Below are 57064 nucleotides of genomic sequence, written 5' to 3' on the forward strand. Positions count from 1 at the left end.
CATCGTTTACGGCGTGGACTACCAGGGTATCTAATCCTGTTTGCTCCCCACGCTTTCGCACCTCAGCGTCAGTCTTGGTCCAGGTAGTCGCCTTCGCCACTGGTGTTCCTCCAGATATCTACGCATTTCACCGCTACACCTGGAATTCCACTACCCTCTACCAGACTCTAGTTGGCCAGTATTAACTGCAATTCCCAGGTTAAGCCCGGGGCTTTCACAGCTAACTTAACCAACCGCCTACGCGCGCTTTACGCCCAGTAATTCCGATTAACGCTCGCACCCTCCGTATTACCGCGGCTGCTGGCACGGAGTTAGCCGGTGCTTCCTCACTCGATACCGTCAGGCGAGCTAAAGCTCGCTATTCGTCTCGAGCAACAGTGGTTTACACCCCGAAGGGCGTCATCCCACACGCGGCGTCGCTGCGTCAGCCGTTAGGCCATTGCGCAATATTCCCCACTGCTGCCTCCCGTAGGAGTCTGGGCCGTATCTCAGTCCCAATGTGACGGGTCGTCCTCTCAGACCCGCTACGCGTCGTCGCCTTGGTAGGCCGTTACCCCACCAACTAGCTGATACGCCGCGACCCCCCCCTCGAGCGAGAGCATGCAAGCAGAGGCCCTCTTTCATCTCACGGCCATGCGGCCATGAGGCTTTACGCGGTATTAGCCCGGGTTTCCCCAGGTTGTCCCCCACTCGAAGCCAGGTTGGTCACGTGTTACTCACCCGTCCGCCACTCGGCTCGACCCCGAAGGGTCGTCCTCGTGCGACTTGCATGTGTTAGGCACGCCGCCAGCGTTCGTCCTGAGCCAGGATCAAACTCTCCGTTGAAGTAGTTCAATCAGCTCTGGTGAACTCCGATCTCTGATCGGTGTCCGGAATCTACGTTCATTTCTCCCACCGACGCCTCACGAGGAGGTCGCCGAATCGGCAAGACGTAGTGCTTGCCGAACGTGGGCCCATTCGTTCTCTCGAGACCCGAGTTTTCAAACAGCGTTCTCTGCCACAGCGGGAAGCCGTTCCCGACCTCCCGGCTCGCGTCCGAACGGGCCTTAGTCCCGGTTCCTCGCGAGGACGTAGAGAATAAGCCTACACTGCCCGCGTGTCAACGCCACGCGGGGCGTTGTGCGACTCGCCCCGTAGGGGGTGAAATCAGGCGCCAACCGTGCATATCGGGGGTCGGCTGAGGGTGAGCGACCGGGATCGAACCGGCGACCTCCAGGGCCACAACCTGGCGCTCTAACCGACTGAGCTACGCCCACCGTGGAAGCCCTCGAACCGTCGGGGCCGCGTGCCCCGAAAGGCAACGTGGCCCTAGCAATAAAAGTTATCGGATAAAGAACCGTCGGTAAAGCGCGGGGACTCATGCGCCCCACGGAACAGCCTTCACTTCCTTGTGGTGCTCCCACCGCCCGGAGGGACAAGAAACGGGGGGAGCGAGCGCGCCCGCCAGGACTCGAACCTGGGACCCTCGGCTTAGAAGGCCGATGCTCTATCCAGCTGAGCTACGGGCGCGAAATGGCCGCGTGCGGCCGAGGGGAAGCTAAAGGAGCCGAGGAAGCGGGGTCAACGCAGGAAGATTTTCACCCATGCGCACTTCCCCACTCGCGTCCCGCTCATGCGTCAGAAAGACAGGACGCGCGCCTGGATCACGTGGGGGAGTGAGGTGATGGTCTCCATGACCTTGGGGGGCACGTCCTGGTCCACCTCCACGAGGGCGAGCGCGTCACCCGACTCGTTCCGTCCCAAGTGGAACGAAGCGATGTTGATGCCGTTGTCCCCCAGAGCGGTCCCCAGTGCCCCGATGAACCCGGGCCGGTCCGAATTGCGGGTGAACAGCATCCGCGGGGCCAGGCGTGCCTCCATGGCGATCCCCTGGATCTCCACGAGGCGGGGTCCCCCGCCCTGGAAGAGCGTGCCGGCCACGGTTCGATCTCCCCGTTCGGTGCTCACGGTGAGTCGGATGAGCGTCTCGTATCCCTCCGCCCGGTCCCGCTCGACGGTCGTCACGTGGATGTTCCGTTCACGGGCGAGCACGGGGGCGTTCACCGCGTTGACGCTCGCCAGGAGCGGCGAGAGGAGTCCCTCGAGCGCGGCGGCGGTGACCGGCCGGTTGTTCAGTGTCGCCGCATGCCCGGAATAAGAGATCGTGACGCCCTGGAGCCCGGTCTCGGTGATCTGGCCGGCGAAGCTGCCGAGCTGGCGCGCGAGCGCGATGTAGGGCGCCAGAAGCGGGGCCTCCTCGGCGGTGACGGAGGGCATGTTTACGGCGTTCGCGACGGCGCCAGTGAGGAGAAAGTCGGCCATCTGTTGTGCGATCTGGACTGCAACCTTTTCCTGCGCCTCCCCCGTGCTCGCCCCGAGGTGCGGCGTCACGATCACATTGTCCAGCTCGAAAAGGGGATGATCCCCCGGGGGCTCCATTTCGAAGACATCCACCGCCGCCCCCGCGACGTGCCCCGAGACCACGGCCTCATGGAGTGCCGCTTCGTCGATCAAACCGCCACGCGCGCAGTTGATGATGCGGACGCCAGGTTTGGTGCGGGCGAGCGCCTCCCGGCTCAGGATGTTGCGCGTGCTATCGTTGAGCGGAGTATGAAGCGAGATCACGTCGGCCCTCGCCAGGAGCTCGTCGAGCTCGGCCCGCTCGACACCCAACTCCTGGGCGCGCTCGGGAGAAAGAAAGGGGTCGTAGGCCATGACCTTCATCCCGAGCCCCTGAGCCCGGGAAGCGACGATCGACCCGATGTTTCCGCATCCGATGAGGCCCAGTGTTTTCCCGGCGAGCTCCATCCCCATGAAGCGAGATTTTTCCCACTTCCCGCTACGGGTCGAGCGATCGGCCGCCGGGATCTGACGGGCCAATGCCATCATGAGGGCGATCGCATGTTCCGCCGTCGTGACGGAATTCCCGAAGGGGGTGTTCATGACGATCACGCCCCGTGCCGTCGCGGCGGGAACGTCGATGTTATCCACGCCGATCCCGGCGCGCCCGACGACCCGGAGGCGGTCGCCGGCGTCGAGGACTCTCTCCGTGACCTTCACGGCCGAGCGTACCGCCAACCCATCGTAGGCGCCGACGAGGGCCACCAACTCGTCTTCGGACAGGCCTGGGCGGTAGTCCGCCTCGACTCCCCGGTCGGTGAGTACCTGGACGGCCGCTGGACTCAGCTTGTCCGCGATGAGGACCTTAGCCACGGGCCGCCTCGGTGAAGGCCCAGTCCAGCCAAGGAGTGAGGGCGGTGAGGTCGGAGGCTTCCACCGTCGCGCCTCCCCAGATCCGAAGTCCCGGTGGAGCGTCGCGGTAGGCCGCGATGTCGTAGGCTACCTTCTCTTCGGAGAGGAGGGAGACCATGCGCTTGATGAGCTTCGCCCGGTCTTCTTCCGGAAGCGCGGTGACCTCGGGCGCAACCACGCTCAGACAGATGGAGGTCGGAGAACGCGTCTCCGGGCTGCGCGCCAGAAAGTCCACCCAGGGGGTTCGCTCGACCCACCCCGCGATCGCCGCGAAGTTCTTCCGCGTGCGTTCCATGAGGCCGGGTCCGCCTCCGACACGTTCCGCCCAGCGCAGGCCGTCCAATGCGTCCTCGACGCAGAGCATGGAAGGAGTATTGATCGTCTCTCCCTTGAAGATTCCGTCGAGAAGTTTTCCGCCTTTGGTCAGTCGGAAGACCTTCGGGAGGGGCCAGGGCGGCGTGTAACTCTCCAGCCGTTGGACCGCGCGCGGGCTCAGCGCGATCATCCCGTGCGCCCCTTCCCCGCCGAGCACCTTCTGCCAGGAATAGGTGACGACATCGAGCCGGTCGTAGGGAATCTCCATCCCGAAAACGGCCGATGTCGCGTCGCAAATGGTCAGGCCCTCCCGGTCCGGGGCGATCCAGTCCCCATTCGGGACCCGAACACCGGACGTGGTCCCATTCCAGACGAAGACGATGTCCCGGGCCGAACTCACCGACTCGAGGGTGGGAAGCTCTCCGTAGGAAGCTTCGAAGGCTCGGACATCCGGGAGCTTGAGCTGCTTGCGGACATCGCTCACCCAGCCCGCACCGAAGCTCTCCCAGGAGAGGATGTCCACCCCGCGCGCGCCGAGAAGAGACCAGAGCGCCATCTCGAAGGCCCCGGTGTTCGAACCCGGCACGATTCCGAGCCGGTAGTCCTTCGGGAGCCCGAGAAGTGAATGCGACCGCTCGATGACCTCGGCGAGGCGTTCCTTGGCGGGAGCCGCTCGATGGGAGCGCCCGACCAGGGCGCCTTTCAGTGCGTCGAGGGTCCAGCCGGGACGTTTTGTGGTGGGCCCCGACCCGAAGGCGGGGTTATTCGGACGTTCGGTCGGCTTCATGTCGGAGAGGCTTCGCGGGAGTGCCCGGCCGATTCTTCCTCCAGTACGACCGGAGGGATGCGGAAGCAGCGGAGCGTTGGGGTGAAAACCGGGATGGGCCAAGTCTAGAGTTTTGTCGCCGGAGGTCAACCGAGGAGACGATTCGACCTTCATCCGCGAACGGCCGAGGCGGCGGCCAACGCCTCGGTTTCCAGCTCGCCGAAGAGTCGATCCACCGTTTCGACGCGGGCAGGCGGAGTCAGGACCGCGACCCCGACGTACGCCCCGAAAGACAGAAGGACCGCCGGGAAAACTTCGTGGATGACGGCGGAACCCGGGACGTATTCCCAGACGAGAAGGACGACGAGCCCCGCCACGAACGACGACATGACGACCGGTCCATTCCCGCGGCGCCAGAAGAGCCCGAGGAGAACGGCCGGGAAAAAGCAGGCAGCGTAGAGGGCGCCCGAAAAGGCGGTCAGGGTCACGATCCCGGACGCCGGGTTCAGAGAGATGACGGCCGTGATGGATGCGAAGAGGGCCACGTACCACCGCGTTTGCCGCAGGGCACCCGCATCCGTTTGACCGGGCCGGAAGATACCGACGATGTCGCGTTCGCAGGTCGAAGCCATGACGAGGAGGACGCTGTCCACGGACGACATCGCAGCGGCCACCATGGCGACCATCAAGAAGGCCGCGGTTCCGGAGCTGAAGACTTCGCGTGAGATGAGGAGCTGCGGGACGACGAGGTCGGTATCCGTGATTCCCGAGCCCAGGATGCCGTGCGCAAAGAGGCCCAGCGGAACCAGGCACGCGTACACGACGGCGAAAAGCCCGACGGAGACCCACATCCCGGTCCTCAGGGCCCTGGCGTCTGCGAGGGCGTAAAAGCGCGAGAGCTGGCGCGGCTCCACGGCCATCTTCACGGTCGCCGAAAAGAGTGTGCCGAGGAGGAGCGGAAGAGCGATTCCTCCTCGAAACGAAAGGAGCTGAGCTCCCTCCGGTGTGGCCCTGAGCGATTCCATGGCACCGAGTCCTCCCGCCGCGCTCGCCGTTCCCCAGATCAGGACGATGCCCGCGATGGCGAGAACCACTCCCTGGATCGCGTCCGTACGCACGACGGAGATGAATCCTCCGACCGCCGTGTAGAGCATGGTGACGAGGAAGACGACCCCGATCGCCCAGACATACGGCATCTCCATGTAATACTCGAGGAGGTGACCGATTCCCTGAAAAACCGCGCTCAGATAAAAAAAGGAGGCGAAGAGGATGATGTTCGCCGCGAAGACGCGCGCCGGCGTGCTCGAAAATCGGAGACCGACGAAGTCCGCGATCGTCAGCGAGTCCAGCGCTTCCGTGAAGCGGCGGAGGCGCGGAGCGATGGCAATCCAGGCCAGGAGCGCGAAGCCGACGAGAAAGGGGACGAGGAGAAACCAGGGAAGCCCCCACGCATAGGACTGCCCGGCGAATCCCACGAAGCTGTTCGTGCTCCCGTAGGTTGCGAAGAAGGAGAGCCCGATAACGACCCCGCCCATCGAGCGTCCGCCCACGTAGTAGTCCGCGAGCCCCTTCGTATCCTTGTTCCCTTTCCAGGCGTGCCAGGCGAGCATCACCGTGTAGAGGGCGAGAAGAGAGTGGAGCTGCCAGTATTCCCGCAGGTTTTCGAAAATCGCGTCAATCACGGGGCCGCTTCCTTGAAGAGCTTCGTGACCTCGGGCTTCGTGACTTTTCCCATGGCGTTGCGCGGGAGATGCGCCAGGGCCAGAACGACGGAAGGCACCTTGTACGGCGCGAGCCGTTCCTTCGCCCAGGTACGGAGGGAGGCCGCCTCCACCTCGCATCCCTCATGCGGGACGACGGCGGCCCCCACCCGTTCCCCCCACTCCTCGTCCGGAATCGCGACGACGGCGCACTCGGCGATTTCCGGATGCGTGCGAAGAACTTCCTCGACCTCGAGGGCCGACACCTTATAACCTCCGGTCTTGATGATGTCCACGCTTCGGCGGCCCAGGATTCGATAGTCGCCGTCCAGGACGACCGCGACGTCACCGGTCTTGAACCACCCCTCCCGGAACGAACGCGCCGTTTCTTCGGGCCGCCGCCAATATTCCTTGAACACTGTGGGACCGCGGACTTCGATCTCCCCTTCCGACCCCGCAGGGACTTCCCTTCCCTCCTCGTCCACGAGTCTGACCTTCATTCCGGGCAGTGGCTGCCCGACGAATCCGGGGCGCCGCATTCCCCGGAGAGGGTTCGAGAGGGCCATCCCGATCTCCGTCATCCCATAACGTTCGAGGAGGACATGACCGCTCACCTCCTTCCACCGCTCGAGGAGCGTGACGGGAAGGGCCGCGGATCCCGAAACCATGAGCCGCATGGCCCGGCACCCTTCGGACCTCGCCTCACGGAGAGCGGGGGAAGCCGCTTCCCAGCTCGCGAGAAGCTTCGAATAAACCGTCGGGACGGCCATGAAGAGGGTGAGGTCGCCGAGGGCGATGCCTCTCCACGTCTCTTCGGCGTCGAAGCCGGGGAGGATCTGGCAACATGCACCCGACCAGAGCGCGCAGGTGAGCACGTTGACGATGCCATGCACGTGGTGCAGCGGAAGAACGAGGAGAATCTGATCGTCGGCGCTCCATTCCCACGCGTCCACGAGAGAGGCGACCTGGGCCTCCAGATTCGAGTGGGTGGTGACGACCCCCTTCGGGCGCCCCGTGGTTCCGCTGGTGTAGAGCATCAGCGCGCGGCGGCCCCGGTCCAGGGTCGGGAATGTCCGGGACGGGATTTCCGGGAGTCGTGGAATGATCTCCGACGTGAGGAGGACGCGGATTCCGCGATTCTCCGCGGCGGACCGAATTCGCTCCGCGAGCTCCGGGTGGAGGACGAGGGCGGCCGGCTCTCCGTCGTCCAGGACGTATTCGAGCTCGGGCGTCGGATGGGAGGTCGCCAGGGGGACGGCGATACCGCCGGCCCGCCAGATCCCCCACTGGACCGCGACGTAGTCGAAACCGGGCGGGGCGAGGAAGGCTACGCGTTCCTCCGCGAGATCCGTGGCGTCCAAAAGGAGGGCGTGCGCCACCGCTGACGAAGAAGCCAGAAGGTCCGCGTAGGTGAAGACCCCCTCCGGCACGACGATGGCCCGTCGGTTGCCATGGAGGCGGGCACGCTGGACCAGGGAGAGGTCATCTCCGGATGGGCTCAAGGTGTCGCGGTCCGTTGAGAGGACGGAGGTGGGAATTTTCGACCCGAGCCGCGTAGCTCTTCGAGAACAGTCGGGGCGCCCGGATTAGGCTCGCTTCGCTCACCAGATCCGGTCGCGGGACTCCTGGATCATACCGTCAGTCGGGGCGCCCGGATTCGAACCGGGGACCTCCTGCTCCCAAAGCAGGCGCGCTACCGAGCTGCGCCACGCCCCGCAAGTGTTTCTCCTACAATGCGTTAACTACATTGTGCCACGTGCTCCAAGCACTCATTAGGGCACGAATAGGGCACAACATTTCGGTCCTGCCCTGTCTGGTGCGCTCGGCTGGGGCCAAGCGGCGATTGGGCACGGGCGCGGGTCACTTATCTCCCGATTTCGATCAGACCCGGAATCCAACTCGGCCCGGAGCGGGAACGTCTGCGGCGGCTTCCAACGCATCTTCGGGATACGTCGCCGACTCGCGGTATGCACCGACGAACCACTCGCACATACATTCGATCGTGAACCCGCCGAGGCCGTCGCCGACGGCCTCAAGGGAAGCGACCGTCATGCGAGGTCCACCGGATTTGAGTTGTACCTCGTCCCCTTCAGCGTACCTCGGACTGATCGGAGCACCCTTTGGGAAGTGCATCCAGCCTCCTTGCTTGCGTTCTCACAGGGTACCTTGCCCCGCACATTGAAAATCACGCGACCCAGCCCAGCTCGGGTCAAGACCCTCTTCGTTCGTCGGCAGTGATGCGGAGCGGGCGAAGGGGGGTGGAGGCGAGTTTCTGACGCTTGTGTCTACGGTCCGCTACTTCACTTCGGGGTCGAAAGCCGGGCGGTCGTGATCCCCGAAGATAATCTCCTCCCAAAGCGGGCCCGCTGAAGTACGGAACGGTCAGCGTGTGGACCCAACCACGAGAGAGGTCCGTGCCTGCACGGCCTCACCACTGCTCCGGTCATGGCCTACATTCGAATCGCGTTGATCGCGAAGGTCTGGTTGACGCAGTCTGTGCCGGCTGGTTCTCCGACGAACTCAATCGTGAGGACCGCTGTCATGGTATTAGCTGAATCGAAGGATCCCACAATCTCGTAAAACTCACCCCCCGAGTAGGCTGAGTTGACCGTGAACGCGCCATCGAATGGGGGTTGCCCGAACATGACACCTGGCTTGTCACTTCCTACTGACGTGAGCGTGATGAGCAGATCGGTGTGAGTCACCCCCAAACTGCTGAAGGAGACATTAACAAGCGGCAGATCCGGCGCACCGCACACGTAGTCAATCTGCTCGTGGGCCCACAGTCCAGTGAAGTCCGTGGCAATCGGTTCCGTGACGGTCAAGGTGACGCACGCTGTGCCGCTCAAATTCGCGGCAGTATCGGTCGCGCGAATGCAGATCTCGTGCACTCCGACGGATGGCGCCTGGAGGTGCCCAATCACCAGCTCGTCGGACTCGTCAAAGGTCCCATCCGCTGCAGCCATCGCGGTAAACGATCCTCCATCCACCTGAAATTCAGCAGAGGCGATGGAAGAGCCACCGGTGCCGAGGTCGTTTGCCTGGGCCGTAAGCTGCACGACGTCGGTCGTGAGCGCGGGGTTCGGTAGCGCAGCAGCATGCTGGACGAGCGGGGCTTCCCCATCGAGAAAGGTCGCCGTGAATACGCCAAATATCAGGGGAGCACCGGTCGCAGGATCCACTGCTCTCGCCTCGACACGCTGGACGCCCTCACTGCCCAAAGTCCATCGCTCACGAGCAGTGCCCTGTTGATCCGTGATGGCGGCACCTGCGAACACCGTGCCTCCCCCGCTGACTACTCGAAAGTTGATGATCTGTCCTCTCAGTGGACGGCCGCGAGAATCCTCGGCGCGAACAACCAGGGGGTCGGCAAGCTCCACCCCGGGCGCGCCGACTTGTTCGTTGCCCGAGACGACCGAGAATGCCGGCTCCATGGGCTCGATGAGTGAGGTCGCCGAGTCGCTATCGCAGGAAATGAGAAAGAGTGCCGGAGCAGCGAATCGGAGCAGTCTTATCGCGGACTTGGCCGAAGTGACGGACGCCGGTGCCATAACGACCTCAGGGGATGAGGTCCAACCCCAAGTCGAGCTGTGAGGCTCCTTCTCAACGGAGCCGCCAACGGAGGTGGCGGACGCTGGGGTAGCGGAAGGCGACGAGCAACGTAGTAGCGGCCCGAACTCATCGCAATCCTGCGCGTCGGCGCTGCCTCGGCGACGTCACAGATGAGAGGCGGGCGAGCGTGCTTGCATCCAATTTGGGTCGACTACTGCTCAGACGCCGGCCGACGCCCCCGGACCCAACCGACGGCTGAATCCAGCATTCCCAACGCTAGCCGACGCTGGCCGACGGCAGAAATGCGCTCCCAAAGCAGGCGCGCTACCGAGCTGCGCCACGCCCCGAAACCACGTTCGTCGCACTGAAGTATCCCTGCCGCTTCCCCCCCGGGGAGCCTTGCCACCCCGGGGTTTGAGGCAAATCTAGGGCGAACCCGGCACCGGAGGAACGCTTTACGCAACGAGGCATTGGCGCGGGCCGCCGTGCAGCGGGTAGATTCGACCCGGAAGTTTCTCGTCGCGACAGATGGACAGGAAGTGCGATGCGACCCGCAACGGCCGGTTCCCAAATTCGCTGCGCGGCCCTCGGCGCCGCGGCCTTTGTTGTCCTGCTTGCCGTACCGAGCTCTCTCAGGGGCCAGGCGATATCCGGCCGCTTTGTGGACGAGGGGACTCAGGCCGGGATCGCGGCCGTGCAAGTGGCAATCCGGAATGCCGAGGGAGAACTGGTGGGAACCGGCGTCTCCGACAGTGAGGGTCTATTCCGGGTGTCGCTTCGGGCGGGCGGCGGGCCGCTCCGGCTCGAAGTCGAACATCTTGCCTATGTCGGGCCCGGGATCGACTCCCTTTTCGTCGGTGCGAGTGAAGACCTAGCCCTTTCCGCCATCGCCCTCGAGCCGCGGCCGATCGCCCTGGATCCGGTCATTGCGAGGGCGCCTCCTGCGCCCTGGGTCACCCGGGGTGAGGCATGGGTTCGCCGAAACCAACTCCTGGAGAAGGGGACGTTCCTGGCGGGAGCGATCGTTGGCCTCCTGAAGCCGCCATCCCTCACGGACCACATTGCCGAAGTGGCAGGCCTCGCGGTCCGCGTCAGTCCCAGCGGATACAAGACTCTCTGGCACCCCGACTCCGGAAATGGAGAGGACTGCATTGACGTGCGGCTCAACCGTTGGCCCCTTCTGTATCCCATTGATTATCTCCCGCTTGCGGACATAGCCGGAATCGAAGTCTACAAGGACGCGATTGACGTCCCCATCGCCTATGCGTGGGACCACGATCGGCGGTGCGGAATCGTGAATATCTGGATGTGGGACTCATGGCGATGACGCGTTCCGACGAGCTCGCTTCGCGGTGATGTCAGGTCACCCCAGGACGTTCACCGAACCGCCGCTCAGGGCCATGTAGGCGACTGCCGCGAGGACTCCTCCGGCCAGCGGGCCGGCGACCGGAATCCAGGCGTAACTCCAGTCGCTGTCGCGCTTCCCTCCCGGCATCGGCACGATGGCGTGGATGATTCGGGGGCTCAGGTCGCGTGCGGGATTGATCGCGTACCCGGTGGTGCCCCCGAGGGCGAGCCCGATGACGAGCACGACGAGCCCCACGGGGAGCGCATCGATCGCTCCGAGCCCCCCGGGGCCGCCGTCCAATCCTGCCACGTTCGGTGCGGCGAGGTAGAGGACCGCGAAGACGAGGGCGAACGTCCCGATCACTTCCGAAATGAAGTTGGCTCCGGTGCGGCGAATGGCGGGACCGGTGCAGAAGACCGCGAGCTTCGCATCGAGATCGGTCGTGGCGCCGAAGTGCGGGTGATAGTGCACCCACACGAGAAAGGCTCCGAGGCCCGCTCCGAGGAACTGGGCTGCCAGATAACTCGGAACCATGTCCCAGGGAAACTCTCCCGCGGCCGCGAGCCCGACCGTCACGGCGGGATTGATGTGCGCCCCGCTGAAGGCCGCGACGCAGAAAACCGCCACGAAGACGGCCATCGCCCACCCCCATGTGATCACGATCCATCCCGAGTCGGCCCCCTTGGTGCCCCGGAGGACGACGTTCGCCACGACGCCGTCGCCGAAGAGGAGGAGGAGAGCCGTGCCGACGAATTCAGCCATGAAGGGTGACATGGTCGGGTTCCTAGTGTTGAAGAGATGTGAGGAAGAGACCGAGGAATCTTTATGCGCTCGCAGCGGTGAACCCGCTCTCCGACCAGAGATATCCCGATGCGAGAACCGCGTAGGCCTCGATCTGAGACTCCTGCCATCCCGCGTCCCGACCCAACTCCTCCGCCATCCACCGCGCCACTTGGGGCGCCATCACCATGCTCGCGCGGGCGTCGATGAGGAGCATGCGGCTGCGGCGGGAGAGGAAGTCCTCGACGGTTCTGGCCGCCTCGTGCCGCACGGCCCAAACGACCTGGGCCACACGCACATCGTAGTCGGGATGTAGGCGCTCCCCGTAACGCCGGTCCTCCTGCATCAGCGATTGGATCAGGGGAGCGTCGGCACCATAGTCCGACAGGGTGGCAAATTCGTCCGCCCGCGTGTGGTATCCGTGGATATGGAGCCCCTTGGTGACCGACTCGCGGTCCTCGAGTCCCGCCAGGGTGGCCGCCTGGTCTATCGTGTCCTCCGCCATCCTCCGGTAGGTGGTCCACTTGCCGCCTGCGATCGTCACGAGACCGGAGTCTGAGATATCGAGTGTGTGGTCCCGGGAAAGGGACGCGGTCCCCTCGTGGGAGTCGTGGCTGACGAGAGGTCGAAGGCCCGCGAAGACGCTGAGGACGTCCTCGGGCTTCGGATCCTGAGTCAGATAGCGGGCCGTGTGCTCCAGGAGGAACGACACCTCCTCCGCGAGGGGATGCGGTTCGAGCGAGATTGTCGCGACGGGAGTGTCGGTCGTACCGACCACAACACGGTCGTGCCAGGGAATCGCGAATAGGACGCGCCCATCGTCGGTCTTGGGCACCATGATGGCGCTGTCGCCGGGAAGAAAGGATCGGTCCAGAACGATATGCACCCCCTGGCTGGGTGAGATCATTCGCACCGCCTCCGGATCGTCCATCTGCCGCACCGTGTCGGAGAAGACTCCCGTGGCATTGACGACCACCTTCGCGGAGAGCTGGTAAGATGCCCCGCTCTCCTGATCCACGGCACGAACCCCGCGTATCTCGCCCTCTTCCTTCAGAAGTCCGGTGACCTTCACGTAATTGAGAAGGATCCCCCCCTGCTCTGCCGCCGTCTGGGCGAGGTTGATCGCGAGGCGCGCGTCATCGAATTGGCCGTCGAAGTAGATGACCCCACCGTCCAATCCCTCCGGCTCGATCGTCGGAATCCGTTCGATCGTCTCCGCCTTGGATAGGTGCCTCGACCGCCCGAATCCTGAACGGCCGGCGAGAACGTCGTACATCTTCAGGCCGATGCCGTAAAACGGCCCTTCCCACCAGCTATAGTTTGGAACGACGAAAGGTAGATTTCGTACGAGGTGGGGCGCATTGCGTAGGAGGAGGCCCCTCTCCTTGAGTGCCTCGAGGACGAGCGAGACGTTTCCCTGGCGGAGATACCGGACTCCCCCGTGTACGAGCTTCGTCGAACGACTCGACGTTCCCTTGGCGAAGTCGTGCTGTTCCAGGAGAAGCGTGCGGTATCCGCGGGACGATGCGTCCACGGCGCACCCGAGGCCGGTCGCGCCCCCCCCGATGATGATGACGTCCCACGGGTCCTTCTGGGTCTCCAGCGCCCGTGTCATCAGCTCTCTCCGCATGGCGCCATTCCCTCCGCGGAGTGACTAGCGGTCCCACGCTTTGGCGCGGTCCAGCGCCTTTCGCCACCCCGCCCGGAGCGCGGCGACCGCGTCGCTCCGCATCTCCGGGTTAAAGCGGCGATTCGCCTTCCACTGCGACGAGATTTCTTCCTCGTCCTTCCAGTAGCCCACGGCCAAACCGGCCAGGTACGCAGCCCCGAGCGCCGTGGTCTCGAAGACCTCGGGCCGGACGATCGGGACCTGGAGAAGATCGGCCTGGAATTGCATGAGGAGATTGTTCTGGGCCGCCCCGCCGTCCACTCGGAGCTCCCGAATATCGATCCCGGAGTCCGCTTGCATCGCTTCGAGAACGTCCGCGACCTGATAGGCGATGCTTTCGAGGGCGGCGCGCGCGAAGTGCCCGCCGGTCGTACCCCGGGTGATCCCAACGATCGTTCCGCGCGCGTATGGGTCCCAGTGCGGGGCGCCCAGCCCGGCGAAGGCCGGCACCATGTAGATCCCGCCATTGTCCTGGACGGTACGGGAAAGCTCTTCGACTTCGGAGGCCGATCGAATGAGCTTGAGCCCGTCCCGCAGCCACTGGACCACCGCGCCCGCGATAAAGACGCTTCCCTCGAGGGCGTATTCGGTGGTGCCAGCCACCTTCCAGGCGACCGTGGTGAGCAGGTTGTTCTTCGAAGGGACCGCCTCCGTGCCCGTGTTCAGAAGCATGAAGCAGCCGGTGCCGTAGGTGTTTTTCACCATCCCCGGTTGCGTGCAGCGCTGGCCGAAGAGCGCGGCCTGCTGGTCGCCCGCCACACCGCTGACCGGGATGGGATCGGGGAAGACTCCCCGGGCGGTCTCCCCATACACCTCGCTCGACGCACGCACCTCGGGGAGGAGCGAGCGCGGAACCTGGAGGGTGCCGAGGAGCTCATCGTCCCACTCCCCCGTGTGGATGTTGTAGAGGAGTGTCCGGCTGGCGTTGGTGGCGTCCGTGACGTGCAGTCCTCCTTTCGTCAGGTTCCAGATCAGCCAGCTGTCGATCGTGCCGAAGCAGAGCTCGCCTCTCTCCGCCTTCTCTCTTGCGCCGGAGACTTCGTCCAGGATCCAGCGCACCTTCGTCCCGGAGAAATATGCGTCCAGGACGAGCCCAGTCTTGTCGCGAAAGACCGGCTCGTGCCCTTCCGATCTGAGTCGATCGCAGAGCTCGGCCGTGCGCCGGTCCTGCCAGACGATTGCGTTGTGGATCGGCTTTCCTGATTTCCGCTCCCAGACGACCGTCGTCTCGCGCTGGTTCGTGATGCCGATGGCCGCGACCTCTTTAGAGGTGATCCCTGCTTGGGACAGAGCTTCCGCCGCGACTCCCATCTGGGACGACCAGATCTCCCGGGGGTCGTGCTCGACCCAGCCCGGACGCGGGAAGATCTGCTCGAATTCTTTCTGCGCGACCGCAGCGATTCCTCCCTCGCGGTCGAAGACGATCGCCCGGGAGCTGGTGGTTCCTTGGTCGAGCGCGAGGATGAAGGTCATGGAGATCCCTTGCGGCTCAGAGGTTTTGGGGTGGGAAACTATGAGGCGGAGAGCGGAGAGTCCTGCCCCCCGCGTGCGCCTCAACCGCCTGGCGTTCCCGGTGTGGCCCCGCCCCGGCCCTGATTCGCCGGGGGAGGAATCATGCCGGGAGTGATGGGTCCCACGTTGGTCCCTTTCGACACCGCGCTGAAGAAGTGGAAGACCTTCTCCATGTGCTCGGCGCCTCTGCGGATCCAAAACTCGTGATCCGCGCCGGGAACCTCGACGTAGAGATGCTGCGCACCGATCTCCTGGAGCCACATGGCGGACCGGCGGGAACCATTGGCGCTCACGATCGAATCGAATTCGCCGTGCATCAGGAACACCGGAACGGACGCGAAGCTCGCGGCCGCCTCCGCGCTCGTGATCCCTCCGGCGCCGGCGAGGGGCGCCACCCCCGCCCAGACGTCATTGTATTTCCCGCCCAAGTGGTAAGTCCCGCTCCCTCCCATCGAGTGACCCATGAGATAGACGCGGTCTTCGTCCACGTTGTAACTCTCGCGAATCAGGCCGAGAACCTTCATCGCGTCGATCTCCGAGAGCTCGCCAGTCGTGTACCGCGCTCCGGTGGCTGGATTCATCTGTGCGGATTCGACGGCACTTCCAGGGCGGCTCCCCCACCATCCGGAGAGGTTGAAGCCCATTGGGGCGACGACGATGAAGCCGTAACGTTCCGCGAAGTCCGTCGTCCCGTCGAAGAGGATCTGCTGGAGAGGGGTAATGTTCAGTCCATGGAGATCCACGATCAGCGCGATCGGGACATCGGGATCGTACGAAGTGGGAACGAAAAGCGTGTAAGGCATCTCCGCGTTCGCTTCCGCGAGATGATATGTGCATTCGAGGATGCGCCGTTGCGTAGCGGTCAGGGGAGGCTGCGCGGAGCGCGGAATACCGCCGAACCCGGCGGAGATGTCCGGCGCCGGGATGCCGGGGAGCGGAGATCCGTCGTGTTGGATATTCGGCGTTCCCGCGCTGGCATCGGCGTTCGCCTGTGCGACGAACGCGCAGTTCTGATCCGGGGCCGGCTGGGCCGCACTCTGCGCTCCCCGCGCGGTGACCGGGGACCCCATAAGTGTCCCGACGAGCACTAAAGCCAGCTTCCAGCTTTTCATCGTGGTCTCCGCGGAGTGCCGTCGCGGCCCGAGCCCCGCGCACTCGGAGCGTCGCGCCGGAAAGTGGCGCCGATTATAGATCCGGTCCGGAACCGCCGCAATCTTCGCAGGGGCAGATCGCGCGGAGGTAGTCGAATGGAAAGATCCCCGTTCCGTGACCGTCGCTCCAATCGAATCGAAGCGCATACTTGCCGACGTAATGGATAGCGACGGGAAACAGATCCTCGGGGACGCTCGCGGCTTCCAGGCGGGGCTCTCCCGTCAGCTCATCCACGCATCCCGCGCAGCGGCAGGCGAGCCGAAGGTCGCGCGGCGCATACTCCGAAACGTGTCCGTCGCTCCAGAGGATGCGAAGCGCGGAGGCGTCCTCGTTGGGCCCGATTTCCGCCGGCCTGGCCTTCGCCGGACTCAACCTTTGTTTGCCCGGGAGGCGATCAGATGCCCGGCCAACGCTCGAAAGGCCGCGCCGCGATGGCTTCGCGCGTCTTTCTCCGCGGGAGAGAGCTCGGCGAAGGTCTTTCCTTCCAGGGGATCGAAAAAAAGGGGATCGTATCCAAATCCCCCCTTTCCCCGGGCGTTTCCCAGGATCAGACCCGAAGCCTTCCCTTCGAATAGGTGCGGCGGCCCTTCGCCCTCGACGAGCGCGGCGATACACACGTAACTCGCCTTCCGCTCGGCCAGGTCGAGGTCGCCGAGAAGCCTGAGAAGGTATTCGTTGTTCGCCCGGTCCCGCTCCTCGTCCGTAAGGAGCTCGCCTCCAGGACAAAAACGCTTGGACCGCACACCCGGGAGGCCGCCAAGCGCGTCCACGCAGATTCCGGAGTCGTCCGCGACCACGGGAAGTCCGGAAAGGGTGTGGAAATGCCGGGCCTTCGCGAGTGCATTTTCTTCAAAGGTCTCGAAGCGCTCGATGTCCTCCTCCTCCGCGGTGGGGCGCACACCGGCATCGTTGAGGTCGAGGAGCTCGAGCCCGGGGACCCCACGGAGAATCGCCCGGATCTCGCCGAGCTTGTGAGCGCTCCGGGTCGCGACAACGAGTCTCACGGAACCAGGCCGTCGAGAAGGGCGCGTTGTCGCGAAGCGAGAGTGTGGATGCCCCTCTCGGCGAGGTCGAGCATCCTCTCGAAATCCGTCCGCGGAAAGGGATCGCCCTCCGCCGTCCCCTGCACCTCGACCAGGTTTCCGTCGGCGGTGGCAACTACGTTCATGTCCACCCGCGCCGCCACGTCTTCGCGGTAGTCCAGGTCGAGGAGGACCTCCTGGCCGATCAGCCCCACGCTGACGGCGGCGACGAGCCCTCTCAGTGGCGACCGCTCGATCAGTCCCTCCGACGCGAGTTTCCGGCAGGCGAAGGCAAGCGCCACACATCCGCCCGTGACCGATGCCGTGCGTGTGCCCCCATCCGCCTGGAGAACGTCGCAGTCCACGATGACGGTCCGGGGTCCGAGCGCCTCGAGGTCCACGATGGACCGAAGCGCACGCCCGATCAGCCGCTGGATCTCCTGGGTTCTCCCCCGGGGTCCGGTGCGCTCGCGCGCCCCGCGCGTATGGGTGGCACGTGGAAGCATGGCATATTCGCCGGTCACCCATCCTGATCCCCCGGGCGTACGCCAGGCCGGCACTCCCTCCTCGACGGATGCGGCGCAGAGGACCTGCGTGTCGCCGAACGCGACCAGGCAGGACCCCTCCGCGTACGCGGACGGATTCGCTTCCAGACGAATGGGGCGGAGCGCATCCACTCCTCGGCCGGCGGCGCGCGTCATTCGCGCTCCTCTTTTCGGTTCAACGATCCCCTTCCCTTTCCGGCAGCTGAAGCGCCCCCAGGAGAAGGTCGGCGCCGCGTTCGAGGAGGCGGGCGGCGACGTGCTCCCCCAGCGCCACCGACGAACCCGCGAGCCCCGTGGCCTCCGCGCGCACCAACCGTCGCCCATCGGGCGAGGCCACGAGTCCACGCAGCCGAATTTCACCGTCGAAGGGGAGACCCAGGGCGGCCACCGGGAGTCGGCAACCCGCCCCGAGCGCATGGAGGAGGGCCCGCTCGGCTTCCGTGGCCGCGCGCGTCGGCTCGTGGTCCAGCGGCTGGAGCCAGCCGGCTCCGGCCCGATCCTCGGATCGCACCACGATCGCGAGCGCTCCCTGGCCGGGAGCGGGGAGCCAGCTCCCCGCCTCCAGGAACTCCGAGATCCGGCCCGCGAGGCCCAGCCGCCGCACCCCGGCCGCGGCGAGGACGATCGCGTCGAACTCCCCTTCATCCACGCGCCGGATCCGCGTCTCGACATTGCCGCGAATGTCTTCGACCCAAAGGTCCGGGCGAGACGCGCGGACGAGCGCCATCCGCCGGAGGGAGCTGGTTCCGATCCTCGCGCCGGCCGGAAGGGTGAGGAGCGTCGCGCCGCTCCCCTCCGAGGCGATGATGACGTCCCGCGCGTCCTCGCGCTCGGGGATGGCTCCGATGGAAAGCCCGGGTGGAGATTCGGTGGGGAGGTCCTTGAGCGAGTGAACCGCGAGGTCGACGCGTCCTTCGAGGAGCGCCGAGTCCAGCTCCTTCGTGAAGATCCCCTGGCCGCCGATCTCGGAGAGGGGGTGGTCCTGGAGGACGTCCCCGGAGGTTCGGATCGTCACGAGCTCGATCTCGGCGCCCGATCGCTTCTCCAGGCGATCGGCCACCCACCGGCTCTGCGTCAGGGCGAGCCGCGACCCACGTGTTCCCATCCGGAGCTTCATCCCGCCGGTCACCAGTTGGACTGAAGGCCGTCTATGATCGACTGGACGATCCGGGTGATCGCGAGCTCGCGGCCGTCCTCTTCGAACTGTGACTCCTCGAGGAACTCCCCGCGTTCCGCGAGTGCGGAGTTTTCCCAGAGAATCAAGTTGTTGACCTGGTCAATCACCTGGACCTCGACCGTGAGGAGGACCTGGCGCTCGATGATTTGCGCTCCCAGGCCACCGCTGGGGTCGGGGCGGTATTGCGGGGTGTCCACGCTGTAACGAAGGATTCGTCCACGCACGACCGCTTCAGCGAAGTCTTCGCCTCCCGTCCGGACCCCGAAGCTTCGCGGGAGCTGGTCCACGAGCCGCTGATGCAACTCCTCGGTCAGCTCGAACCGGTCCGTCTCGTTTTCGAAGGGGATGACCGCGAGCGTTTGGACATGGTTGGGAAGCCCCGCACCCGCCTGAAAGGTGTAGTTGCACCCCGCGAGGGCGCAGGCGAAGAAGAGGCCCAGGATCCCGGGGGCTTTAGAGCCCCAGGTCCCAGATATCCGACGGGTACGTCTCGACATTCTCAACCTCTTCCAGGGTAATTCGGAGCTCGCGGACCTCGCCGAGATGCCGATAAGTCGCCTCCCGTGGGAAGCGCTCTCCGTCCACACGCACGAGCCGGAGCTCCTCATTGACTCGTTCCCCCTGGAGGAGCTCGACGCGCTCGACGCGGTTTCCGCGAAGGCTGTAAATGAGATCGCCGCCCATTGTGGAGAAATAACGGAGCTCGACTACGCCACTCGACTCCCAACGCCCTCCACGGAGCCGGCTCAGCTCCCCCGGCCTGAAGATCCCGAGCGTGCCCCAGAGGAGCGCCGGAGGTGGGAGCTCGGCCTGCCGCTCCGCCTTGACCCGGAAGTTGTCGCCCTCGACTGAGGCGGCCGCGGCCAACTCGCCGTTCGAGAGGAAAAGGTCGAGCCTTGCGCGATAAGGCGGTTCGATCCGCGCCACACCCCTCCCGCCGATCCGAGTGCCCGGCTCGTTGTACGTCCAGGAAAAGACCAGCCGGTAAGGGGAGTCGAGCGACGACGCCCGAGACGCGGCGCTCGCGAGTTGACCCGCGTCGAGAGGTGGCTCGGCCACTTGGGGTGGGGTGGAGGCGCAGGAGCCGACTACAAAGAGCGATGCCGCCAAGTAGGCCCGTGCGGCGCGTGAAAGCCGGGGCGGTGCCTCTCGTTCCGAAACCTCCGTTTCCATCGCGGGCTTCACCGTCACGGGTCCCCTCGAGGGCGTTCATGGCCCGATTCAACGCGTCGAATTCAAGATAACCACGCGGCCGGGTTCGGTCACAGAGACCGGCTTCCCACCCCCTGGGGATCCCCCTAAGTTCCCGGGCATGCCTTCCCAGGCCGTCTACGTGGCATCCGACGCGCACCTCGGCGCCGCGCCAACCGAGCTGGAAGCGGCCTTCCTCCGGTGGCTCGAGTTCGCCGGGGAGCGGGCAGGGCTCCTCCTGATCAACGGCGACCTTTTCGACTTCTGGTTCGAGTGGGGAACCGTCATTCCCCGGGGGCACACGCGGGTCCTGGGGCTCCTCGCCCGCATCGTGGATTCCGGAGTTCCGGTCCATCTCCTGGGGGGCAACCACGACTGGTGGGGCGGGTCGTACCTGACCGACGAAGTGGGCCTCATCTTCCATCCCGGACCGGTCCACCTCGACCTCGCCGGGCGGCGCGCCCTCGTGGCGCACGGGGACGGTCTAGGCGGGGGTGACCTGAGGTACCGCATGCTGAAACGGGTCCTGCGAAGCCGCGTCAGCCGCAGGGCATTTCGGTGGCTGCATCCCGACTGGGGCACCGCGATCGCCCGCGGAGTGTCGCGAACCGAGGTGGCCACGACCGGTCCTGTGGACGCACATCGCAGGCGATCGGAATTTCTCGAAAAGTGGGCGCGGGACCGCCTCCTCGAAGACCCGGACATCGATCTCGTCCTCCTCGGGCACACGCACATTCCCATGCGCGTGGAGGTCGCCCCCGGACGGTTCTACCTAAATTCGGGCGACTGGGTCAGGAGCGGCACCTACCTCGTCATCGAGGAGGGTGTACCGCCGGTCCTCGAAAGCTGGGAGCGCTGAACCTTCAGCGTCCGCGGGAGCCGGATGGGCGCCTTCCCAGCGGTAAGGAGAGCGTCAGCTCCACCCCGCCACTCGGCCCCGCGGGCACGGCCTGCAACGCGAGGGGCTCGGGAAAGTCCATGAGGTGGGCGGATACGAAGGCGTCCGCCGCGCCGAGCAGGACGAGGAAGATAGAGACCGCCGCCCAGTCCTCGACCTGTTGCCCTCGCGATTCCTCGAGCACCTCCCATGATCGCACGGCCGGATCCGCGGCAATCGCGGCACTGAGAGAGTCCGGATGGGACATCCCCATGGCCTCCAAGCGAGAGCGCACGGCCATGCGTTCGACGCGTACCAAAGATCGGGCGTCGGACCGCCGGCGCATGGCCGTCCCGAGCATCCAAAGCCCGCCGCTCTGGGCAGCGACGTAGAACCCTCCCCGCGTGTAGGTCCGGGTCGCGACGTGTCCCCAGCCGGGGATTACGAGAGCGCGGAGGAAGGCTCCGCGAGGCGTCACGGGCTCGGCGGCATCCGTGCCGGTGCGCGGGAGAAAGATCGAGTCTGCGGGGAAAAACTGCGGCTGTCCCGGCGGCTGCCCTTGTTGGCCCGCGGCCGGGGAAGCGAAGAGGAACCCTCCAAGCAACGCCAACCCGAACGGTAGTGCCAGCTTCAGGGCTACTTCCTCCACGCGCCTCATGCGGCTTCGCCGGCCGGCTCGAGGATCGGAAGGCACCGGGGCAACACTTGGATCGCCAGGGAGGGGGTCTCGTCCGCCATCAACTCGCCATCCAACTCGAAGGAAAGGGGTCGTCCGTCCATCGGACGAATCTCTACACGCGTAACCTGCGCCTGGTGCACTTCGGGCTTTCCGTTTAGCGAGCCCCGAAGGATGCCGGGAAGGTATCGTATCACCTTTCCGAGGCCGAGCTTCTCCACGAGGAAGAGGTCCAAGAGCCCGTCGTCCGGTCGCGCGTCGGGGGACACGAGGAAGCCGCCGCCGATCGAATGCCCGACGGTCACCGCGGAGATGAGGACAGGGGCCTCGATGGTTTCACCTGGCGTGCCTTGGCCCTCGAAGGTGACCTGGAGCGATAGCGGCCGAAACCCCGCGAGCGCCGGCACGAACGCAGCCAGGTACTGGAGGAGCCCGGGGAGCTTCGCAAAGCGGGGCCGATTGCGGAGAACTTCCACGTCGATCCCCACGCCGACCAGGTTCACGAAGTGTCCCTCCCCCCCTTGCCAGCGGGCATGCCCGACGTCGAAGGCACGCTCGGTTCCGCCGAGGAGGGCGCGGACCGCGGCTTCCGGGCCCTTCGGAGCTCGGATGAGCCGATGGAAGTCGTTTCCCGTTCCTACCGGGAAGACGGCAATCGCGGGAAGAGGTGGGGTACCGGCACCGAACCCCTTTCCCGAAAGAAGACCGCTCACGACTTCGTGAATCGTCCCGTCCCCACCCACGACGAGGATTCGCCAGGCTCCCGCATCCCGAGCCTGGGCCGCGATCGCCTCCGCGTGCCTCGGGGCTTCCGTGAGGTGGAGGATGAAGTCGGCGCCGGCGCGCTCGAGGAGCCGTTGCACCGGAGGAATCGCTCGCGCGCCCTTCCCTCCGGCCGCGTTGGGATTCGCGATGACGTGGATGGGACCCAGCGACTCACTCCTCCGGGCGGTGCGCCACGAGGAGGGGGTGCCGGGAGCCGCGCACGATCTTGTCCGCGACACTCCCGAGAAGGAGCCGACTCACGCCGCCCCGTCCGTGCGTCGAGAGGGCAATGAGATCCACCTTTTCCGCCTCCGCCACCTCCAGAACGGCCCCGGCGGCATCTTCTCCATCCAGGATGCGCGTGTCCACTTTTCCGAATCCGCGCGTCGCCAGCTGCGCCGCGACCGTCGTCAGGTACTTCTCCATCTGCGTCCTCCTCTCCGTCGTGAGCGCCTCTTCGGTCACGGCATGCGGGAGGTAAACGCTGGAGAGCGGAAAGGGTTGGTGGATTACGGTGGCGAGGGTCACCTTCGCGCCTCCTCTGGGAACGACGGCGGGGAGGAGGTCGAAAACGGACTCCGCGGCCGTGGACCCGTCCAGCGGGACGAGCACATGGTGGGGGAAGTCGGATTCCCGGAAGGGATCCTCTCCTTCTTCTTCACCCGGGAGGAGGAGCAGGGGGAAGGTGCCCTGCCTGAGGAGCTGATCGGCGACGCTCCCCAGCCATGCCCGCTGCCACGCTCCGCGCCCATGGGTCGTGAGCACCACGAGATCGGCCCCGATCTCCTTCCCGATCCCGACGAGCGTCCGAGCGACCGGGCCGACCCGCACATGGGTGACGAAGGGCGTCGTGGATCCGGACGTGGCGAGCTTGTCCCGGACCCCTCCGAGATACTTCTCCGCCCGTTTTTTTTCGTCGTCGAACCAACGGGAGACGATCTCTCCGTCGCCCGACGCGAGCGGGATCGGAGGGAGGTCCGAAACGACGGACGCCAGGTGCAGTTCGGCGCCGAGCCGTGCCGCCAGGCTCGTCGCCGGGGCGAGCGCCCGCTCCGCAAACTCCGAGCCGTCGAGGGGAAGGAGGATTCGTTTCATCGTTGACACTCCTCGGTCGGAGGGAAACCCGCGAACTCCACGAGCTCCAGGCCGCGAGAGGGAGAGCCCGTGCGCGGATCGCCGGTCCCCGCGTGGTGGCGCAAGATGCCCCGGTGCACCCGGCGAAGACAAGACCTTGCGCCCCCGCCCGGGTTCCAACCCCTTGTAAGCCGGAACGGCCAGGATCGATTTCCGGGGAGGGTCGGCATGGCGCTGGAAGAGAGCGGCCGGGCAGGGGCGGGCGCGGGCGGCCGAACGGCGGCCCGCGTGGGGCTTTTTCTGGGTCCGGTGAGCTTGTTGGCGACGTTGATCGTCCCGGCGCCCGGCGGGATGTCCGACACCGCCTGGAAAGTGGCCGGTGTCGGCCTGCTCATGGCGATCTGGTGGGTGACGGAGGCCATTCCCCTCGCCGTCACGGCACTCGTCCCCATCGTGCTCTTTCCCCTGGAGCGCGTCTCCACGGTGGAAGCCGCGGCCGCTCCCTTCGCGAATCCGGTAATTTTCCTCTTCATGGGCGGCTTCATGCTCGCCCAAGCGATGCAGAGGTGGAATCTCCATCGCCGCTTGGCCTTTTCGATCATCGGTGTGACCGGCACCGCACCCCGCAGATTGATCGGCGGGTTCATGGCCGCCTCCGGATTCCTCAGCATGTGGGTGAGCAATACGGCCGTTGCCGTGATGATGCTCCCGATCGGCGTCTCGGTGATCCAGGTCGTGCTCGGGGAGTCGGATCGCCCCGGCGAAGCGGAGAGCCGGATGGAAGAATCCGGGTTCGCGGTCGCCCTCCTCCTCGGGATCGCATACGGCGCGAGCATTGGGGGGATCGCGACCCTGATCGGGACGCCACCGAATGCGCTCCTCGCCGGTTTTCTCTCCCAGGAGCTCGGCATCGAAATCGGCTTTGGAAGGTGGCTCGTCGTCGGCCTGCCTCTTTCCATCATCTTTCTTCCCCTCGCGTGGATCGCACTGACCCGGGTGGCGATCTTCGTGGACCCGCACGGTCCCGAGCTCAACCCGCAAATCCTCCGTTCCTTTCGAGATTCCCTTGGACCCCGGAGCCCCGCCGAGACCCGTGTGGCCTGGGTTTTTGGCATCACCGCCGTGGCCTGGGTCATTCGTCCCCTCATCGAACGGGCGATCCCGGGACTTTCGGACACCGGGATCGCGATTGCCGCGATGATTTCCCTCTTCCTGATCCCGTCCGGACGGGGGGGGCGTGACGGGGTGCTCAATTGGGAGTGGGCGAAGCGAATCCCCTGGGACATCCTTCTTCTGTTCGGGGGCGGGCTTTCTCTGGCCGGAGCGATCGGGTCCTCGGGGCTCGCGGAGTGGATCGGGGGAAGCCTGGAGGCGGCCCGGGTAGTTCCGACCCTAGGACTCATGTTTCTCGTGACGGTGCTCCTCGTCTTCCTCACCGAGCTGACGAGCAACACCGCTACGGCGGCGGCCTTTATTCCAATCCTGGCGGGACTGGCCGCGTCCCTGGGAACGGATCCCCTCTATCTCACGATTCCGGCCACTCTGGCCGCGAGCTGCGCATTCATGCTTCCCGTGGCCACCCCCCCGAACGCCATCGTCTTCGGAAGCACCTTCATTCGGATGGGGCACATGGTTCGGGCGGGGATTTACCTGAACGTGATCGCCTGCATTCTCATTCCCCTGATCACCTTCGTGGTCATCCGGCTCTTTTTCGCGGCGGGTTCCTGAAGGTCCGGGCGAGGCCCCGCCCAGCCACCCACGGCCGGACAGTCGGCGTGGGAGGGAACTCCGGCACGCGGAACTGGCTATCACCGTTCAGAATGACCACCCCCTACGCTCCCAAATGAACCGACTCTCCCTCGTCGCGCTTTCCGTCCTGACTCTTCCCGCGATGGGCCTCGCCCGATCGGCGGCGGGTCCGAGCGGGAATGCCCCCCTCACAGGCGTCGTTCGAGAAGATTCGGGTGTGCCGGTCGCGTCGGCTCGGGTGGAGCTCTGGTTCGATACCCGCCGGCTCGCATCCGGCCAGACCGATCCCTCCGGACATTTCGAGCTCCTTCCTCCCGAAGATTGGTCGGAGGGGTGGAGGATTCGGGTGAGCCGCCTCGGCTATGAGGCGCTGGATGCTCCGGTACCCGTGGGTGTGGCGAGTCTCGACTTGGTTCTCGTGGCGGCCCCGATCGCCATCACGGGGCTCCAGGTGGACGCCGATCGCGACATCTGCTCGGCGCGCGACGACCGGACCGCGCGGGAGCTCTGGCGTCTGGCCGCCGCGCGCACTGATCCGGGGCTCGACACCGTGGGGATCGCGAGCTACACCCAGCTCCGGGTAGATACCGTGACCGCCAGCTCCTCGGGAGTGCCGGGGTTGATCGGCGCCGAGCCCGGTACGCGCGCCTCCGCGCCGCTCCTTCGCTTGAGCTGGGATCGCAGGGTGCAGCGGGAGGGTTACGCTTTTCCGGTGCGTCGGACGGATTCGGCCCAGTCCTACGACTCGTGGGGGTACCCGCCCCTCGAGGCGGACTTCGCCCCACACTTCGCCAGCGAGTCCTTTGGAAATCTGCACACCCTCCATGTGGACAAAGCGGATGTGGATGGATGGATTCTTAGATTCTGCGGTCGCCGGAAGAACGATCCCTATCTCGAAGGGGTGATCGAAATCGGTCCGGACACCCTGATTCGACGGGTGGAGTGGCACTTCCGCACCGAGGATCCGCAGGAAGGGGCGGGCGGGTGGGCAGGATTTCCCCCTTCCTTCTCGGAGGAAAATCGCCAGATCCTACTTCCGACGGAGAGCGTGACCTGGCGCGCCCTTCCGGGGGGTGAGGTCGTACGACGCGCCCAGTGGTACGAGGGGTGGATCACCGTTCAGGGCGATTCGGTCCCCTTCCTTCCACTCCGCACCGCAGCTTCGGGCGAGGCTCGATAACACGGCGCGGTCAACGCCGAACGACGGACCTCTGGAGCGGCTCCCTGATCAGGATTTCTATTTGCCTTCCGGGAACCATGAGCACCGGGGCGGTCGTGTAGCGTTGGCCCCCCAGGATCTCCAGCAGGAATCGCACCTCCCCCTCTCCCGGCCAGGGGATGGAGAATCCGACCCGAGTGTTTCCCTCGGCGCGCCCCAGAAGGGTTCGGCGGCCGGCCGCCAGGGCAGTGATCGAGACCGTGGAATAACTTTCGTTCGAGACCCTGACGTTGAGACTCCGGTCCGAGGCGGATTCGAAGGGGTCGAAGTCGGACTGGAATGCGGCGCAGCCGACCAGGGTCAGGAGGAGGAGCAGCAGCGGGCGCATCAGGCGGTCTTCGTGTCCCCGGGTTCGCGCCCCGAAGCCACGCGGGCGATTGCATCCACTTCCACCGCGGCTCCTGCGGGAAGCCCGGCGGCAGCAACGGTGGCACGGGCGGGCCGGTGTCTCCCGAAATGCGCGGCGTACACCTCGTTCATGGCCTTGAAGTCCGCAAGATCCCGGAGGTAGACGGTCGTCTTCACGACCGTATGCATCCCGCCGCCGGCCGCCCGGAGGACCGCGGCCAGGTTCTGGAGCACGCGGGAGGTCTGGTGGGTCACATCCCCCCCTTCGAAGTTGCCCGTCGCCGGGTCCAGCGCGATCTGGCCGGAGGCGAAGATCCAGCCGTTACAAACCACGGCCTGGGAGTAAGGGCCGATGGCGCCCGGTGCTTGATCGGTCGAGACTGTCTTGAGCTCGCTCATCGGCTCCGGGGTCGCCATCGGGGAACGGGCGGAGGAGTTTCGATGCCCGGACGGGAATCGCGCTGTATCTTCATGGGGGCGAAGGATCCGCGCAATGCGTTCAGCCGAATTCCCGATTGGCTTCAGGATCTCCGCGCGCGAGCGCGGGTAAATGAGCTTTGATCTCCTGCGCGGCGGCACCCTCCAGCGGAATCGGTGGAAGGTTGGCCCGCCGTCACACCCTCGGCCCGACGGCATTCCGATGAGATCTTTCCTGCGCGCACGACGGAAGGTGGCGTTCCTTTCCCTTCCCGTCCTCCTGGCCGCCAGCGGCCTCTTCCTTCCCCATCCGGCGGAGTCCCAGTACTTCGGGCGAAACAAAGTCCAGTACGACAGCTTCGAGACGAGGATCCTCGAGACTCCGCATTTCGACATCTACTTTTATCCCGGAATGGAAGAAGCCATCGAGGATGCGAGCCGCATGGCCGAGCGGTGGTACGAGCGCTTCGCGCGCCTGTTCCAGCACGAGTTCGTCGAGCGGAAGCCCGTGATCTTTTACGCCGATCACCCCGACTTCCAGCAGACGAACACGATCTCGGGGCAGCTCGGAGAGGGAACGGGCGGTGTCACGGAGTCGCTGAAAAATCGCGTGATCATGCCGCTCGCGGGGTCGTACGCCTCGACCGACCACGTGCTCGGCCACGAATTGGTGCACGCTTTTCAGTACGACCTCGCGCAATCCAGGCGCGGAGGGGGGATGCCGGGTCTTTCGCGGCTCGCACTCTGGATGATCGAGGGGATGGCCGAATATCTCTCCCTTGGAAGGGAGGATCCCCTCACCGCGATGTGGCTCAGAGACGCGCTTCTGCGCGACGACTTTCCCACTCTCGAGCAGCTCTCCAGGGAGTCGCGCTTCTTCCCCTACCGCTTCGGTCAGGCCTTCTGGACTTACGTGGGGGGGACGTACGGAGACGAGGCCGTGGCCTCGCTTTTCCGGACGTCGCTTCGCCTCGGACCGGACGCTGCGATTCAACAGGTGCTCGGAATATCACCCGACAGCCTCTCGGTCGAATGGCGCGCCGCGGTCGAAGAGCGATATCGGCCTCTGATGGAAGGCCGGACGCCCCCGCGAGAAGCGGGTGCGCTCCTCATGGCGCCCTCCACCGGCGCCGGCGAGCAGAACGTCGCCCCTTCGATCAGCCCCGACGGGCGGTATCTCGTCGTGCTCTCCGAGAAAGACCTGTTCAGCTTCAACCTGTACCTCGCGGACGCAAGGACGGGGGAAATCCTCCGGACCCTCGCGAGCGCGGCATCCGACCCGCACATGGATGCGCTCCGCTTCATTGATTCGTCGGGGTCCTGGTCCCCCGATGGGAACACGGTCGCTTTCGTGACCTTCGCGAATGGCCGGAATGAGATCGTCCTCACCAGCGTGAGCGGAGGGGGGGTTGAACGTCGCCTGAGACTGCCCGAGGAAATCGGCGAAATCACCGGTCCTTCTTTCTCGCCCGACGGCGGGAGCCTGGTCTTTTCCGGGCAGGTGGGTGGCCTCACGGATCTCTACGTCGTGAGTCTGGAAACCGATGAAGTGACGCGGCTCACGAACGATCGGAACGCCCAGTTTCAGCCGACTTTCTCGCCCGACGGCCAGACGATCGCCTTCGTCACCGACATGGGGCCGGCGACGGACTTCGATCTCCTGACCTATTCGGAGATGCAGATCGGGCTGTACGACCTTTCCGACGGCTCGATCGCGGTCCTCGACCTCTTCGGGGATGTGCGGCACGCGAATCCTCAGTACTCGCCGGACGGGCAGAGCCTCTACTTCCTCTCTGATGCGGACGGCTTCAACGACATCTACCGCGTGAACCTCGCCACCGGAGACATCGCCCGGATGACCCGCCTCGCGACGGCGGTCACGGGGATCACCCCGATGTCGCCGGCGATCAGCGTCGCCCGCGAGACGGGGACGGTCGTGTTTTCCGTCTTCGACGAATTCCAGTTCCACATCTACTCGATGGACTCGCGCGATGCCCCCGCAGCCCCGGTCCTTGTGGACGCCATTCAGCCGGACGGACGGTTCCTTCCCTCGCGGGAAACGCGCCTGACCTCGAGAGTCCAGAACTACCTCGCCGACCCCCGCACCGCGCTTTATCCGCCGGGGACCTTCAACGCGGCCGACGCGCAGGACTACACTCCGAGTCTCTCCCTCGACTATCTCGGTCAGCCCATGATCGGCGTCGGGGTGGATCAGCAGTTCGGCAATTTCGTGCAAGGTTCCGTGGCCGCCTTCTTCTCGGACATGCTCGGAAACCGGAATCTGGGCGTCGCCGTCCAGGCCCAGGGGACCTTCAAGGACATCGGCGGTCAGTTCGTTTACACCAATTTGGAGGACCGCTGGAATTGGGGGGTGTCCGCGGGACGCATTCCGTACCTCCAGATCCGGACCGGTGGCTTCTACGACGGGGCGGGGACGACGACCATCATTCAGGAGCGCTATCGCGAGTTTCATACGCAGGCGTCGGGCCTCGTGTCGTATCCCTTCTCCACGACGCGCCGGGTCGATTTCCTCGGAGGGCTGACGCGGTACTCCTTCGATCTCGAGCGCGAGGAGCTCGTCTTATTTAACGGGCGCCTGGTCAACCGGACCGTGACGGATGGCGGAGACGAGCTTTCAGATCCGCTCAACCTGATCTCGGGAAGTGTCGCCCTCGTCGGGGACAACTCCTTCTTCGGGTTCACCTCTCCGATTCGGGGAAGTCGTTACCGGCTGGAGGTCGGAGGAACGGCGGGAAACATCAACTTCACGAACGTCCTCGTTGACTATCGGCGGTACTTCAATCCGATCACCGAGCTGACGCTCGCCGTTCGCGGGATGCACGTCGGCCGCTACGGAAAGAGCATAGAGCAGAGCATCCTCAACCCGCTTTTCCTCGGGTGGGAGACGTACGTGCGCGGATACTCCCCCTATTCTTTCGACTTCGCCTCGGAGTGCACCTCCCCCGAGGGGGTTGCTTTTGCCTGCCCCGAGTGGGATCGACTCTATGGAAACCGCCTGGGGATCGCGAACGTTGAGATCCGCCTCCCCCTCTTCGGGGCGGATCGCTACGGCGTGCTCGGCGGAGGCTTCCTCCCAATTGAGCTCTTCGCGTTCACCGACGCGGGGGTCGCTTGGGACAGTGAAAACCCTCCGGTCTGGGAGTTCGCCCGGGATACGCCCCAGCGCGTGCCGGTCGTGAGCTCGGGTGCCGGCGGGCGGGTGAACGTCCTCGGATTCTTGATCATCGAGGTGCACTACGTTTACCCGTTCCAACGCCCATACCGCGGGGGGCACTGGGGATTCCAGTTCACGCCGGGTTGGTGATGGGTGAGGCGGGTTAGAAGATTCGGATCCGCACGTAGCGGCTCGGATTTTCCCGGATGTCGCGGGCGAGGAGCATGACTTCCTCGACCGCTAAGTTCATCCGCTCGTAGAGCTCCTCGTCCGTCGAGAGCCGCCCAAGAGTCCCTTCCCCGCTTTCGATTCGCGCGAGAATCACATCGAGCGACTCGGTGGCGCGGGCGAGGCTTCCTCCGGCGCTCTGCAGTTCGACCAAGGTCGAGTCCGCGCGGGCGATGCTCCGGTCGAGCGCTTCGTTTGCCACGAGGTCCTCCACGCGGTCCGCTGAACGCCCGATCGAGCCTGAAATCTGCGCCAGTTCGGCGCGCTGCTCCCGGGTGACTTCGGTCAGCGCGGCCAGAAGCTCGCCCAGATCGGCGATCGATTCGTGGAGGGAAGCCACGGCCGATTCGTCCAGGAGCGCACGCACCCGGCTCAGCGCGACCTGCGCTTCGGTTCCCAGCTCCTCGGCGACGTCCATGATTCCGGCGACCGATTCGCCCGGCATCATGGCGCCGGCCGGCAGAGCTTCCGGCGAAGATCCGGGAATGACCTCGACCGTGCGGCCACCCAGAAGGTCGGTTCCCGCGAGCCTGGTTCGAGAATCGCTCGGGATCTCCCACTGCCCATCGATCTCGAGCGCGATGGTCACCCGGCCGTCCACCAACGCGAACTCCTGAACCCGCCCGATATTGACCCCGCGCAGCTGCACCGGGTCGCCCCGCCGTATCCCGCCCGCGTCCTCGACCTGTGTCATCACCACATAGCGTCCCCGGAAGGTCGCCGGGTCCGTCAGAATGAAGAGCACCGCGAGGAAGGCGACGATCCCGAGGAGGACGAACGCCCCGACCCGCACTTCCCTTCCCCCGCCTGCGGATGGTCCGGCTCGCTCCAATTCCTGTTCGGTGGGCGGCCGGCGCCGAGATTCCCGCGTTTCCCCGTTGCTCATGCCGGAACGATCTCCTGGAGCGCCGCGTTCGCGGCGGCGCGATCTACGAAGGCACGGACCACCGTGTCTCCGGACGACCTGAATTCGCTCGGCGTCCCGACGAAGCGAAGGGTGCCGCCGCTCAACATCGCGACGCGGTCACACATCTCGAGTCCCCCTTCGATGTCGTGGGTCACGATGACGGAGGTGACCCGAAGCTGGTCCGTGAGGCGTCCGATCAGGCGCTCGACGGCGGCGGTATTGACCGGATCCAGCCCCGTTGTGGGCTCGTCCCAGAGTAGGATCTTTGGACGCCCCACGACGGCGCGCGCGATTCCCACCCGCTTCTTCATCCCGCCGGACAGCTCCGCGGGCAGCTTGGGGAGGACCCCACGCGGATCCAAGTTCACGAGCTCGAGGGCCTCCCAAACCTTTCCGCTTCTCTCTCGCCGCGAGAGGCTTTTGAGGGCGGCCTCCGGAATTCCGCTCTCCACGTTCTCGTAGACACTGAGGGAGTCGAAAAGCGCAGCGTGTTGAAATACGTACCCGGCCTTCTGCCGGATTCGGCGGAGTTTTTCCCGACCTCCACGATACACCGACTCGCCCTCCACGAGCACGTCTCCCCGATCGAGGGAGATCAGCCCGATCGTGGTCTTCAACAGGACACTTTTTCCCGTCCCCGAGGGCCCGAAGATTCCAAACATCTCTCCCTCTTCGACCTCGAGGCTGACTCCCTCGAGCACCGGAGTGTCGAACGCTTTCCAGACGTTCTTGTAGGCGATCATCACTGAAGGAGAAGCGGCGGGAAGAGGGCATCCAGAATCAGAATCGTCAGCGTCATAAACATCACAGACTGCGTCGTCGTCCTCCCCACTCCCGCTGCGCCACCCCCCGTGCGGAATCCCATGTGAATGGCGATGACAGGGATGGCGAACCCGAAAGTGACCGCCTTGAGGAGCGAATAAAACAGGTCCCAGTTATGCCAGAAGAGGCGGGCGCCATAAAGGAAGGACTCGTATCCGAGCCCGACCGTCATCCGGGCTGCGACCATCCCTGAGAGGACCCCGACGAAGTTCGCGATTCCCACGAGGAGAGGGACCACCACGATCCCTGCCACGATGCGGGGCGCCGCGAGGACCACGATCGGATCCCTCCCAACCGCCTGAAACGCCTCGAGCTGCTCGGAGACCTTCATGGTCCCCAGCTCCGCGGTGATTCGGGCCCCGACTCGCCCGACGAGGACGATCGCGGTCAGGACGGGACCCAGTTCCAGAATGACACTCGCGGTCACCACGCTCCCAAGGATGTAGAGGGGGACGGAGCCCTGGAATTGGTACCCTCCCTGCTGGCTGGTCACGATTCCGCTGAGGACGGCGGTGACCAGAACGATCGGGATGCTTTGCACCCCCATGATGTACATCTGCTGGAAGATGGCGCGCCGGGATACCTGAAGGCTCACGAGAGCCCCGGCGGAGCGCGTCAGGAGGAGGGAGATCTGCCCCATGTGCTCCGCCACGAGCCGCGAGAAGCGGCCCAGCCCACCCAAGGGGTACGCCAGGACGGCGGGGAGTCGTGAGCCCCGGGAGAGTTCCGTGTGCACCGCAGTGATGGACAGGTGGAAGGGGAGCCGATGGTGGCCGGATCGTCGTTGACTCCCGGTGCGCCTCAGACCCGAACAGTCTCTAATAATCCCGGACCCGATGCAACCCGGACCTCGGCACCGGGTACCCGCACCGGATGTGCCGCGACGCTGGGAAGCGCTTGCAGGGCTAGATTCCAGAAATCCCTAGACCCTCGGAGGCAAGATGCCTGTACGCAAGGCGAACGCAGAATGGAAGGGAACGCTCAACGAGGGCACCGGGAGGGTCAAGACGGAGACGGGAGTCCTCGACGCACCCTATTCCTTCGCCTCGCGATTCGAGTCGGGTTCCGGTACGAATCCCGAGGAGCTCGTCGGAGCGGCGCACGCCGCCTGTTATTCGATGTTCCTTTCCGCCCTACTCACCAAGGCGGGCCATCCGCCCGATTCGGTACGGACGGTCGCGCAGGTGCACTTGGCGACGGGCGAAGGCGGCCCGACGATTCTCCGCATCGAGCTTTCGACGGAAGCCACGGTCCCGGGCATCTCCCCCGAAGCGTTCGCGGAACAGGCCGAGGCCGCGAAGTCCGCCTGCCCGGTCTCGAAAGCACTGGCGCCGGTGGAGATCCAGCTCGAGGCCAGGCTCGTCTGAGGAAGGGCTGACCGCCAGCCATGGCCATGCTCTTTTGGGTCCTGGGGGTTTCCCTCGGGGTCTCTTTCCTCATGTCGATCCTCGAGGCGGTCCTCCTCTCGGTGAACCGCTCGTTCGTGGCGCTCCTGATGGAAGAAGGGCGCCGCTCGGGCACATACCTCAACAAGCTCCAGCAGAGAATCGACGAGCCGATCTCGGCGATCCTCACTCTCAACACGATCGCCCACACGGTCGGCGCGGCGATGGGGGGTGCGCTCGCGCTCCAACAGTTCGGCGATGATTGGATCGCCGCTTTTTCGGTGGCGCTGACTCTCGCGATCCTCCTCTTCTCCGAGATCGTTCCCAAGACCGTCGGTGCCACGTACTGGAAAGAGCTGGCGGGACCAAGCGCGTACGTCTTGCGGGCGCTCGTCTTTCTCATGAAGCCGATCCTCACCCCCCTTTCCTACTTCTCCAGGCTCTTCACGCGGCACAAGGCACATCAGTCCACGGTGAGCCGGGCCGAGCTCGAGGTCCTCGCTGAAATCGGCCGCCGGGAGGGGACGCTGGACGAAGAAGAGTGGCGAGTGGTGACAAACGTCATGAACCTCGACAAGGTGACGGTCGGGGAAGTCATGACTCCCCGGACCGACATGGTCGCGATCCCCGCGAGCGCCTCCGTGGAGGAAGCGAAGGCGCTTATGCTGGACGAAGGACACCTCAGGCTCCCCGCCTTTGAGGGGAGCCTCGATCGGATCTCGGGAGTGCTCTTGGCCCGGGACCTTTGGCAGGCGGATCGCGAGGGGATCACCGAAATTCGGGCGCTCTTGCGCCAAGTTTCCTTCGCTCCCGATTCGAAGCCTGTCGAAGATCTCATCGTCGAGATGCGCGAGAGGCGGATCAACATGGTCATCGTCGTGGACGAGTTCGGCGGCACTGCCGGACTCGCAACGCTCGAGGACCTGATCGAAGAGATCGTCGGAGAGATCCGGGACGAGCATGAGGGCGACGAGCCGGTCTCGTTTCAAACTCTCGGAGGCGGGGTGATGCGCGTGTGGGGCGCAGTTCCCCTTCGCGAGGCCAATGAGACTCTGGACTTGGAGCTCCCCGAAGATCGTTTCGATACCTTGGGGGGCTTCGTGTTCGGATCCCTCAATCGGGTGGCGGAGGTGGGTGACGAGGTGCGGGTGGACGGTGGATGTTTTCGGGTCGTGAAGATGCAGGGCCGAAGAATCGAATTCCTGAAGTTCACTCCGGACGACGGAGGAAGCCGCGACGGACATCCGCGGCCTTGACGCTCAGTCCCCACCCTTCGCCGTTGCGACTTCCCGCCCACGGCGAATTCGCACTTCCTCCCGCCAGAAGGACGCGGCCAGAGCGATCGCGCCACAGGTGATCGCGGTATCGGCCACGTTGAAGACGGGCCAGAGCATGAAGCCGAGATCGATTGGACCGATGAAGTCCACGACGCCGCGGTCCCAACGCACCCGGTCGTACAGATTCCCCAGCGCCCCTCCCAGCACCGCGGCCGCGGCGCTCACCCTCCCGTAGTCGCGCGGATCGGCCTGGCGAATCACGACCAGGAGGAAAACGACCGCCGCCAGGGTCACCGGGACGAAGACCCAGCGGGGATCGTCTCCGATCGTCAGACTGAACGCCGCCCCGCGATTAAATGCCAGGGTCAGGGGGATCAGCCCGCCGAGAAGCGATAGGGTGCGACCGCCGTCGAGGGCATCGAGCGCCCAAGACTTGGTCGAGAGATCAAGGGTGACGAGGGCGAGGACGATCCCCCCCGCAAGAATTCGCTTGGGTGTGAACATCGAGTCCATGAAATAAGCCACGGCGTGGTCGGGATTGCCCGAAATCTCGATCAACCCGCCCCACCCCGCCACCCCCGCCTCCCACTCCGCATCGGGCCGATCCAGCTATGGAGAGTACCCATGCCTTCGCGGAAGATTCGCACGCATCACCCCGGGCGAGGCGGGCCCGGGAATTCGCGTGCCGAAGGCGGCCGGCGGAGACGACTCTCACTCAAGGAGGAGCAAATGCACACGCTGAATCGAGAGGAAATGGCGCTGGTCCACGGAGGTGGATTCTGGTCGGGGGTGGCCTGCGGCTTAGGCGCGGTCACCGCGCTCGTCGCTTGGACGAGCCCCGATCCCTTCAGCAAGCTGGCGATCCTCGCATACGGAGGCGGGGCAATCAGCTGTATCACCGCATACCTCTGAACCTTCTCGAACAAGGAGACACGCAGATGCGCGCTCTGACGATGCAAGAAATGGAAGCACTTCCAGGTTCCGGCGACTTCCTTCGCACAACCTGTGGCGTGACCGTGGGGGCGACGGTGGCCGCCTCGTTCGTCTTCGGGCTCCCCGGCTTCCTTCTAACCGTGAACAAGGCGATCACCGCGTGCGGGCTCGCGGTCCTCGCGTGAGCTCAGCTGATCGGGACTCCGCCCCGCCCGTGCCGGGGGGCGGAGCGCCGGCCTCTTCCGCCCGCGATCGTGCGTGCGTCGCGGACCCGGGAGTGGCCGCGAAGCTCGGCCTGTGGCGGCTGCGGATCGGGGCGCTCTGGCTCCGTCGAGAGGCTCTGAGGAGCATTCAGGGCTGGGCGGTCCTCCTCCTGCTCGTCGTGGCGGCTCCTTCCCTGTGGGAGCTCGTGGTTGTCGAGGACTCGTTTCCCTTAAGGGGCCTCGACGGCCTCGCCCGAATCGGAGCGCTCGTCGTCTCGAGTCTCGCTCTGACCCTCACCTACGCGGTGATGGTCCCGGCCCTTCTCTGGCGAGAGAGAGCCGTCCAGGGCCAACGAGAACCTCTCCGGGCTCATCCATGGATCTTTCCGGAGCTCTTCTGCGTGCAGGTCGTGTCCGCCGTCGGGATTTGTGGGCTCCATCTGCTCGTATTCCACGATCTCCTCCTTCACGGACTCGTGACGGGGGGAGCCGCCCGGCCCGGCTGGGTTCTTCTCCTCCACGCGAGCGCGAGCCTGGCGTATTACTTCGTCGTCGGCATTCTCGTACTCGGTGCCGTCGGATTCACCCGCATGAGCGCCCCACGGAAAGCGCCCACCCTCCGCCATCAGAGGATTTTCGCCCTCCTCTTCATGGCCACCTTTCCCCTTTTTGTTGTCGTTCCCCACCTGCTTGGTGAGTGGGCACCCTCGGTCCTTTCCAGAATCGGCGAGTCGGCGCCCAATGCGCTCCACTTCCTCCAGGCTCCGGTGGCAATCCTTCACGCGGCGACAGACGGGTCCGAGGCGCGGATCGCCGGGTGGGGGGCGGTCCTCATTGCGGGGGTCATGCTTGGGACACGTGCGCTTTGGCGCCAGTCGGGACGAGTGGCGCTCCAGGGACTCGACGCTGGCGGCGAAGGTCTCCCGACATCGTACGAGTGCGCTTTCCCCCCTCGGCTGCGGGGTCGGACTTCGCGGCTTCGCCTCTTCTGGACCAAAGACGTCGTCCTTCCTCTTCGCCGGGGCCCATGGGCGTATGTCGCGCTACACTCCGTCTTGGCGAGCTGGGTCCTACTCGGACTCGCCGGCGCTTTGCTGGGGGCGCGAGAGGCCTCCGAGGCGGCGGCCCTGACGGGGGGAGGACTCGATGCGCTCCTCTTCGCCCTCGCCGGTGTCCTCGCTGGCCTGCGGACTCTTCCAAGCCTCGGGTCCGAGAAAAGCACTCTCCACCTCTGGCGCCCCTTCATCTCCCCTGCCGAAACCTTTCGGCTCAAGCTGCTCGTGAACGAGGGCTACGTGCTGCTTCACGCGCCCCTCTACGGACTCATGATCTCGGCCGGCTCGTGGTTGGCGGGCGTTCCCGGACCCACGGCGATTGAAGCGGTCGGCTTCGCGCTCATCGGAGGGGGCGTCATGTCGCTATTCGGGACCGGTCTGGGCTTTCTCTTCCCGGACAGCCGGTGCCGTGGCGTCGTCCTTCCAGGTGCCTCCACGACCGGAATCTTCCTTTTTGGAGCGTTCGCAATCGGGGCCACGGGAGTGGTGACGGCCGCTCGCGTGCTCTTCTCGCAGGGGACGATTTCTCCCCTGGTTCACGCGGGGATCCTCGCCACGAGCGTCCTCACCATCGCCTCGTTGTCCGGCGTCATCGTGACCCTGGCACTCACGCGCCTTCGGAACGGACCGCCATGACGAATCCAGTCTCTGCAGTCCGCCTGCAATCGCTCGGCAAGCGATACGGGGACACGATCGCCCTCGAGGATGTGTCTCTTAGCGTTCCGCCCGGCAGCGTCTTCGGGCTCCTCGGGCCCAATGGGGCCGGAAAGACCACAACGATTCAAATCATCATGGGACTCGTTCGGCCGACGGCCGGGCAGGCGTGGATCGGCGACGTACCGGTGGATTCTCCAGGAATCCACGCCGCGCGCCGGAAAGTGGGATACGTCCCGGACGAATCTCTGCTTTACGACCACCTGACCGCACGGGAGTTCTTGACCTTCATCGCTTCCCTTCATGGGACCCAAGAAGAGTTCGACGATCGCCTCCGTCGCGGGCTTACGGCTCTCGGCCTCACGTCCACAGCCAATGTCCTGATCCGAACTTACTCCCTGGGGATGAAGCGGAAGGTCGCCCTCCTGGCCGCAACGCTTCCCGACCCGAAGATCCTCGTTCTGGACGAACCCACGGGATCCCTCGATGCCGCGAGCGCCCGAACGGTCAGCCGGATGATCGCGGACTTTCGAGATCGCGGCGGGGCGGTGCTCCTCGCGACCCATCAAATGGAGCTCGCCGAGCGGCTCTCCGACCGGATTGGAATCCTCCACGGTGGCTCCCTTCGCTTCGAAGGCACGCCAACGGAACTCCGGGTCGCCCACGGTCGCCATTCGAAAGAGGGACTCGAGGAGATTTTCCTCCGCATGACCTCCGACCGGGAGATCTCTCCGGACGCGGGTAAGCCCTTGGCTCGGTGTCTCAGCTGACCGCCGAAATCCTCCATGTCCGCCGCCTGTCCGCAAGTCGAAGCAACGTCCCAGCCGTCACCTGGCTCGACCCGCGGCCTTTGGGCGCGAGTCCGCCGCCGCGTGTGTCCCCCGCTCGTCCGGCAACACGACCAAACGGACTGTGGGCCCGCCGCTCTGCTGTCGGTCTTGCGGCACTGGGGAGGCGACTTGCCCCTGGCGGAGCTTCGCGACCTCGCCGGAACCGATCTTCGAGGAACGAACCTCGTGGGGCTCCAGCGCGCTGGGGAGGCGATCGGCTTCGTAGCCCGTGGTGCGTCGGGCACGCTGGATGAGCTCGCGCGGGAAACGCTCCCCTGCATCGCCCACCTGCTCCTCCCGGACGGCAACACACATTTCGTCGTCGTGTATCGCGTGGCCGCCCGCCGCGTCTTCGTGGGCGACCCGGCGCGCGGGCGGAAGCAAATTCCCCGCGCGGAGTTCTTGTCACTCTGGCGGTTTCGCTCGGTGCTCCTCCTCGAGCCGACGCCGAGTCTCCGCCGGGCCGGCGGAAGTCGAATGGGATGGATCCGGTGGCTCGCCGGACACTGCCGCGCCGAGCCGGGGTGGCTGGTGCAGTCCCTCTTTCTCGGGCTGGCGAGCGCGGTCCTGGGGCTGGCGACCGCAGTCTTTGTCCAGTGGCTGATCGATCGCTTCATTCCCGAGCGAAACGTGCGGATGATCCTGGCCACCGGATTCATCCTCCTCATCGTCCTCGGGGCGAGAGCGGCCGCCGCAAACCTTCGCCAACGCTTCTTGCTCCGACTCAACACCCGCGTGAGCCTGCGCCTCGACGCGGAGTTCCTCGATCGGCTATTTCACCTCCCCCTGAGATTCTTCGAGAGCCGGGCGGTGGGCGACATCTCCGCCCGGCGAAGTGACGGCATCCGCGTACAGTCCGCGCTTTTCGAGCTCCTGGGAACGATGGTCATCGACGGGCTCATCGTGCTCGGAACTCTTCTGGCGCTCCTGTTCCTCGCGACTCCGATGGTGTTCATCGCCTTGGGGCTCCTCCCACTGTACGCGGCCTACCTCCTTCGATCGCTGGGTCCCTTGCGGGATACGCAGGCGGAGGTACTGGCCGCGTACTCCACCGTCGAGGCGACATTCATCGACCACATGCGCGGCATCGGCGAGATCCTCGCCCTGGGTGCATCCTCCCCTTTCGCGATCCGGAACGCGGCCGAACACCGCACCTTTCAACTCCGTGCGGAGCGGCTCGGCGGGCTGCACGCGGGAATCGCTTTCGCTTCGGACCTGACGGGCGGCGCGATCGTCGTCGTGGCTCTGGTGTGGGGTGCCCTTTACGTCGTGAGTGGGGAGCTGCGTTTGGGGGAATTCGTGGCCGGCTATGGGCTTCTGGGCGGAATGATCCCCTCCATTCAGCGTCTCACGCGCCTTCCGTCGACTTTTCAGGAGGGCTCGCTCAGCGCGTCCCGTTTCCGCGACCTCCTGCTCGCGCCCCGCCCGCACGAATTCGGTCGCCACACTTTTTGCCTCCAGCGCTCCATTCGGTTGGAGGATGCACATCTCGCCTGGAACTCCGGCGAAGCGGTTCTCGACGGCCTGAACCTCTCCCTGGAGCGGGGGGAGTCCACTGCCATTGTCGGCGCGAACGGGGCCGGCAAGACCACCCTCGTGTCCGTATTCAATCGAATGCGCCCCCTGACCCGCGGGCGGCTCCTCGTAGACGAGATCCCCGCCGAGACCATTTCTCTCTCGAGCTTTCGGCGGGGGGTTTCGATCGTACCCGAGGAAGTGACCCTCTTTCGAGGGTCCTTCGCCGACAACGTCCTCTTGGGTCGCGAACTGGGGGACGTAGCGAAGGTCCTCGCGCGCTTGGAGGAGCTCGGATTCCGAGGATACCTCGACCGTTTTCCCGAGCGCTGGAGGACCCGGATCGGCGAAGGAAGCCGCCGACTCTCCGCCGGGGAGCGGCAGGTCGTCGGGTTTCTGAGAGCGCTCGCTTCGTCTCCGGCCCTCCTCCTCGTGGACGAGGGACTCAGGAGCACGGATGCCGAAACCGAAGAGATCCTCCTTACAATTATCCTGCGGTACCGGGAGGAACACGCTGTGCTCGTCGTGTCTCACGAGCCCCGAGTTGTCGTGCGGATGGATCGGGTGTGCGTCCTCGACGCCGGTCGGATCGTGGCCGAGGCACCGGCCGGCCAGATGTCCGACGAACCTCGTGCGCACGCCGTAGGACTTGGGGCTCCGATTCCCAGGCTCGATGTCCGGGCGAGCATATCGGAGGGCGTCAGGGCTCATGGGTCGCTCTGATCTCGGCGCCGAAGCCGGGGTCCCGGCCACGACCTCCGGACTTCGCAACTGGCATCTCTTTCTCATTGTTTCCCTTGCGACGCTGGCGGTTACGATCGGAACCAATCGGATCGTCATGACCGAGGAGGTCTACGGACGAATGATCCCGGCGGTGGATGGCTCTTTGGCGCAGGTATCGCAGGTCCTCGCCGAAGCGCGGCGCTGGGAACGCCTCGCCTACGTTCTGACCCCGGTCCTTCTCCTCGCCCGTGTCGGTTTTTCGGCCTTATTGGTTCAACTCGCCCTCCTCGTTTTGGGTGCTCCGAAGCCATTGGCCTCCGTGTTCCGCGGCGCACTCTGGGCTCAGGCCGCGAGCTGGCTCGGTTCGGCAGCCCAGCTCCTCTGGATGTCATCGCTTCCCGCGAGTGCCCTCACTCTGGCCACGCTGGAAGTCCCACCGGGCACAATTGCTTCCCTTTTGCCCCTTCCGGCAGACGGGGCTTCGCCGCTGGGCATCCTCCTTCGCCAGATCACCCTTTTCGACCTCGCCTGGATCACCCTTTTCGCCACCGCAATCGAAGACGGTTCAGCAGTCCGCGCGCGGACTGCCTTCGCCGCAGTCGGGGCATCCTGGTTCGCCGTGACGGCCGTTCGTTGGGGTGCGCTCGTGTACCTCACCGGATTCGCATAGGCCCCGAGATGGTCCACCCGGGCGCCGGCGGGGCTCGACCTTGCTCCGGCAGAGCCGCAGGCCTACTCTCTCAGTCGGTGCTCCGGAAGGTTCTTCGGAAGAGTCCCGGGGGTTCCCGCATCGGCGGCCGAGGGCCGGGGAGAGTTGCTCATGTGTAATCGTAGATCAAGACAGTTAATTGTTTATCATACAATGCGATACGGCGTCCTTGTGGTCGCCATATTGTGCCCCACCGTCCGCCCCCTTTCGGCCCAGGAGCGCGATCCGGTCACTTCCGCCCAGATAGACGGGTGGATGAGTGAGCTCTCGAATGCCGGGCGGTGGGGCCCGGCAGACGAACGAGGCACTCTGAATCTGATCACTCCCGGGCATACCGTGACTGCGGCCGGCCTGGTCCGAGAAGGCTACGCCGTCTCCCTTTCGCATGATTATCTCAAGGAGGCGGCCGAAGACGCGACCTCCCCCTTCGGGCATGAGATCCTCGGTGCCGGCGGCCAGGGCGCCTTCGTGAGCGACCGCTTCAATGTCGTCTTTCATGGGTACGCCCACAGCCATCTCGACGCTCTCTGTCACATGTCTCACCAGGGCATCTCGTACAACGGTTTCGCACGGAGCGCGATCTCGGCCGAGGAAGGATGCCCGGCCCTTGCGATCACGACCATGAAGTCGGGAATCGCGACTCGCGGCATTCTCGTGGACATCCCGCGGCTTCGAGGGGTGGACTATTTGGAGCCGGGCGCTCCGATTTACCCTGAGGACCTCGAGGCATGGGAGGCGGAGACCGGTGTAAGGATCGGCCCTGGCGACGCCCTTTTGGTGCGCAGTGGGCGCTGGGCGCGCCGGGCGGAGGAGGGACCGTGGGCCACCGGCCGCCTCGCTGCCGGCCTGCATGCATCCGTGGCTCCTTGGCTGCACGCGCGCGGCGTGGCCATTCTCGGGAGCGACTACACGAACGATGTCCTCCCCTCGGGGGTCGAGGGAGTAGCCATGCCAATCCACCAGCTCACACTCGTGGCGATGGGGATGCCACTTTTCGATAACCTGGATCTCGAAGCCGTGGCTCAGGCGGCCGCCGAACGTGACCGGTGGGAATTCTTCCTCGTGGCTGCCCCACTCGCCGTGCCGGGCGGGACCGGATCCCCGCTGAACCCGCTGGCCTTCTTCTGATCGCAGGGGGACGCCCCTTTCAAGAAACTTGGCGGGCGCTTTTCTTTCCTGGTCGCCTGAGAATTCCATCGAAGGCGGCCGACGGAGCCGCTCGCAACACGGCGCGCCGTCCAAGCCGCCGCCTCGCTGAACTCACATGGGAATCGCCAGCTTGCCCTCTTCCAAGTCCTTCAAGCGCGTGATGGCCGCGAATCGCGGCGAAATCGCGATTCGTGTCTTTCGGGCCTGCACCGAGCTCGGCAAACAAACCATCGCGATTTACAGCGAAGAGGACTCCCTCGCGCTCCATCGCTACAAGGCGGATGAGGCCTACCTCCTGTCCTCGAGCAAGGGACCCGTGGATGCGTATCTCGACATCGAGGCGATCATCGCCCTCGCCGTCGAAAAGGAGGTGGATGCAATCCATCCCGGCTACGGATTCCTGGCCGAAAACGCGACCTTCGCGCGCCGGTGCGCGGAAGAGGGAATCGTCTTCATCGGACCCTCTCCGGAGCACCTCGAGCTCTTCGGCAACAAACTCCGCGCGCGCCAACTCGCCGTCTCGGCAGGGGTCCCCGTGGTCCCGGGAACGCAAGACCCGGTTCCCGACGAGGCGCACGCCCTCGCCTTCGCGCGCGAAGCCGGTTTTCCGGTCATCGTGAAGGCGACGGCAGGTGGTGGGGGACGTGGGATGCGAGTTGCGGAAAACGAGGAGGAGCTCGCAGAGGGGCTTGTCGTGGCCCGCCGCGAGGCCGGCGCATCCTTCGGAAATACCACCGTCTATCTCGAGAAATACGTTCGGCACCCCAGGCACATCGAGGTCCAGATCCTCGGCGACGGAACCGGGCGCGTCGTGCATCTCTGGGAGCGGGACTGCTCGGTCCAGCGCCGGCACCAGAAGATCGTCGAAGTCGCACCGGCCGTGGGCCTCGATCCCGATCTTCGCGCTCGCATCTGCGCCTCGGCCGAAACCCTGATGAGGGGAACGGGCTATCGGGGCGCCGGCACGGTCGAATTTCTCGTGGACCAGGAAGGCGATCACTTCTTCATCGAAGTGAATCCCCGCATTCAAGTGGAGCACACGGTGACGGAGATGGTCTTGGGTCTGGACCTCGTCCAGGCCCAGATCCGAATCGCAGAAGGACGGGACCTGGCCGAAGCCGGAGTGCCCGATCCGGTTCCCCCGCCGCGGGGCTACGCGATTCAATGCCGGGTCACCACGGAAGATCCCGAGAACGGGTTCCTCCCTGACGCGGGAAGGATTGCCCACTACCGCTCGCCCGGCGGCTTCGGAGTGCGCCTCGATGGAGCCACGGCATTCACGGGGGGATACGTCAGCCCGCACTACGACTCGCTCCTCGTCAAGGTGTGTACGACCGCGCTCCGTTTTGAGGATGCCGCGAAGAAGATGCACCGCGCACTTCTCGAGTTCCGAATTCGCGGCGTCAAGACCAACATTCCGTTCCTCGAAAACGTCGTCACGCATCCGGATTTCCTTTCCGGCCGAGTGGACACCGGATTTGTCGAGAGCCATCCCGAGCTCTTCGACTTTCGCCCCCGCAGGGACCGAGGCTCGAGGCTCCTGCGCTACATCGGACACATCGTCGTCAACGGGCAGGAGGGTGGGCCGCGGTCACGGACGAAACCGTCCTTCCGCCCCGCCCCGGTACCCACTCCACCTCCCGTGTCCCCACCTCCGGGAGAGACTTTCAAAGCTGTCCTGGACCGGGACGGCCCCGAGGCGGTCGTCAAGCGAGTGCATGCCGCGGATCGGGTCCTCCTGACGGATACGACGTTTCGGGATGCCCACCAGTCGCTCCTCGCGACCCGCGTGAGGACCTACGACCTGGTGCGGATCGCGGAGGCAACCGGCCGGCTTATGCCGGAGCTCTTTTCCATGGAAGTCTGGGGGGGCGCGACCTTCGACACCGCCTATCGCTTCCTCAAGGAAGATCCCTGGGAACGCCTCGAGTCGCTGCGGGAGAGGATTCCGCATCTCCTCCTCCAGATGCTCCTCCGTGGCCAGAGCCTACTCGGATACTCCGCCTATCCCGACAATGCCGTGCGTGCCTTCGCGCGCGAGGCGGCGCGCGCCGGAATCGACGTGTTCCGAATCTTCGACTCGTTGAACTGGCTTCCAAACATGCGTGTGGCCATTGATGCGGTCCGGGAGGAGGGGAAGCTCGCCGAAGTGGCGATCTGCTACACTGGCGATATTCTCGACCCCGCACGTACGCGGTACGATCTCGGCTACTTCGTCGGTCTCGCAAAGGAATTCGAGGGGGCGGGCGCGCACATTCTCGGAATCAAGGACATGGCGGGGCTTCTCAAGCCCGAGGCCGCATACCGGCTCGTCAGCGCACTGCGAGACGCGATCGGCATTCCGATTCACCTCCATACCCATGACAGCACGGGGGTCGGGGTGGCGACTGCCGCGAGAGGCACCCTGGCTGGGGCCCAGCTCGTGGACGGCTGCATCGATTCCCTGGCCGGCGGAACATCTCAACCAAGTCTCCGCGCGATCGCCGCCGCCCTCCAGGGTACGGACCGCGACCCCGGCCTCGACCTCGAAGCGCTCCAGCCACTCAACGACTATTGGGGGTCCGCACGCACCTCCTACAGCTTCCTCGAGAGTGGTCCCGCGGTCCCGGATGCGGGCGCTTTCCGGCACCAGGTCCCAGGAGGGCAATATTCAAATCTCAAGCAGCAGGCAGAGGCGCTGGGATTCCGAAATCGCTGGCGCGAAGTCGTTCAGGCATACCACGATGCGGACTCGCTCCTCGGAGAGCTGATCAAGGTCACCCCCTCGTCGAAGGCCGTCGGCGACCTCGCCCTTTTTATGGTGCAACACGAGCTGACGGAATCCACTCTCCTGGAACGTGCCCCGGAGCTGGGTTTTCCGGAGTCCGTCGTCGGGCTCCTCCAAGGAAAGCTCGGAAAGCCACCCTACGGGTTTCCGGAGAAGTTGCAGAGGGCCGTTCTCAAGGAAATCGAGCCGTTAGAGGACCGCCCGGGCGCCTACCTCCCTCCCACCGACTTCGACTCGGTGCGGAAGGAACTCGAGGCTTTGGCGAACGAAAACCGTCTCTCCGAGGTGCCGAAGGATCGAGAGCTCCTCAGCCATGTGCTCTTCCCCGATGTCTACCGCACCTTCGTCGTGCATAAGGCCGAGTACGGAGACACATCGGTCCTGGACTCCCCCACTTTTTTTTATGGGCTGGAGGCCGGCGAGCGGGTCGCGGCCGAGATCGAACCGGGGAAGACGTTGATCATCCGGCTCATCTCGGTCGGCGAGGTGCGCGCCGACGGCACGCGACCGGTCGTCTTCGAGCTGAACGGACACGCCCGGGAAGTTCGCGTGCGGGACGTCGGAATCACCGTGGACGCCGCTCTGCACCCCAAGGCAGATGCCCGTGACTGGAAGCAGGTGGGCGCCTCGATGCCTGGAAAGGTCGTCCAGCTCCTCGCGCGCGCCGGCGACTCCGTACACCGGGGAAGCCGGCTCGTCCTCATGGAAGCGATGAAAATGGAGACCGCGATCACCTCACCGCGCGACGCCGTGGTGGAAGAGATCCTCGTCCATCAGGGGGACTCTGTCGACCCCGGCGATCTCCTCGTCCGGCTTGCGGACGTCCCCGAGACCGAAGGGATCTGACCTCATCGGAGGGAGAGCGCGCCGGCACGCTCCTCTCCGATTGAGCCGGCCCCCGAGCTCCGCGTTGACACGCCACTCGCGCGGCGGCCAGACTGTCGGAGCCCCCGGGGATACACCCAGACACGTTTTGCTTCCGGAGACCACCATGCTCCAGAGATTCCGCGCATGTGCCGCGCTCGCGACCGTCGCCTCCGTGTCGCTCCACATCCCTTCCCCGGCATCCGCGCAGACGTTCGATCCGGTGGTCGGCGCTCAGGAGGCGATGGCGGCCGCCGCCTCCGACTTCCTCGCCACGCTGAACGGAGCGCGCCGCGCGTCCGCCCACCTCCCCTTCGAGGACGAGGTGCGGATGGGATGGCAGTACATCCCGGCCGAGCGGGAGGGTCTCCTCCTGGCGGACATGACCGCGGTCCAGCGGCAGCGCGTGCATGTGCTTCTCCGCACGGCGCTGAGCGGCACGGGTTACCTGAAGATCACGAGCGTGATGCAGCTCGAGGAGGTCCTTCGGGCCATCGAAACGGCCGGATTCGCAAGGAGCGTCGAAGGATACGTCGTTGCCGTCTTCGGGGATCCCGCGTCGGGTGAGCCGTGGGGGTGGAGGTTCGAGGGGCATCACGTCTCCCTGAACTTCACGTCGGTCGCTCCCGGGGGGCTGTCGGCCACGCCTCTATTCCTCGGGAGCAATCCCGCCGAGGTCCGGAGCGGGTCATGGGCCGGGCTCCGGGTCCTCCACCGTGAAGAGGATCTCGCCCGCGAGCTCCTCCGCAGCCTCTCCCCCGACCTGCGCGCGCGCGCCGTCGTGTCGCCCACACCTCCGAACGACATCCTCACGCGCAATGACCCAGTGGCCCGGGAGCTCCCGGTGGAAGGGCTTCCGGCGGGGGAGATGGGTTCGGAGAGTCGGGTCCTCCTACTTGCGCTCCTCGAGGAGTTCGCGGGAAATCTGGACGAAGGGGTGGCCGAAGCGCACCTCTCCGCCGTGCGCACTGCCGGGGTGGAAAGTCTCCACTTCGTCTGGTCGGGTGGGGTCGAAGCCGGGGAGCCCCATTACTACCGGATCCAGGGACCCACCGTCCTCGTGGAATTCGACAACGTTCAGGGAGAGGGAAACCACGTCCATTCCGTGTGGCGCGATCTCGAAAACGACTTCGGCGGGGACCTGCTCCGGCGCCACTACGAAACCGCGGACCACACCCGGAATCCGTGAGCGCGGCGGCCAAGGAGAACACGGGACTTCAGAGGAAGGGGCCGGGCACCACCATCAACCTCTCGGACCGAAAACGCCTCCCCGCACCCACCGTCCGCCGACAGCGAACACGATCCCCATGAGAAGCGCGAGCACGACGCCGAGGGCGGCGGCCGCGCCGAAATCGAAGGCCCGCAGTTGGGAGAGGATCTCGACCGAAATCGGGCGGGAACGATAGCTGTATAGAAGGATGGAAGAGACGAATTCCCCCAGCGCCGCCACGAAGGCGAGAAGGCCCCCCGCCGCCAACCCGGGGAGCACGAGGGGCACCGCGATCCGTCGCATCGTGAGCACCCAGCTCGCCCCGAGCGAATGAGCCGCCTCCTCCAGCGAGAAATCGTACTGCCGGAATGAGGCAGTCGCCGCTTGCGCGACCAGTGGGATGTTTCGCACGAAATAGGCGAGGGGAAGAATCCAGAAGGTCCCCACCAGAATGAAGCGGCCGAACCAGGGCTGGCTTGCCGAAAACGTGGTCGCCAGCGCCATCGCGATCACTGTTCCCGGAAGCGCCCAGGGAAGCATCATGAGGAAATTCAGCCCTCCTTTCCCCCGGAATCGTCCGCGCACGAGGAGATATGCGAGGACGAAGCAGAAGAGGACGTTTCCCCCCGTCGCGAGCGCGGCCATCTGGAGTGAGTTGAGGACCGGTGTCCAGAGTGACACGTTGGCGAAAAGCGCTCCATAGTTTTCGAAGCTGTAGCGGGGCGGGAGGATCTGCGTCGTCCAGGAGCCCTCCGGGACGAGGGAAACAAGGATGAGCGTCAGGTGCGGGAGGAGAAGGAGGAAAACTCCCCCGACCCCGGCCCCCGCCACGAGGATGCGTGCCCACGGTGCGGTGATCTCACGCCGCACTGCTCCGATCCCTTTTCCGACCGCCGTAAACTCTCGTCCGCGCTCGAAGCGCCGCAGGAACCAGAGGAAGAGCAGTGACGCAGACGCGAGGACGACGGTCTCCACCATCGCCATCGTCAACTCGCCATTGACCTTGCTCGTGAAGATCTGCGTGGTCAGCACCCGGAACCCGCCCCCGAAAATGTACGGCGCCGAAAACGAGGCCATCGAGGTCATGAAGACCAGGATCGAGGCGGCTCCCAGGGATGGCGCCAGCATGGGAAGGGTGACACGAAAAAGGACTCGCAGCCGTCCGGCCCCCAGCGACTCGGCCGCCTCTCCCGCCGCGGGATCGAGGCGGGCGAGCCCGGCAGTCGTGAAGAGATAGAAATACACGTACATCGAGTAGGCATGGACGAAGAGTATCGCCCATCCGCCCACGAGTCTCCACGGCGGGTCGTCCAGTCCGAAGAGGAGTTGGACGACCCGCGTGAACATCCCGCTTTCCCCGTAAAGGAAGAGGAACGCAATGACCCCCACCAGCGGGGGGAGAAGCACCGGAAGGCTGGCGAGAGCCCCAAAAAGGGAACGCCCGGGAAAGTCGAATCGATGAAACACGAATCCGAGCGGAATCCCGATGAGCGCCGACAGGACCACGCTTCCGAGGCTGATCCAGACACTCCCCCAGAGCGCCTCCAGCTCCGCCCGGCTCGTGAAAAAGTCCCGGTATCCGTCGAGGGTAATAACTCCCTCGACCCGGAACGAGTCTCCGAGGACAAAAAGTTGGGGGTAGAGGACGACCCAGAAGAGCACGGCCACGACCGGGAAGAGGAGCCACCCGACCCGCGGTCCACGGCCGGAGGTCACGCGGGCTCACGATCGCTGAAGAGATGCAGGCGTGCCCCCGCACGGGGCAGAAGCGCGACGTTCGAGCCGACGGAGGGTCCCCGGGCAGGGCCGATCACCTCCACCTCCGATGTCGCACCCGAGGCGGCTCCAGGCGTTCGGACCGACACCAGATAGAAGGTGAGCGCACCCCGAAACCGGATGGCGCGCACCTCTCCCCGGAGCGGCGGCCCCAGGGTAGGACTTCCCTCCCCCTCCGCGAAGCTGAGATCCTCGGGCCGGAAGAGAAGGACCGCTTCCCGGCCGCGGAGTCGAGTGACTCCCCGCCACGCCACCTCGGAGCCGAGCGGCCACCGGATCCCATCTCCCAGCCAGACCTCCTGCTCTTCGACCCGCACCCGGATGGCGTTTGCCCTTCCCACGAACCCGGCCACGAAGGCGTCTTCGGGCTCCTCATAAAGCTGGCGCGGCGAACCCACCTGGCGCAGCCGCCCACTTTTCATCACCGCGATCCGGTCGGAGAGATCGAAGGCTTCCTCCTGATCGTGGGTCACGAAAATCGCGGTGATTCCCAGAGACTTCACGAGATCGCGGAGCTCGACCCGGGTGCGGGCGCGAAGGGCCTGGTCGAGGTTCGAAAGCGGTTCGTCCAGGAGGAGAAGGGGAGGCTCGATCGCGAGCGCACGAGCGAGAGCCACGCGTTGCTGCTGACCTCCCGAAAGCGCCTGAACAGCCCGCTCTTCGTAGCCCGACAAATCCACGACCCTGAGGGCCGCGAGCACACGCTCCCGGAGAGCCGGTGCCGCGACGCGTCGCGCACGCAGCCCGAAGGCCAAGTTCTCGAAGACGTTCAGGTGGGGGAAAAGCGCGTAATTCTGGAAAACCATTCCAAAACCGCGGCGCTGGGGGCTCCACTTCGTGACCTCCTTCCCTTCGAAGGAGACTCGTCCGGAGTCGGGCGTCTCGAAGCCGGCGATGAGCCGGAGCGCGGTCGTCTTTCCGCAGCCGGACGGCCCGAGAAGGGTGAGCAACTCGCCCCTTTCCAGGGTCAGGGTGAGGGAGTCCACCGCCATGACCTCTCCGAATCGCCGGGTCACCGAGGAGAGGGTGAGGATTTCCGGTCCTTCGCCCTCATTCATACCCCAGGGCCTCTCCGCGCCTCCGAATGTTGGAGTCCCAGTACCGCATCCACTGGGGAGTCATCTCCCGCACGAGATCAGTGTCCACTTCCATCGCCCGAATCTCGGGAAGCGCGGTACGTAACCACTCAGGGAAGGCCGCGGGATCGAGATCGGATCGAGCCGGAATTCGAAAGAACCGGTCGGCCGCTTCGACGAGGGCGGCTTCGCTGCCGACGTATTCGACGAAGGCTCGCGCCATCTCCGTGTTTTCATGCCCCGCCACCACTGCGACGCCGTCCACGACGACCGGCGTCCCTCCCGCGGGAATCACGTAGTCGATCGGGTAGTCCGTCGTCGCCCGCAGCGTCTCGATGTCAGGCATGGCCCAGAGGGTCACGAGGCCCTCTTCCCGCGCCAGCTTCTGGTAGAGCAGCGTCGGATTGAGAACATATTCTTTCGTCTGCGCGTCGAGGCGGAGAAGCCATTCGTAGCCCGCGGCAGGATCTCCCGTCCCTCCGGATTCCCGGTAGATGATCGCCGAAAAAATCGCGCGCATCGTGCCGGAGGCGAGCGGCTCACGGATCAGGACCTCACCGCGCCAGCGCGGGTCGAGGACATCGTCCCACTCCTGCGGCGCATCCTCCCGTGCCAGTGCCGCCGAGTTGTATGCGATTACCTCGGGGGTCAGGTACGTGGCGAACCAGCGGGCCTCCGGGTCCCTTGCCTCGGGAGGGAGAGCGTCTGCCCAGGATGGGCGAAAGGCTTCGAGAAGCCCCTCCTCGGCCCCCTGGGCGAAGATCTCGGCTGGCGCACCCCACCAGACGTCGGCCTGCGGATTCGCCCGCTCGGAGCGCAGGCGGTCGAGCACCTCCTGTGAGCCCATGTCGAGCCACTGCACCCGAACCCCCGGGTTGGCCTCCTCAAAACGCTCCCCGAAGTACTCGAGAAGATCGCGGCCGTGAGGCGTGTAGACCACGAGTTCGGTCCTGCCCTCCTGCCCGCATCCTGCCGCCAAGAAGAGAGAGAGCCCAACCGCCGTTGCGAGGCGATGACGGCCATCCGGGGGAGTGAGGGCAAAGAGCATCGGCCACTTGGGGAGGAGCTCGGAAGTCCGCCAACACACGGGTTCCGGCAGTGAAACGAGATGGGCGAGCGGTCGTGGCCCCGCTGCCGCAAGGCCACTACGGCCCAAAAGCTACTCGCGGTTGTAGAGGGAGGAAAGCCGCCGGACCCCCAGGGAGCGCCCAGTCGGAACCCTTTGAAGAGGGCGGGGGCTGATGCCCCCGCCGCGCGCGGTTCGGCGGGACAGCTTGTTGCGCACGCACGACGCAGGGAGGCCGACCAAAGCTGTTCCCGCCGGAATGAATGGTCGCCTAACTCTTTCGAGGGATTGATATTGCCGCCCCCCACCCGTCAGTGTAAACGGCCTGGTTCGGACCTTGCTAGCTCGATTATTACGAGGGCGCGAGCCGGTTACTCGGCGTCTCGGGTCAACGGGACCCCACGCGAGGAAAGTAGAGCTGATGAAAGAGGTAGATCCCGGAACGACGGGAGATCGTCCACACGACCCGCGATCGGTCGGATCGGCGCAATGGAACGCCGGACCTTCCGCGGGCCCACCGATTCGAATTGGCAAGACGGCCGAAGAGATCATCGCCATCCTGGATGAGGTCGCGTCGTGCCTCCGGCCCCTCCCCGACCGCGCGGCACTGGGCTCCGCTCTCCAGGGCCAGCTGGGAGCGCTCACGAGCGCACTCGCTGCCTCCGATCCACGCGCGGCGATGGCGGCCCTTTGCGTTTCGAGAACTCTCGCCATCGGATACCTCTCGGTCGTGCGACCCCGCTCGGCAGATGCCGGCGATGCCGCGAATATCATGGCGCTGGTTCTGAACCTGGAGGCATCCGAAACGATCGTATGGCAAATCGAGCGCCGGGAACGCCGCTCGCGGGAGCTCATGCGGCGGTTCGAAAAGAGACCCGGCTCTTCAGGTCCGCAATGACTCCCGCCCACGAATCCGGTAGACAGAGCCCCGGGATGCGCCATAGCTTTCAACGTCGACCCATCCACCTCTGAGGCGGACGAGCCCATGGACCTTCCATCGCCAAGTGCAACCGTCATCGTCAAAGAGATGACCGACGGCGCCGTGCTCTATTGCACCCGCACCGAGGTCTATTTTGGCCTGAATGAAGTGGGGCTCGCCATATGGGACGCGTTGGCCTCCGCTTCAGCCACGCTGGACGATCTGGTGGACACCCTGTCGGAGCGATTTCCGGACGTACCCAGGTCCACGATCCGCGAGGATGCAGAGGACTTTCTCCGGGACCTGAAGGAAAACGGTCTGATCACACCGCCGGAGAGCGCCGTACCCGCGCACTAAGGGAGGTCCGCGCGAGGTGTGGGGTGCGTGCGCAAGACTTCCCTGGAAATCGAGGGCTTGATGTTGCGGAACCTCCTGCGCGCGGGGCCGAGGGGATGGTGGGAGCTCGCGGAGGCCCAGCTCTGGCTGGTCTGGGCGGCGGTACTCGTCGCAATCCGCCCGCGAGGACAACTCGTGATCGCTGGAGAGGCTCCCGCCCCGCACACGTCGAACCGGATCTCTGAACTGGGTGCTGTTGAGCGAATCGGTACCGCGATCGCCCGCGCGGGCCGCTACGGCCTCACCAGACCGCATTGCCTTGTACGGTCCATCGCCCTCCAGCGTATGCTCTCGAGGCACGGAATCACGGAAGCGCAGGTGCGCTTCGGTGTCCGGCGGGGTCCTGGCGCCTTCGAGTCGCACGCTTGGGTCGAGTGGAATGGGCGGGTGATCGCCGACGATCCGGGCCACGTGCGGACATTCACCCCTCTCGATGATCTCAGGCTGTCCAAGGGAAGGGAATCCTGAGCGGCCGGTCGCGATGATCGCCGACTCCCTTTCGCCGGCGGCGACAAGAACCCCCATCGTTCGGATCGAGGGAGTCTCCAAACGCTTTCCGATTCGGCGCGGCTGGGTGGATACGATTCTCCACCCAAGGCGAACCGAGGTTCAGACGGCTCTCGACGACATCACTTTGGAGATTCGCGAGGGGGAGATATTCGGGCTGCTCGGCCAGAACGGCGCCGGAAAAACGACGCTGTTCAAGATTCTTGCCACGCTCGTCCTCCCCGACGAGGGAAATGTCGAGGTGGCCGGGTACGACATCGTGCGCGCGGGCGCTCGGGTGCGAGAGCTCCTGACTCCGGTCATCCCGAACGAGAGAAGCCTCTATTGGCGAATCCCGGCGCGAGAGAACCTCCGTCTCTATGCCGCACTCCACGGGGTTCCACGCCGGGAAACGCACGACCGGATCGAGGGACTTCTCGCGCTCGTGGGGCTCGCCGAGGCTGGGGAGAAACAGGTCGGACTCTTTTCCTCGGGGATGAAGCAGCGCCTCCTCGTGGCCCGGGCGCTCCTCTCCACTCCACGGGTCCTCCTGCTCGACGAGCCTACGCGAAGCCTCGATCCGGTGAGCGCGCGGGACTTTCGCGCCTTCATTCGGCATGAGATCGCGGGAAGGCAGGGGTGCACCGTCCTGCTGGCGACCCACGACCCCCAGGAGGTGGCCGATCTCTGTACTCGAATCGGAATCCTGGAACGCGGACGGCTTCGCGCCGTGGGTGCGGCCGACGCTCTGGTGCAGGAGCTCCAAGTCCACCGTTTCCAGCTCTGGACCCGCTCGCCGCATCACCCGTCTCTCGACGAGCTCCAAGGGCGGTGGGGTGCCGAGCGCATCGAGCGCCAGCCCGCGCTGTCCGACGATTGGACGCGCGTGGCCTTCGACCTGGTGGATGGGCCGGATCGAGCGGCGGAGTTGCTCCACTGGCTCACCGGATCGGGGGTGACGATCTCTCGCTTCGAGAAGGTGGAGCTCCCCCTCGCGGAACTCATCGAACGGGTGGCGGCGGACCGGAGTGCGGGGGAATCCACTTCGGTCTCGCGTGACCGGATGTCACCCCCATGAGCAAGGTCCTGGCCTTTCTCCGTGCGAGCTGGCTGACCTCGGTGAGTTACCGGCTGAGCCTGGTCTTCTCCCTCGGCGGCCTCGTCGTCGGATTCATCCCGCTTTATTTCGTCTCCCGAGCGCTCCAACCGGTCGTGGAGGACTCCATCCGGATGGAGGGCGAACAGTACTTCGGCTTTCTCGTCGTGGGGATCGCGGTAACCTATTTTCTCGGCTTCGCGATGCGGAGCCTTCCCGGCGCGATCTCGGGGGGGATCCGGTCCGGCACGCTCGAGGCCTTACTGGCGACCCCAACGAGCCTTCCCACTCTCCTCGCCGGGATGCTCTCCTACCCCTTTGTACTTACCACCGTCCGCGCGTCGATCCTCGTATTGGCCATGGCGATCGTCGGCACACCAGTCTCCTGGGGAAACTTGCCGCTGAGCACTTTCATCCTCGCCCTCATCGTCCTTGCGCACATCCCGGTGGGCCTTTGCTCGGCCGCGCTCCACCTCGTCTTTCGGACATCGGGTCCGCTGGCCTCGGGCGTCCTGGCGGCATCCACCCTTCTTGGGGGGGTCTATTATTCGACTACCGTCATCCCGGAGGCGATCCAGCCGCTGGCGGCGATCTTCCCGCTCACGTACGGACTCAGGGCACTCCGGCGCGCCCTCCTTGCCGGCGAGCCCCTCTCGGTCGTCGGCGGGGACCTCGTCATCCTGGGCCTCTTCGCTACTGTGCTCCTGGCGCTCGGCCTTTGGGCCTTCCGGCATGCGCTCAACTACGCTCGGAAGGCGGGGACGCTAGCGCAGTACTGAGACTCCGCCGCCGGATCCGCGAGTCGCTGCCGCACCGAGTGAATCATCAAGCGCCCCTCCCCAAGAGGACGTGCGCCGAATATCCGAAAAATCCCCGCAGCCGTAAGGAGAGGCGATTGCCAGCGTCTCGGTCGAGGCCAAAAGGATCGGCGACCGCGGCCCAGCGCTCGGCCCCCGTCCAGGGGCGCACCCGGCCGTGCCCGCTCCGCCGCGGGCGGATCGCCATGGCCCAGAGAGTCCTGCGGAGCCGGCGCGTTCCGGGGGTTCCGCGGTTCCCTTGGGCCTCCTCCGCCAGGTGCCTCAGGAGGGGCACGCGCAAGAGGTCGGGTGGAGAAACGTCCAGCCCTTCGAGGAGCCCGTCCGGGAGAGGGCGCCCGGTGAGGGCGCGCATGAGAGCGAGCGTCCAATATACGCAGGTGCCTGCCCTCGCCTCCTTCGCATCCCGCACGACGGTGGCAGGATCGAGGCGAGGATCCGCGAGGAGGAGGTCAACGTCCCGGACCATTCGCCAGGCCCCCCTTCCGAAACAATGGGACCAGGCAAAGTGGAGACATGTGTGGAGTAACTGGTGGTGCAGAGACGGGACGAGCGCTGCGCCAAAGGATCCGGGGCGCACGATGCGCTCTGCGTCCCTCCAGACGTCTCCGGCTGAGAACCGCAATGGGCTCCAGCCGGGGAACAGTTCGGTATGGATCTCCAACCCGAATCCCAACCCATCGGACGCGTCCAGCGGCAGGAGGTGATGGAGGTCCTGATACATCTCCGGGGTTAGTCCTCGCCCTGGGGTCGTCCACCCCATCGTGAGGGCGAGTTCATGCACGCGGCCTGCTTCCGCCTCCGGCACGAGAACATCGAGGTCTCCCATGGGTCGTTGGTGGAACGCCCCGGCTTTTGTCCACGCGATCGCCGCGCCCTTGAGGAGGACCGCGGGGATCCGGCGTTCTTCCAGGGCCCCGAGAAATGTGGAGAGACGCTCCTCGAGGAGTGCCATGCGGAACTCCTGAACCTCCGCAAGCCGCTGAAGCGCCGTGAGGGGCTCGGTCGGAAGGTCCGGTCCGCTCAACTCACGAATACGAGCGAGAACGATCGGTGTCGCTCCTTCGCGCCGGGACAGAGCGAGGACGGCCGGCCAGCGGAGCGGAGTGGCGAGGAGCCGGCGGATTTCGGGATCGGCCCAGGTGCCCCCTGCCGACAGAAATACCAGGCGGGCTTCGAGGGGTAGGGAGAGGCGGTTGTCCGCGACCATCTCGTCGGCAGGTGGGGAAACAGACACCGATAGGGCGCCAGCGGGGACGCCTACGACCCGTGGAACATATAACCGCCGGTGCGTCGACAACCAGGCACAGCGCTCCACCGCGCCGACGAGCGGAACGCATGTTTCACCGATGGGTGTGCGGCGGATGCGTCTCACTTCTGTTGCAACCGTTCCGCAAACGCCACGGTGCGGCGCACGCCGCACGGGCCCGGGAGTTGACTGGGAATAGATGGTTACGCATGGTAACCAGCTTCATTGTTGACACTTACAAGGTTCCCGCGCGATCCGACCGGCCTCGGCACGTGGCTTGCAAACATGCTTGGGTCGCGGGGGCACCCCGCCCCGGACCCGAGCTCAGGAGGCGCCTGATCACCGGCTGCGGGTGAATCGCTCAACCCGGCCGAAAGCTCACTGGGTCCAAAACTCTGGCGCGTGCGTAAACAGATGGTTAGCTTGACCCAGGGCCAACACCTGCGTGAGCACAAGGAGAATGCTTCATGTACGTCAAACCCGAGCTTCAGAGGTACGGCACCTTTCGCGAGGTGACTCGCAATTTCAATTGGTGCTGGATGTATCCGAACTTCCCGGGATGCAGCCCCCCCTCGTTGCAGGGCGGTGAGGGTGGAGAAGAGGGAAGCGGAACAGGAGAGGAAGACCGCTCTTAAAGTGGAGCGCGAATCAAGACCGGACTCCCCGGCCCCCCCCCCGGGGGGGGGGGGGGGGG

Annotated in this window: 50 protein-coding genes, 3 tRNA genes and 1 rRNA gene; 21 read left to right on the forward strand and 33 right to left on the reverse strand. The window is 65.4% G+C overall.

Going from position 1 to position 57064, the window contains the following annotated elements:
• The 10 genes from WEG36_00005 to WEG36_00050 form a co-directional block, all read right to left on the reverse strand.
• Positions 1–825 (reverse strand): 16S ribosomal RNA (locus tag WEG36_00005); the annotation flags it as partial.
• 357 nt (positions 826–1182) lie between these two features.
• Positions 1183–1256, reverse strand: a tRNA-His gene (locus WEG36_00010).
• A 179-nt stretch (positions 1257–1435) separates the two neighbouring features.
• Positions 1436–1509 (reverse strand) — tRNA-Arg (locus tag WEG36_00015).
• A gap of 108 nt (positions 1510–1617) precedes the next feature.
• Positions 1618–3192 (reverse strand): phosphoglycerate dehydrogenase, encoded by a 1575-nt coding sequence (gene serA, locus WEG36_00020; protein ID MEX1255980.1) that lies wholly within the window; start codon positions 3190–3192, stop codon positions 1618–1620.
• Complete coding sequence (locus WEG36_00025) at positions 3185–4333, reverse strand: phosphoserine transaminase (GenBank protein MEX1255981.1); 1149 nt, start codon at positions 4331–4333, stop codon at positions 3185–3187. The genes serA and WEG36_00025 overlap by 8 nt, the downstream gene beginning before the upstream one ends.
• Before the next feature lie 149 nt (positions 4334–4482).
• Entirely contained in the window at positions 4483–5994 is a 1512-nt protein-coding gene (locus WEG36_00030; protein MEX1255982.1) for a hypothetical protein, read from the reverse strand.
• Positions 5991–7514 (reverse strand): acyl-CoA synthetase, encoded by a 1524-nt coding sequence (locus WEG36_00035; GenBank protein MEX1255983.1) that lies wholly within the window; start codon positions 7512–7514, stop codon positions 5991–5993. Before WEG36_00035 ends, WEG36_00030 begins: the two co-directional genes overlap by 4 nt.
• A gap of 140 nt (positions 7515–7654) precedes the next feature.
• Positions 7655–7728, reverse strand: a tRNA-Pro gene (locus WEG36_00040).
• Positions 7729–7893: 165 nt separating this feature from the next.
• On the reverse strand, positions 7894–8145 hold the full coding sequence (locus WEG36_00045) for a DUF2158 domain-containing protein (protein MEX1255984.1): 252 nt from the start codon (positions 8143–8145) through the stop codon (positions 7894–7896).
• A gap of 317 nt (positions 8146–8462) precedes the next feature.
• Positions 8463–9446 (reverse strand): hypothetical protein, encoded by a 984-nt coding sequence (locus WEG36_00050; protein MEX1255985.1) that lies wholly within the window; start codon positions 9444–9446, stop codon positions 8463–8465.
• Between the two features lie 662 nt (positions 9447–10108).
• Here WEG36_00050 and WEG36_00055 point away from each other — a divergent pair.
• On the forward strand, positions 10109–10891 hold the full coding sequence (locus WEG36_00055) for a carboxypeptidase-like regulatory domain-containing protein (GenBank protein MEX1255986.1): 783 nt from the start codon (positions 10109–10111) through the stop codon (positions 10889–10891).
• A gap of 36 nt (positions 10892–10927) precedes the next feature.
• Here WEG36_00055 and WEG36_00060 read toward each other — a convergent pair whose 3' ends face one another.
• From WEG36_00060 to WEG36_00105, 10 genes are all read right to left on the reverse strand, one after another.
• Positions 10928–11686: an MIP/aquaporin family protein gene (locus tag WEG36_00060; GenBank protein MEX1255987.1), complete on the reverse strand. Its 759-nt coding sequence runs from the start codon at positions 11684–11686 to the stop codon at positions 10928–10930.
• Positions 11687–11735: 49 nt separating this feature from the next.
• Positions 11736–13322, reverse strand: a complete 1587-nt coding sequence (locus tag WEG36_00065) for a glycerol-3-phosphate dehydrogenase/oxidase (GenBank protein ID MEX1255988.1) — start codon at positions 13320–13322, stop codon at positions 11736–11738.
• Between the two features lie 24 nt (positions 13323–13346).
• Positions 13347–14918 carry a glycerol kinase GlpK gene (glpK, locus tag WEG36_00070; GenBank protein MEX1255989.1) on the reverse strand — a complete coding sequence of 524 codons (1572 nt, stop codon included), beginning with the start codon at positions 14916–14918 and terminating at the stop codon, positions 13347–13349.
• Entirely contained in the window at positions 14915–15985 is a 1071-nt protein-coding gene (locus tag WEG36_00075) for a dienelactone hydrolase family protein (protein ID MEX1255990.1), read from the reverse strand. Before WEG36_00075 ends, glpK begins: the two co-directional genes overlap by 4 nt.
• 73 nt (positions 15986–16058) lie before the next feature.
• Positions 16059–16397 carry a DUF971 domain-containing protein gene (locus WEG36_00080; GenBank protein ID MEX1255991.1) on the reverse strand — a complete coding sequence of 113 codons (339 nt, stop codon included), beginning with the start codon at positions 16395–16397 and terminating at the stop codon, positions 16059–16061.
• Positions 16394–17029 carry a non-canonical purine NTP pyrophosphatase gene (locus WEG36_00085; protein ID MEX1255992.1) on the reverse strand — a complete coding sequence of 212 codons (636 nt, stop codon included), beginning with the start codon at positions 17027–17029 and terminating at the stop codon, positions 16394–16396. Before WEG36_00085 ends, WEG36_00080 begins: the two co-directional genes overlap by 4 nt.
• The gene (rph, locus tag WEG36_00090; GenBank protein ID MEX1255993.1) at positions 17026–17748 is read right to left on the reverse strand and encodes a ribonuclease PH; all 723 of its coding nucleotides are present in this window, start codon (positions 17746–17748) and stop codon (positions 17026–17028) included. Before rph ends, WEG36_00085 begins: the two co-directional genes overlap by 4 nt.
• A gap of 19 nt (positions 17749–17767) precedes the next feature.
• Positions 17768–18709, reverse strand: coding sequence for a hydroxymethylbilane synthase (gene hemC / locus WEG36_00095; protein ID MEX1255994.1), 942 nt, complete (start codon positions 18707–18709; stop codon positions 17768–17770).
• Positions 18710–18717: 8 nt separating this feature from the next.
• Positions 18718–19266: an LptE family protein gene (locus WEG36_00100; GenBank protein ID MEX1255995.1), complete on the reverse strand. Its 549-nt coding sequence runs from the start codon at positions 19264–19266 to the stop codon at positions 18718–18720.
• Positions 19223–19960 carry a hypothetical protein gene (locus tag WEG36_00105; protein ID MEX1255996.1) on the reverse strand — a complete coding sequence of 246 codons (738 nt, stop codon included), beginning with the start codon at positions 19958–19960 and terminating at the stop codon, positions 19223–19225. The genes WEG36_00100 and WEG36_00105 overlap by 44 nt, the downstream gene beginning before the upstream one ends.
• Before the next feature lie 121 nt (positions 19961–20081).
• Between WEG36_00105 and WEG36_00110 the strand changes: the two genes are divergently transcribed.
• Positions 20082–20819 (forward strand): UDP-2,3-diacylglucosamine diphosphatase, encoded by a 738-nt coding sequence (locus tag WEG36_00110; protein MEX1255997.1) that lies wholly within the window; start codon positions 20082–20084, stop codon positions 20817–20819.
• A 4-nt stretch (positions 20820–20823) separates the two neighbouring features.
• Here the strand turns inward: WEG36_00110 and WEG36_00115 are convergent, their stop codons facing one another.
• From WEG36_00115 to WEG36_00125, 3 genes are read right to left on the reverse strand one after another with little or no spacing between them, the layout of a single operon-like run.
• Positions 20824–21495, reverse strand: a complete 672-nt coding sequence (locus WEG36_00115; GenBank protein MEX1255998.1) for a hypothetical protein — start codon at positions 21493–21495, stop codon at positions 20824–20826.
• Complete coding sequence (locus WEG36_00120; GenBank protein MEX1255999.1) at positions 21492–22517, reverse strand: diacylglycerol kinase family protein; 1026 nt, start codon at positions 22515–22517, stop codon at positions 21492–21494. The genes WEG36_00115 and WEG36_00120 overlap by 4 nt, the downstream gene beginning before the upstream one ends.
• Positions 22450–23373: a universal stress protein gene (locus tag WEG36_00125; GenBank protein MEX1256000.1), complete on the reverse strand. Its 924-nt coding sequence runs from the start codon at positions 23371–23373 to the stop codon at positions 22450–22452. Before WEG36_00125 ends, WEG36_00120 begins: the two co-directional genes overlap by 68 nt.
• A 207-nt stretch (positions 23374–23580) precedes the next feature.
• Between WEG36_00125 and WEG36_00130 the strand changes: the two genes are divergently transcribed.
• Together WEG36_00130 and WEG36_00135 are read left to right on the forward strand one after the other, a co-directional pair.
• On the forward strand, positions 23581–25080 hold the full coding sequence (locus tag WEG36_00130) for a DASS family sodium-coupled anion symporter (protein MEX1256001.1): 1500 nt from the start codon (positions 23581–23583) through the stop codon (positions 25078–25080).
• 115 nt (positions 25081–25195) lie between these two features.
• Positions 25196–26281, forward strand: coding sequence for a carboxypeptidase-like regulatory domain-containing protein (locus WEG36_00135; GenBank protein MEX1256002.1), 1086 nt, complete (start codon positions 25196–25198; stop codon positions 26279–26281).
• 10 nt (positions 26282–26291) lie between these two features.
• On the opposite strand, the gene WEG36_00140 is transcribed toward WEG36_00135, so the two are convergent.
• Positions 26292–26648, reverse strand: a complete 357-nt coding sequence (locus WEG36_00140; protein MEX1256003.1) for a hypothetical protein — start codon at positions 26646–26648, stop codon at positions 26292–26294.
• Positions 26648–27067, reverse strand: coding sequence for a Rid family detoxifying hydrolase (locus WEG36_00145; GenBank protein MEX1256004.1), 420 nt, complete (start codon positions 27065–27067; stop codon positions 26648–26650). The genes WEG36_00140 and WEG36_00145 overlap by 1 nt, the downstream gene beginning before the upstream one ends.
• Positions 27068–27308: 241 nt before the next feature.
• Between WEG36_00145 and WEG36_00150 the strand changes: the two genes are divergently transcribed.
• Complete coding sequence (locus WEG36_00150; GenBank protein ID MEX1256005.1) at positions 27309–30410, forward strand: peptidase S9; 3102 nt, start codon at positions 27309–27311, stop codon at positions 30408–30410.
• A 13-nt stretch (positions 30411–30423) separates the two neighbouring features.
• Here the strand turns inward: WEG36_00150 and WEG36_00155 are convergent, their stop codons facing one another.
• Genes WEG36_00155 through WEG36_00165 form a run of 3 tightly spaced genes read right to left on the reverse strand, consistent with a single transcriptional unit; the run spans position 30424 to position 32857 of the window.
• Positions 30424–31374: an MlaD family protein gene (locus WEG36_00155; GenBank protein ID MEX1256006.1), complete on the reverse strand. Its 951-nt coding sequence runs from the start codon at positions 31372–31374 to the stop codon at positions 30424–30426.
• Positions 31371–32138, reverse strand: a complete 768-nt coding sequence (locus WEG36_00160) for an ATP-binding cassette domain-containing protein (protein MEX1256007.1) — start codon at positions 32136–32138, stop codon at positions 31371–31373. The genes WEG36_00155 and WEG36_00160 overlap by 4 nt, the downstream gene beginning before the upstream one ends.
• Positions 32138–32857: an ABC transporter permease gene (locus WEG36_00165; protein MEX1256008.1), complete on the reverse strand. Its 720-nt coding sequence runs from the start codon at positions 32855–32857 to the stop codon at positions 32138–32140. The genes WEG36_00160 and WEG36_00165 overlap by 1 nt, the downstream gene beginning before the upstream one ends.
• A 301-nt stretch (positions 32858–33158) precedes the next feature.
• Here WEG36_00165 and WEG36_00170 point away from each other — a divergent pair, with 301 nt between their 5' ends.
• Both WEG36_00170 and WEG36_00175 read left to right on the forward strand, forming a co-directional pair.
• Entirely contained in the window at positions 33159–33584 is a 426-nt protein-coding gene (locus WEG36_00170; protein ID MEX1256009.1) for an OsmC family peroxiredoxin, read from the forward strand.
• 20 nt (positions 33585–33604) lie between these two features.
• Positions 33605–34858, forward strand: a complete 1254-nt coding sequence (locus tag WEG36_00175) for a hemolysin family protein (GenBank protein MEX1256010.1) — start codon at positions 33605–33607, stop codon at positions 34856–34858.
• 3 nt (positions 34859–34861) lie between these two features.
• On the opposite strand, the gene lspA is transcribed toward WEG36_00175, so the two are convergent.
• Positions 34862–35455: a signal peptidase II gene (lspA, locus tag WEG36_00180; protein ID MEX1256011.1), complete on the reverse strand. Its 594-nt coding sequence runs from the start codon at positions 35453–35455 to the stop codon at positions 34862–34864.
• A 153-nt stretch (positions 35456–35608) separates the two neighbouring features.
• Between lspA and WEG36_00185 the strand changes: the two genes are divergently transcribed.
• From WEG36_00185 to WEG36_00225, 9 genes are all read left to right on the forward strand, one after another.
• A complete protein-coding gene (locus WEG36_00185; GenBank protein MEX1256012.1) occupies positions 35609–35791 on the forward strand; it encodes a hypothetical protein in 183 nt (60 codons plus the stop codon).
• A 26-nt stretch (positions 35792–35817) separates the two neighbouring features.
• Complete coding sequence (locus WEG36_00190; GenBank protein ID MEX1256013.1) at positions 35818–35997, forward strand: hypothetical protein; 180 nt, start codon at positions 35818–35820, stop codon at positions 35995–35997.
• Between the two features lie 92 nt (positions 35998–36089).
• Complete coding sequence (locus WEG36_00195; GenBank protein MEX1256014.1) at positions 36090–37706, forward strand: hypothetical protein; 1617 nt, start codon at positions 36090–36092, stop codon at positions 37704–37706.
• Positions 37703–38494, forward strand: a complete 792-nt coding sequence (locus WEG36_00200; protein ID MEX1256015.1) for an ABC transporter ATP-binding protein — start codon at positions 37703–37705, stop codon at positions 38492–38494. The genes WEG36_00195 and WEG36_00200 overlap by 4 nt, the downstream gene beginning before the upstream one ends.
• A 15-nt stretch (positions 38495–38509) precedes the next feature.
• A complete protein-coding gene (locus WEG36_00205; GenBank protein ID MEX1256016.1) occupies positions 38510–40792 on the forward strand; it encodes a cysteine peptidase family C39 domain-containing protein in 2283 nt (760 codons plus the stop codon).
• On the forward strand, positions 40779–41462 hold the full coding sequence (locus tag WEG36_00210; protein MEX1256017.1) for a hypothetical protein: 684 nt from the start codon (positions 40779–40781) through the stop codon (positions 41460–41462). Before WEG36_00205 ends, WEG36_00210 begins: the two co-directional genes overlap by 14 nt.
• 294 nt (positions 41463–41756) lie before the next feature.
• Complete coding sequence (locus WEG36_00215; protein ID MEX1256018.1) at positions 41757–42629, forward strand: cyclase family protein; 873 nt, start codon at positions 41757–41759, stop codon at positions 42627–42629.
• A 151-nt stretch (positions 42630–42780) separates the two neighbouring features.
• Entirely contained in the window at positions 42781–46263 is a 3483-nt protein-coding gene (locus WEG36_00220) for a pyruvate carboxylase (GenBank protein ID MEX1256019.1), read from the forward strand.
• A gap of 145 nt (positions 46264–46408) precedes the next feature.
• Positions 46409–47470 (forward strand): DUF3500 domain-containing protein, encoded by a 1062-nt coding sequence (locus tag WEG36_00225; protein MEX1256020.1) that lies wholly within the window; start codon positions 46409–46411, stop codon positions 47468–47470.
• Between the two features lie 54 nt (positions 47471–47524).
• Here the strand turns inward: WEG36_00225 and WEG36_00230 are convergent, their stop codons facing one another.
• Genes WEG36_00230 through WEG36_00240 form a run of 3 tightly spaced genes read right to left on the reverse strand, consistent with a single transcriptional unit; the run spans position 47525 to position 51283 of the window.
• Positions 47525–49207 (reverse strand): iron ABC transporter permease, encoded by a 1683-nt coding sequence (locus WEG36_00230; protein ID MEX1256021.1) that lies wholly within the window; start codon positions 49205–49207, stop codon positions 47525–47527.
• Complete coding sequence (locus tag WEG36_00235; GenBank protein MEX1256022.1) at positions 49204–50325, reverse strand: ABC transporter ATP-binding protein; 1122 nt, start codon at positions 50323–50325, stop codon at positions 49204–49206. The genes WEG36_00230 and WEG36_00235 overlap by 4 nt, the downstream gene beginning before the upstream one ends.
• The gene (locus tag WEG36_00240) at positions 50318–51283 is read right to left on the reverse strand and encodes an extracellular solute-binding protein (GenBank protein ID MEX1256023.1); all 966 of its coding nucleotides are present in this window, start codon (positions 51281–51283) and stop codon (positions 50318–50320) included. Before WEG36_00240 ends, WEG36_00235 begins: the two co-directional genes overlap by 8 nt.
• Before the next feature lie 547 nt (positions 51284–51830).
• Between WEG36_00240 and WEG36_00245 the strand changes: the two genes are divergently transcribed.
• The 5 genes from WEG36_00245 to WEG36_00265 all read left to right on the forward strand — a co-directional run bounded on the left by WEG36_00245 (position 51831) and on the right by WEG36_00265 (position 55085).
• Positions 51831–52307 carry a hypothetical protein gene (locus WEG36_00245; GenBank protein MEX1256024.1) on the forward strand — a complete coding sequence of 159 codons (477 nt, stop codon included), beginning with the start codon at positions 51831–51833 and terminating at the stop codon, positions 52305–52307.
• Between the two features lie 87 nt (positions 52308–52394).
• Positions 52395–52685: a PqqD family protein gene (locus tag WEG36_00250; protein ID MEX1256025.1), complete on the forward strand. Its 291-nt coding sequence runs from the start codon at positions 52395–52397 to the stop codon at positions 52683–52685.
• A 27-nt stretch (positions 52686–52712) separates the two neighbouring features.
• Positions 52713–53192: a lasso peptide biosynthesis B2 protein gene (locus WEG36_00255; protein MEX1256026.1), complete on the forward strand. Its 480-nt coding sequence runs from the start codon at positions 52713–52715 to the stop codon at positions 53190–53192.
• 13 nt (positions 53193–53205) lie between these two features.
• Positions 53206–54288 (forward strand): ABC transporter ATP-binding protein, encoded by a 1083-nt coding sequence (locus WEG36_00260; protein ID MEX1256027.1) that lies wholly within the window; start codon positions 53206–53208, stop codon positions 54286–54288.
• The gene (locus WEG36_00265; GenBank protein MEX1256028.1) at positions 54285–55085 is read left to right on the forward strand and encodes an ABC transporter permease; all 801 of its coding nucleotides are present in this window, start codon (positions 54285–54287) and stop codon (positions 55083–55085) included. Before WEG36_00260 ends, WEG36_00265 begins: the two co-directional genes overlap by 4 nt.
• Positions 55086–55131: 46 nt before the next feature.
• Here the strand turns inward: WEG36_00265 and WEG36_00270 are convergent, their stop codons facing one another.
• The gene (locus WEG36_00270; GenBank protein ID MEX1256029.1) at positions 55132–56358 is read right to left on the reverse strand and encodes a nucleotidyltransferase family protein; all 1227 of its coding nucleotides are present in this window, start codon (positions 56356–56358) and stop codon (positions 55132–55134) included.
• Between the last annotated feature and the right edge of the window lie 706 nt (positions 56359–57064).

The sequence above is a fragment of the Gemmatimonadota bacterium genome (genome assembly GCA_040882465.1).
Taxonomy (GTDB): domain Bacteria; phylum Gemmatimonadota; class Gemmatimonadetes; order Longimicrobiales; family Gaopeijiaceae; genus JBBEBG01.

Coding starts and splice junctions, on each gene's coding strand:
- WEG36_00065 (MEX1255988.1), bottom strand. CDS start 13,322: ATGCGGAGAGAGCTGATGACACGGGCGCTGGAGACCCAGAAGGACCCG.
- WEG36_00060 (MEX1255987.1), bottom strand. CDS start 11,686: ATGTCACCCTTCATGGCTGAATTCGTCGGCACGGCTCTCCTCCTCCTC.
- WEG36_00165 (MEX1256008.1), bottom strand. CDS start 32,857: ATGGGGCAGATCTCCCTCCTCCTGACGCGCTCCGCCGGGGCTCTCGTG.
- WEG36_00245 (MEX1256024.1), top strand. CDS start 51,831: ATGAAAGAGGTAGATCCCGGAACGACGGGAGATCGTCCACACGACCCG.
- WEG36_00190 (MEX1256013.1), top strand. CDS start 35,818: ATGCGCGCTCTGACGATGCAAGAAATGGAAGCACTTCCAGGTTCCGGC.
- WEG36_00210 (MEX1256017.1), top strand. CDS start 40,779: ATGGGTCGCTCTGATCTCGGCGCCGAAGCCGGGGTCCCGGCCACGACC.
- WEG36_00155 (MEX1256006.1), bottom strand. CDS start 31,374: ATGAGCAACGGGGAAACGCGGGAATCTCGGCGCCGGCCGCCCACCGAA.
- WEG36_00140 (MEX1256003.1), bottom strand. CDS start 26,648: ATGCGCCCGCTGCTGCTCCTCCTCCTGACCCTGGTCGGCTGCGCCGCA.
- WEG36_00185 (MEX1256012.1), top strand. CDS start 35,609: ATGCACACGCTGAATCGAGAGGAAATGGCGCTGGTCCACGGAGGTGGA.
- WEG36_00115 (MEX1255998.1), bottom strand. CDS start 21,495: ATGAGGCGCGTGGAGGAAGTAGCCCTGAAGCTGGCACTACCGTTCGGG.
- WEG36_00235 (MEX1256022.1), bottom strand. CDS start 50,325: ATGAATGAGGGCGAAGGACCGGAAATCCTCACCCTCTCCTCGGTGACC.
- rph (MEX1255993.1), bottom strand. CDS start 17,748: ATGACGCGCGCCGCCGGCCGAGGAGTGGATGCGCTCCGCCCCATTCGT.
- WEG36_00145 (MEX1256004.1), bottom strand. CDS start 27,067: ATGAGCGAGCTCAAGACAGTCTCGACCGATCAAGCACCGGGCGCCATC.
- WEG36_00225 (MEX1256020.1), top strand. CDS start 46,409: ATGCTCCAGAGATTCCGCGCATGTGCCGCGCTCGCGACCGTCGCCTCC.
- WEG36_00150 (MEX1256005.1), top strand. CDS start 27,309: ATGAGATCTTTCCTGCGCGCACGACGGAAGGTGGCGTTCCTTTCCCTT.
- WEG36_00265 (MEX1256028.1), top strand. CDS start 54,285: ATGAGCAAGGTCCTGGCCTTTCTCCGTGCGAGCTGGCTGACCTCGGTG.
- WEG36_00125 (MEX1256000.1), bottom strand. CDS start 23,373: ATGAAACGAATCCTCCTTCCCCTCGACGGCTCGGAGTTTGCGGAGCGG.
- WEG36_00175 (MEX1256010.1), top strand. CDS start 33,605: ATGGCCATGCTCTTTTGGGTCCTGGGGGTTTCCCTCGGGGTCTCTTTC.
- WEG36_00045 (MEX1255984.1), bottom strand. CDS start 8,145: ATGCACTTCCCAAAGGGTGCTCCGATCAGTCCGAGGTACGCTGAAGGG.
- WEG36_00200 (MEX1256015.1), top strand. CDS start 37,703: ATGACGAATCCAGTCTCTGCAGTCCGCCTGCAATCGCTCGGCAAGCGA.
- WEG36_00075 (MEX1255990.1), bottom strand. CDS start 15,985: ATGAAAAGCTGGAAGCTGGCTTTAGTGCTCGTCGGGACACTTATGGGG.
- WEG36_00160 (MEX1256007.1), bottom strand. CDS start 32,138: ATGATCGCCTACAAGAACGTCTGGAAAGCGTTCGACACTCCGGTGCTC.
- WEG36_00055 (MEX1255986.1), top strand. CDS start 10,109: ATGCGACCCGCAACGGCCGGTTCCCAAATTCGCTGCGCGGCCCTCGGC.
- WEG36_00250 (MEX1256025.1), top strand. CDS start 52,395: ATGGACCTTCCATCGCCAAGTGCAACCGTCATCGTCAAAGAGATGACC.
- hemC (MEX1255994.1), bottom strand. CDS start 18,709: ATGAAGCTCCGGATGGGAACACGTGGGTCGCGGCTCGCCCTGACGCAG.
- WEG36_00050 (MEX1255985.1), bottom strand. CDS start 9,446: ATGGAGCCGGCATTCTCGGTCGTCTCGGGCAACGAACAAGTCGGCGCG.
- WEG36_00260 (MEX1256027.1), top strand. CDS start 53,206: ATGATCGCCGACTCCCTTTCGCCGGCGGCGACAAGAACCCCCATCGTT.
- WEG36_00135 (MEX1256002.1), top strand. CDS start 25,196: ATGAACCGACTCTCCCTCGTCGCGCTTTCCGTCCTGACTCTTCCCGCG.
- WEG36_00170 (MEX1256009.1), top strand. CDS start 33,159: ATGCCTGTACGCAAGGCGAACGCAGAATGGAAGGGAACGCTCAACGAG.
- WEG36_00205 (MEX1256016.1), top strand. CDS start 38,510: ATGTCCGCCGCCTGTCCGCAAGTCGAAGCAACGTCCCAGCCGTCACCT.
- WEG36_00110 (MEX1255997.1), top strand. CDS start 20,082: ATGCCTTCCCAGGCCGTCTACGTGGCATCCGACGCGCACCTCGGCGCC.
- WEG36_00130 (MEX1256001.1), top strand. CDS start 23,581: ATGGCGCTGGAAGAGAGCGGCCGGGCAGGGGCGGGCGCGGGCGGCCGA.
- WEG36_00100 (MEX1255995.1), bottom strand. CDS start 19,266: ATGTCGAGACGTACCCGTCGGATATCTGGGACCTGGGGCTCTAAAGCC.
- WEG36_00025 (MEX1255981.1), bottom strand. CDS start 4,333: ATGAAGCCGACCGAACGTCCGAATAACCCCGCCTTCGGGTCGGGGCCC.
- WEG36_00215 (MEX1256018.1), top strand. CDS start 41,757: ATGAGTGAGCTCTCGAATGCCGGGCGGTGGGGCCCGGCAGACGAACGA.